The organism is Thermus sp. LT1-2-5 (assembly GCF_040363165.1).
Classification (GTDB): domain Bacteria; phylum Deinococcota; class Deinococci; order Deinococcales; family Thermaceae; genus Thermus.
This window is the reverse complement of record NZ_BSRG01000001.1, coordinates 328,423-383,823: the sequence shown is the minus strand read 5'-3', so window position 1 is coordinate 383,823 and position 55,401 is coordinate 328,423. Positions and strand designations below refer to the sequence as shown.

General features: G+C 68.5%; 48 protein-coding genes (2 of these 48 cut by a window edge). 24 read left to right on the top strand and 24 right to left on the bottom strand.

All coding sequences use genetic code 11. The annotated features are described in order from the left end of the window. A protein-coding gene (locus ABXG85_RS01860) for a hypothetical protein (protein ID WP_353512034.1) crosses the window boundary here: on the top strand, window positions 1–709 show its 3' portion. The gene continues 14 nt to the left of window position 1, outside the view; the window shows 709 of its 723 coding nt (coding positions 15–723); its start codon lies beyond the left edge, outside the window; the stop codon is at window positions 707–709. Between the two features lie 27 nt (window positions 710–736). Here the strand turns inward: ABXG85_RS01860 and ABXG85_RS01855 are convergent, their stop codons facing one another. Together ABXG85_RS01855 and ABXG85_RS01850 are read right to left on the bottom strand one after the other, a co-directional pair. Beyond that, on the bottom strand, window positions 737–1,165 hold the full coding sequence (locus ABXG85_RS01855) for a hypothetical protein (protein WP_353512033.1): 429 nt from the start codon (window positions 1,163–1,165) through the stop codon (window positions 737–739). Window positions 1,166–1,175: 10 nt separating this feature from the next. Next, complete coding sequence (locus ABXG85_RS01850) at window positions 1,176–2,549, bottom strand: PucR family transcriptional regulator (RefSeq protein ID WP_486401635.1); 1,374 nt, start codon at window positions 2,547–2,549, stop codon at window positions 1,176–1,178. A 147-nt stretch (window positions 2,550–2,696) separates the two neighbouring features. On the opposite strand from ABXG85_RS01850, the gene hpaI reads away from it, so the two are divergent. The 14 genes from hpaI to ABXG85_RS01780 all read left to right on the top strand — a co-directional run bounded on the left by hpaI (window position 2,697) and on the right by ABXG85_RS01780 (window position 16,396). Then, entirely contained in the window at window positions 2,697–3,590 is an 894-nt protein-coding gene (gene hpaI / locus ABXG85_RS01845) for a 2,4-dihydroxyhept-2-ene-1,7-dioic acid aldolase (RefSeq protein WP_353512031.1), read from the top strand. After that, on the top strand, window positions 3,587–4,327 hold the full coding sequence (locus ABXG85_RS01840; RefSeq protein ID WP_353512030.1) for a fumarylacetoacetate hydrolase family protein: 741 nt from the start codon (window positions 3,587–3,589) through the stop codon (window positions 4,325–4,327). Before hpaI ends, ABXG85_RS01840 begins: the two co-directional genes overlap by 4 nt. Then, window positions 4,324–5,871, top strand: a complete 1,548-nt coding sequence (gene hpaE, locus ABXG85_RS01835; protein WP_353512029.1) for a 5-carboxymethyl-2-hydroxymuconate semialdehyde dehydrogenase — start codon at window positions 4,324–4,326, stop codon at window positions 5,869–5,871. The genes ABXG85_RS01840 and hpaE overlap by 4 nt, the downstream gene beginning before the upstream one ends. A gap of 11 nt (window positions 5,872–5,882) precedes the next feature. Next, window positions 5,883–7,334 (top strand): 4-hydroxyphenylacetate 3-monooxygenase, oxygenase component, encoded by a 1,452-nt coding sequence (gene hpaB, locus ABXG85_RS01830; protein WP_353512028.1) that lies wholly within the window; start codon window positions 5,883–5,885, stop codon window positions 7,332–7,334. Then, window positions 7,331–7,780: a 4-hydroxyphenylacetate 3-monooxygenase reductase subunit gene (gene hpaC / locus ABXG85_RS01825; protein ID WP_353512027.1), complete on the top strand. Its 450-nt coding sequence runs from the start codon at window positions 7,331–7,333 to the stop codon at window positions 7,778–7,780. Before hpaB ends, hpaC begins: the two co-directional genes overlap by 4 nt. Then, window positions 7,768–8,727: a 3,4-dihydroxyphenylacetate 2,3-dioxygenase gene (gene hpaD / locus ABXG85_RS01820; protein ID WP_353512026.1), complete on the top strand. Its 960-nt coding sequence runs from the start codon at window positions 7,768–7,770 to the stop codon at window positions 8,725–8,727. The genes hpaC and hpaD overlap by 13 nt, the downstream gene beginning before the upstream one ends. Window positions 8,728–8,849: 122 nt before the next feature. Beyond that, the gene (locus tag ABXG85_RS01815) at window positions 8,850–10,022 is read left to right on the top strand and encodes an ABC transporter substrate-binding protein (RefSeq protein WP_353512025.1); all 1,173 of its coding nucleotides are present in this window, start codon (window positions 8,850–8,852) and stop codon (window positions 10,020–10,022) included. A gap of 3 nt (window positions 10,023–10,025) precedes the next feature. Further along, window positions 10,026–11,003, top strand: a complete 978-nt coding sequence (locus ABXG85_RS01810; protein WP_353512024.1) for a branched-chain amino acid ABC transporter permease — start codon at window positions 10,026–10,028, stop codon at window positions 11,001–11,003. Continuing rightward, window positions 11,003–12,754: a branched-chain amino acid ABC transporter ATP-binding protein/permease gene (locus ABXG85_RS01805; RefSeq protein WP_353512023.1), complete on the top strand. Its 1,752-nt coding sequence runs from the start codon at window positions 11,003–11,005 to the stop codon at window positions 12,752–12,754. Before ABXG85_RS01810 ends, ABXG85_RS01805 begins: the two co-directional genes overlap by 1 nt. After that, on the top strand, window positions 12,754–13,479 hold the full coding sequence (locus tag ABXG85_RS01800) for an ABC transporter ATP-binding protein (protein ID WP_353512022.1): 726 nt from the start codon (window positions 12,754–12,756) through the stop codon (window positions 13,477–13,479). Before ABXG85_RS01805 ends, ABXG85_RS01800 begins: the two co-directional genes overlap by 1 nt. Beyond that, window positions 13,476–13,880 carry a hydroxyphenylacetyl-CoA thioesterase PaaI gene (gene paaI / locus ABXG85_RS01795; protein WP_353512021.1) on the top strand — a complete coding sequence of 135 codons (405 nt, stop codon included), beginning with the start codon at window positions 13,476–13,478 and terminating at the stop codon, window positions 13,878–13,880. The genes ABXG85_RS01800 and paaI overlap by 4 nt, the downstream gene beginning before the upstream one ends. Further along, window positions 13,837–15,171, top strand: coding sequence for a phenylacetate--CoA ligase (locus ABXG85_RS01790; RefSeq protein WP_353512020.1), 1,335 nt, complete (start codon window positions 13,837–13,839; stop codon window positions 15,169–15,171). The genes paaI and ABXG85_RS01790 overlap by 44 nt, the downstream gene beginning before the upstream one ends. Window positions 15,172–15,173: 2 nt before the next feature. Beyond that, window positions 15,174–15,605: a thioesterase family protein gene (locus ABXG85_RS01785; RefSeq protein WP_353512019.1), complete on the top strand. Its 432-nt coding sequence runs from the start codon at window positions 15,174–15,176 to the stop codon at window positions 15,603–15,605. Further along, entirely contained in the window at window positions 15,602–16,396 is a 795-nt protein-coding gene (locus tag ABXG85_RS01780) for an SDR family NAD(P)-dependent oxidoreductase (protein ID WP_353512018.1), read from the top strand. The genes ABXG85_RS01785 and ABXG85_RS01780 overlap by 4 nt, the downstream gene beginning before the upstream one ends. Here ABXG85_RS01780 and ABXG85_RS01775 read toward each other — a convergent pair. Continuing rightward, the gene (locus tag ABXG85_RS01775; RefSeq protein ID WP_353512017.1) at window positions 16,362–17,534 is read right to left on the bottom strand and encodes an MFS transporter; all 1,173 of its coding nucleotides are present in this window, start codon (window positions 17,532–17,534) and stop codon (window positions 16,362–16,364) included. The genes ABXG85_RS01780 and ABXG85_RS01775 overlap by 35 nt on opposite strands. Window positions 17,535–17,618: 84 nt before the next feature. Here ABXG85_RS01775 and ABXG85_RS01770 point away from each other — a divergent pair, with 84 nt between their 5' ends. From ABXG85_RS01770 to ABXG85_RS01760, 3 genes are all read left to right on the top strand, one after another. Further along, entirely contained in the window at window positions 17,619–18,110 is a 492-nt protein-coding gene (locus ABXG85_RS01770; RefSeq protein ID WP_353512016.1) for a thioredoxin family protein, read from the top strand. Window positions 18,111–18,164: 54 nt separating this feature from the next. Continuing rightward, window positions 18,165–20,762 carry a pyruvate, phosphate dikinase gene (gene ppdK / locus ABXG85_RS01765; protein WP_353512015.1) on the top strand — a complete coding sequence of 866 codons (2,598 nt, stop codon included), beginning with the start codon at window positions 18,165–18,167 and terminating at the stop codon, window positions 20,760–20,762. Between the two features lie 370 nt (window positions 20,763–21,132). Further along, entirely contained in the window at window positions 21,133–22,077 is a 945-nt protein-coding gene (locus ABXG85_RS01760) for a YbgA family protein (protein WP_353512014.1), read from the top strand. Here the strand turns inward: ABXG85_RS01760 and ABXG85_RS01755 are convergent. The 15 genes from ABXG85_RS01755 to ABXG85_RS01685 all read right to left on the bottom strand — a co-directional run bounded on the left by ABXG85_RS01755 (window position 22,074) and on the right by ABXG85_RS01685 (window position 45,512). Further along, on the bottom strand, window positions 22,074–24,845 hold the full coding sequence (locus ABXG85_RS01755) for a hypothetical protein (RefSeq protein ID WP_353512013.1): 2,772 nt from the start codon (window positions 24,843–24,845) through the stop codon (window positions 22,074–22,076). The two genes, ABXG85_RS01760 and ABXG85_RS01755, sit on opposite strands and share 4 nt — an antisense overlap. A gap of 203 nt (window positions 24,846–25,048) precedes the next feature. After that, window positions 25,049–30,445, bottom strand: coding sequence for a hypothetical protein (locus ABXG85_RS01750; protein WP_353512012.1), 5,397 nt, complete (start codon window positions 30,443–30,445; stop codon window positions 25,049–25,051). After that, window positions 30,442–33,132, bottom strand: coding sequence for a hypothetical protein (locus ABXG85_RS01745; protein WP_353512011.1), 2,691 nt, complete (start codon window positions 33,130–33,132; stop codon window positions 30,442–30,444). Before ABXG85_RS01745 ends, ABXG85_RS01750 begins: the two co-directional genes overlap by 4 nt. Window positions 33,133–33,242: 110 nt before the next feature. Continuing rightward, on the bottom strand, window positions 33,243–36,011 hold the full coding sequence (locus ABXG85_RS01740; protein WP_353512010.1) for a hypothetical protein: 2,769 nt from the start codon (window positions 36,009–36,011) through the stop codon (window positions 33,243–33,245). Between the two features lie 11 nt (window positions 36,012–36,022). Continuing rightward, window positions 36,023–36,511 carry a hypothetical protein gene (locus tag ABXG85_RS01735; RefSeq protein ID WP_353512009.1) on the bottom strand — a complete coding sequence of 163 codons (489 nt, stop codon included), beginning with the start codon at window positions 36,509–36,511 and terminating at the stop codon, window positions 36,023–36,025. A 61-nt stretch (window positions 36,512–36,572) separates the two neighbouring features. Then, entirely contained in the window at window positions 36,573–37,589 is a 1,017-nt protein-coding gene (gene fni / locus ABXG85_RS01730) for a type 2 isopentenyl-diphosphate Delta-isomerase (RefSeq protein ID WP_353512008.1), read from the bottom strand. Further along, on the bottom strand, window positions 37,586–39,154 hold the full coding sequence (gene crtI, locus ABXG85_RS01725; protein WP_353512007.1) for a phytoene desaturase family protein: 1,569 nt from the start codon (window positions 39,152–39,154) through the stop codon (window positions 37,586–37,588). The genes fni and crtI overlap by 4 nt, the downstream gene beginning before the upstream one ends. 57 nt (window positions 39,155–39,211) lie before the next feature. After that, window positions 39,212–39,583: a DUF5615 family PIN-like protein gene (locus tag ABXG85_RS01720; protein WP_353512006.1), complete on the bottom strand. Its 372-nt coding sequence runs from the start codon at window positions 39,581–39,583 to the stop codon at window positions 39,212–39,214. Further along, window positions 39,580–39,810 (bottom strand): DUF433 domain-containing protein, encoded by a 231-nt coding sequence (locus ABXG85_RS01715; protein WP_353512005.1) that lies wholly within the window; start codon window positions 39,808–39,810, stop codon window positions 39,580–39,582. The genes ABXG85_RS01720 and ABXG85_RS01715 overlap by 4 nt, the downstream gene beginning before the upstream one ends. Before the next feature lie 21 nt (window positions 39,811–39,831). Next, on the bottom strand, window positions 39,832–40,857 hold the full coding sequence (locus tag ABXG85_RS01710; protein WP_353512004.1) for a glycosyltransferase family 2 protein: 1,026 nt from the start codon (window positions 40,855–40,857) through the stop codon (window positions 39,832–39,834). Beyond that, window positions 40,854–41,513, bottom strand: a complete 660-nt coding sequence (locus ABXG85_RS01705) for a lysophospholipid acyltransferase family protein (RefSeq protein ID WP_353512003.1) — start codon at window positions 41,511–41,513, stop codon at window positions 40,854–40,856. Before ABXG85_RS01705 ends, ABXG85_RS01710 begins: the two co-directional genes overlap by 4 nt. Beyond that, entirely contained in the window at window positions 41,513–42,211 is a 699-nt protein-coding gene (locus ABXG85_RS01700) for a lycopene cyclase domain-containing protein (RefSeq protein WP_353512002.1), read from the bottom strand. The genes ABXG85_RS01705 and ABXG85_RS01700 overlap by 1 nt, the downstream gene beginning before the upstream one ends. Further along, the gene (locus ABXG85_RS01695) at window positions 42,208–43,371 is read right to left on the bottom strand and encodes a cytochrome P450 (RefSeq protein WP_353512001.1); all 1,164 of its coding nucleotides are present in this window, start codon (window positions 43,369–43,371) and stop codon (window positions 42,208–42,210) included. The genes ABXG85_RS01700 and ABXG85_RS01695 overlap by 4 nt, the downstream gene beginning before the upstream one ends. Before the next feature lie 54 nt (window positions 43,372–43,425). Then, window positions 43,426–44,682, bottom strand: a complete 1,257-nt coding sequence (gene phr / locus ABXG85_RS01690; RefSeq protein WP_353512000.1) for a deoxyribodipyrimidine photo-lyase — start codon at window positions 44,680–44,682, stop codon at window positions 43,426–43,428. After that, on the bottom strand, window positions 44,682–45,512 hold the full coding sequence (locus ABXG85_RS01685; RefSeq protein WP_353511999.1) for a phytoene/squalene synthase family protein: 831 nt from the start codon (window positions 45,510–45,512) through the stop codon (window positions 44,682–44,684). The genes phr and ABXG85_RS01685 overlap by 1 nt, the downstream gene beginning before the upstream one ends. Window positions 45,513–45,645: 133 nt before the next feature. Here ABXG85_RS01685 and carH point away from each other — a divergent pair, with 133 nt between their 5' ends. Genes carH through ABXG85_RS01665 form a run of 4 tightly spaced genes read left to right on the top strand, consistent with a single transcriptional unit; the run spans window position 45,646 to window position 48,922 of the window. Next, window positions 45,646–46,485: an HTH-type transcriptional repressor CarH gene (gene carH / locus ABXG85_RS01680; RefSeq protein ID WP_353511998.1), complete on the top strand. Its 840-nt coding sequence runs from the start codon at window positions 45,646–45,648 to the stop codon at window positions 46,483–46,485. Continuing rightward, window positions 46,482–47,069 (top strand): transcriptional regulator LdrP, encoded by a 588-nt coding sequence (ldrP, locus tag ABXG85_RS01675; protein WP_353511997.1) that lies wholly within the window; start codon window positions 46,482–46,484, stop codon window positions 47,067–47,069. The genes carH and ldrP overlap by 4 nt, the downstream gene beginning before the upstream one ends. Next, complete coding sequence (locus ABXG85_RS01670) at window positions 47,069–47,932, top strand: complex I NDUFA9 subunit family protein (RefSeq protein WP_353511996.1); 864 nt, start codon at window positions 47,069–47,071, stop codon at window positions 47,930–47,932. Before ldrP ends, ABXG85_RS01670 begins: the two co-directional genes overlap by 1 nt. A 48-nt stretch (window positions 47,933–47,980) precedes the next feature. After that, on the top strand, window positions 47,981–48,922 hold the full coding sequence (locus tag ABXG85_RS01665) for a tyrosine-type recombinase/integrase (protein ID WP_486401634.1): 942 nt from the start codon (window positions 47,981–47,983) through the stop codon (window positions 48,920–48,922). On the opposite strand, the gene ABXG85_RS01660 is transcribed toward ABXG85_RS01665, so the two are convergent. Genes ABXG85_RS01660 through ABXG85_RS01635 form a run of 6 tightly spaced genes read right to left on the bottom strand, consistent with a single transcriptional unit; the run spans window position 48,919 to window position 53,822 of the window. Beyond that, window positions 48,919–49,680: an SDR family oxidoreductase gene (locus ABXG85_RS01660; RefSeq protein WP_353511994.1), complete on the bottom strand. Its 762-nt coding sequence runs from the start codon at window positions 49,678–49,680 to the stop codon at window positions 48,919–48,921. The two genes, ABXG85_RS01665 and ABXG85_RS01660, sit on opposite strands and share 4 nt — an antisense overlap. Beyond that, window positions 49,680–51,284, bottom strand: a complete 1,605-nt coding sequence (locus ABXG85_RS01655) for a long-chain fatty acid--CoA ligase (RefSeq protein ID WP_353511993.1) — start codon at window positions 51,282–51,284, stop codon at window positions 49,680–49,682. The genes ABXG85_RS01660 and ABXG85_RS01655 overlap by 1 nt, the downstream gene beginning before the upstream one ends. 29 nt (window positions 51,285–51,313) lie before the next feature. Then, on the bottom strand, window positions 51,314–51,667 hold the full coding sequence (locus tag ABXG85_RS01650) for a PaaI family thioesterase (RefSeq protein WP_353511992.1): 354 nt from the start codon (window positions 51,665–51,667) through the stop codon (window positions 51,314–51,316). Further along, window positions 51,664–52,110 (bottom strand): MaoC family dehydratase, encoded by a 447-nt coding sequence (locus tag ABXG85_RS01645; protein WP_353511991.1) that lies wholly within the window; start codon window positions 52,108–52,110, stop codon window positions 51,664–51,666. The genes ABXG85_RS01650 and ABXG85_RS01645 overlap by 4 nt, the downstream gene beginning before the upstream one ends. A 13-nt stretch (window positions 52,111–52,123) precedes the next feature. Then, a complete protein-coding gene (locus ABXG85_RS01640; protein ID WP_353511990.1) occupies window positions 52,124–53,260 on the bottom strand; it encodes an acyl-CoA dehydrogenase family protein in 1,137 nt (378 codons plus the stop codon). Beyond that, a complete protein-coding gene (locus ABXG85_RS01635; protein ID WP_353511989.1) occupies window positions 53,232–53,822 on the bottom strand; it encodes a TetR/AcrR family transcriptional regulator in 591 nt (196 codons plus the stop codon). Before ABXG85_RS01635 ends, ABXG85_RS01640 begins: the two co-directional genes overlap by 29 nt. A 123-nt stretch (window positions 53,823–53,945) precedes the next feature. Between ABXG85_RS01635 and ABXG85_RS01630 the strand changes: the two genes are divergently transcribed. Both ABXG85_RS01630 and paaA read left to right on the top strand, forming a co-directional pair. After that, window positions 53,946–54,530, top strand: coding sequence for a TetR/AcrR family transcriptional regulator (locus ABXG85_RS01630; protein WP_353511988.1), 585 nt, complete (start codon window positions 53,946–53,948; stop codon window positions 54,528–54,530). After that, window positions 54,517–55,401: the 5' portion of a 1,2-phenylacetyl-CoA epoxidase subunit PaaA gene (gene paaA, locus ABXG85_RS01625; RefSeq protein ID WP_353511987.1), read on the top strand. 87 nt of this gene lie beyond the right edge of the window; 885 of the gene's 972 nt are visible here — the first part of the coding sequence; it begins with the start codon at window positions 54,517–54,519; its stop codon lies off the right edge, out of view. The genes ABXG85_RS01630 and paaA overlap by 14 nt, the downstream gene beginning before the upstream one ends.

Below are 55,401 nucleotides of genomic sequence, written 5' to 3'. Positions count from 1 at the left end.
GGAGGTGGGGGTGCAGGGCCTGGGGCCGAGCCCCACCCTTTTCCTGCGCCTCTTCGGCGAGCTTTCCGGCGATGGGGTCCGGGCGGTCTACGCCCTGGCCCCGTACCTGGGGGAGAGAGGGGGTGGGGTTTCCCTGGAAAGGCTTTACGTGAGGGTGGAGGAAGGGGAGTGGAGCCTGGTTTTGGGCCGCTTTCCCTTGACCTTGGGGGAAGGGCGGCTTTTCCCTTACACCTGGAACACCCCGGGCCCCGCCGGGGGAGAGGAGGGGGTGTGGGGTGGGGCCCTCACCTGGTACGGTTCCTGGCGCCTGCGCCTGGGCTACGCCTGGGAACGGGGCGGCTTCCTGGAGGCCGCCTGGTCCGAGGGGCGGCTTTGGCTGGAGGAACAGGGGATGGGGGTGGCGGGGAGCGTGCGCCTGGGGGAGGTGGTGGCCTACGGGGAAGGGCGGCTTTGGGCGGGGCGCCCTTTTGGCCTTCTGGGAGCCAGCTTGGCCCTGGGGGATGGGGTGGTCACCGTGGAAGGGGCCTTCCCCTGGGCAGGGGCGGTGGGGCTGAGCTGGCCCCTGGAGGGGGCAAGCCTGGCGGGGAGCCTAGGCTACGGCCCCGGGTGGTGGGGCTGGGTGGGTCTCGAGGGGGAAGAGTACTGGGTGCGGTTGGGGCGGCTGGGTGGGGTGTGGGCGTGGGGGTTTGGGGTTAGGGGAGAGTTTTAGGACAAGCCCTGTAAATCGTGAAAGTGTTCACTTACGCTTCCCAAAGCCGTAGACCAACTCATCCCCCTTCCGCACCACCAAAAGGAGGGCTGGCCGGCCCAGGCTGTCCTTGAGCACGTACTTCGTCCGCACCTCCCCGTCCACCACCCGCTCCTCCTGGCCCTCCACGAAGTAGCCCGCGGCGGCGAAGGCGGTGAGAACCTGCTGGACGAAGGCGGCGTGGAGCCTGGCGGCGATGCCCTTGGCGGCGAAGGCCTCGAGGGCGTACCCCTTAGCTTCGGGGAAGCGGGCGAGGAGGGGCTCGGGGCTCCGGGCCTTGTAGGTGCCGGAGGGGAGGCGCACCGCTGGGTCCAGGCTGGTGGACAAGGCCGCCACGGTGGTCACCTCCACCAGGGTCTGGGCCAGGCCCATTCCCAGCGCCAAAAAGGCCACAAGCCAAAGCCTAAGCTTTCCCATAAATGCCATCTTAGCCCAAGAGGAGGTCCCGCGCCCGCAGGGCGAGGTGCACCCGGGCTAGGGTTTCCGGCTGGCCTAGGGGGCCCACCACCCCTTCAATCCGCTTTAGCCGATAGCGGAGGGTATTGGGGTGGACATGGAGCCTGCCTGCCGCCTCCTCTACGCTGCCTGAGGCCATGTAGGCCTCGAGGGTCTTCAAGAGCTTGGGCGGCAGGGGTAGGTAGCGCTCCACCAGGGCCTTTAGGTCTTCGGGGGACTGTTGCAGGAGGACGAAGGCCACAGGGTCGAGGCCGCTAAAGGAAAGGGCCTCCCCCGGCCTCGCCGCCTTCAAGGCGATGAGGGCTTCCCGGTAGGCCTCCTGCACCGCCCGGTCGGCGTGGACGCCGGAGTAGCCCAGGCGGCTTCCCGGGATCAGGGCCTTGAGGAGGCCCTCCGCCTCCCGCCTGGGGCTATGCACCTGCCACATGGCCGCCACCCGGTTCCCCCGGGTGGCGAGGAGGTAGGGAACCCCAAGCCGGTCCAGGTAAGCCCCCGCCTGGCGGCGAAGCTCCAAGGTGGCCTCCCGCCTCCTTTCCTCGGCCAGGCGGTGGCGGCCCGGGACCTCGGGGGGCTCGGCCAAGGCCAGCACCCACTCCACCCCCTCGGCGAAGCCGAAGGCGAAAAGCCGTTCCGCTTCCGCCTCCCCCAGGATGAGGCCTTCCAAAAGGGCTGCCCCCAAGGATTCTTCCCGCATCCTCTCCAGGCTCCTTTCCAGGGAGCGCACCTTGAGGAGGCGGGCCGCCACCTCCAGAAGCCCCCGGGCCCGCCTTAGGGCCTCCTCTTCCCCATAGGCCACCAAGACCCCTTCCCCGGCCTCGAGGGCCACCCACCCCCGCCCCTCCCCCGGGGCCTCGGGGTGCCTGGGGGGCACGGGCCCGGCGAAGCCCAACACCTCCCCCCAGGGGGCCACCCGGGCCAGGGGGAGGCCCGTGGCCTGGTGGAGTACTTCCAAAAAGGGGCGGTCGGGAAGCTTGAGGAGGAGGTCCACCACCCCACAAAGGGCAAGCCCCGGGGCCAGGGCGAAAAGCCTCAGGGCCAGGGCCTTTTCCACCTCCTCCCGCTGGAGCCAAGGGGGGTAGAGGGCGAGCCCAAGCCCCTCCTTGCGGGCGAAGGCCTCCACCTCGGGCTCGGGCTCGGGGAGGAGGAAGCCCGTGGCGGCCCGGTAGCGGAAGAGGCTCCCCTCGGGGCGGAAGAGGAGGAGGGCCCCTTCCGCCGAGAAGAGGGGGCGCGGCTCGGAAAGGAGGTAGAGCACGGGGCGGTCCCCCGGCACCAGAACCCGTAGCCCCAGGGCCTCCATCAGGGCGGTGAAGGAGGTGGGGTTATCGCTAAAGCCATGGCCAATCATTGTGTATTTCACCAATACCATGCCTAGTACCCGGGAGCAAGGAGAGAGGAATTGTACAAAAAAACAAAATTGGGCGATAACCTGTCCTGCACCCCAGTTGCCCTCCCCCCTTCCTCCCCGCATCCTGGGAGGCGAAAGGAGAAGCGCATGTTCCGCGGTTCCATACCGCCCTTACCCACACCCTTCCGCAAGGGCAAGCTGGACGAGGAGGCCCTGCGCCGCCTGGTGGAGCGGGTGGTGCAGGGGGGTTCCCACGGGGTGAGCGTGGGGGGGACCACGGGAGAGCCCGGCACCCAGACCCTGGAGGAGCGCAAGCGGGCCATGGAGGTGGTCCTGGACCAGGTGGCGGGGAGGGTGCCGGTGATCCCCGGCACGGGGGCCTTGCGCCTGGAGGAAACCCTGGAGCTCACCCGCTTCGCCCAGGAGGCGGGGGCGCAAGGGGCTTTGGTCATCGTTCCCTACTACGTGAAGCCCAACCAGGAGGGCCTTTACCGCTACTTCGCCCAGGTGGCGCAGGCGGTGCCGGACTTTCCCCTCCTCATCTACAACATCCCCGGGCGAGCCGGGGTGGAGATCGCCCCTAAGACCGTGGCTCGCCTCCGCCGCGACTTTCCCAACATCGTGGGCCTCAAGCATTCCTCCAAGGACCTGGAGTACCTCTCCCACCTCTTCGCCGAAGCGGGGCGGGACTTCCTCGTCTTCTGCGGCCTGGAAAGCCTCACCCTGCCCATGATGAGCCTGGGGGCGGTGGGCACCATCGCCGCCACCGCCAACTGGCTGCCCAAGGAGGTGGCCCTCCTCTGCGAGCGGGCCCTGGCGGGGGACTATGCGGGGGCGCGGGAGGTGCACGACTACCTCCTCGAGGCCAACGAGGCCATCTTCTGGGACACGAACCCCATTCCCCTGAAGACCGTGCTGGCCTGGATGGGCCTTTTGGAGAAGGAGTGGCGGCTTCCCTTGGACCCCACCACCCCGGAGGTGGAGGCAAGGCTTCGCCAGATGGCGGAACGCTACGGCCTAATCCCTGTGGAGGCGGCATGAGGCTCGCCCGCTTCCTCGCCAAGGGCCGGGTCCACCAGGGGGTCTTCCGGGAGGGCCTCCTCCTGGACGAGGCGGGGGAGGCCCACGACCCCAAGGCCGTCACCTGGCTTCTGCCCTTCACCCCGGGGAAGGTCCTGGGGGTGGCCCTCAACTACGCCGAGCACGCCGAAGAGCTGGGCTTAACCCGTCCCGAGGAGCCCGCCCTCTTTTGGAAACCCAACACCAGCCTCCTCCCCCACCAAGGGGTGGTGCGCTACCCCAAGGGGGCCCGGTTCGTCCACTACGAGGTGGAGCTCGCCGTGGTGGTGGGCAGGCCCATGAAGCGGGTGAAGGCCAAGGACGCCCTGGACTACGTCCTGGGCTACACCATCGCCAATGACCTGGTGGTGCGGGATTACGTGACCAATACCTTCCGCCCCCCCATCCGGGCCAAGGGGCGGGACACCTTCTTGCCCCTGGGGCCTTTCTTGGTGGTGGGGGAGGTGGAGGACCCGCAAAACCTCTGGCTAAGGGCCTACGTGAACGGGGAGCTGAGGCAGGAGGGGCACACCTCGAGGATGCTCTATTCCGTGGCGGAACTTTTGGCCTTCATCTCGGAGTTCATGACCCTGGAGCCCTACGATGTCCTCCTCACCGGCACCCCCAAGGGGATTAGCCAGGTGCATCCGGGGGACGTGATGCGGCTAGAGATCGAGGGCCTGGGGGCCTTGGAAAACCCCATAGAGGAGGAGCCATGAGGTACGCCGACGCCGTGGCCGGCATCCCATGGGAAACCATCGAGGCGGTGCGGCAGCGCCTAAAGGAGAAGCCCGCCCTGCACTACATCGCCGGGGCCTTCGTTCCCTCGGAAAGCGGGGAGACCTTCCCCTCCTTGGACCCTGCCAGCAACGAGGTTCTGGGCTACGCCGCCCGGGGCGGGGAAAAAGAGGTGGACAAGGCGGCTCGGGCGGCCCACGAGGCCTTTCAAAAATGGAGCCGCACCAAGGCCCGGGAGCGGAAGCGCTACCTCCTAAGGATCGCCGAGCTCATAGAGAAGCACGCCGACGAGCTTGCGGTGATGGAGTGCCTGGATGCGGGCCAGGTCCTCCGCATCGTGCGGGCCCAGGTGGCGCGGGCGGCGGAGAACTTCGCCTTCTACGCCGAGTACGCCGAGCACGCCATGGAGGACCGCACCTTCCCCGTGGACCGGGATTGGCTCTACTACGCCCTCCGCCTCCCTGCGGGCCCCGTGGGGATCATCACCCCCTGGAACGCTCCCCTGATGCTTTCCACCTGGCGCATCGCCCCCGCCTTGGCCTTCGGGGACACCGTGGTCCTGAAGCCGGCGGAGTGGAGCCCCTTTACCGCCACGAAGCTCGCCGAGATCCTCCAGGAGGCGGACCTGCCCCCCGGGGTCTTCAACCTGGTCCAGGGCTTCGGGGAGGAGGCGGGGGCGGCCTTGGTGGCCCACCCCCTGGTCCCCCTCCTCACCCTCACCGGGGAAACGGAAACGGGCAAGATCGTGATGCAAAACGCCGCCCGCCACCTCAAGCGGCTTTCCCTGGAGCTAGGCGGGAAGAGCCCGGCTTTGGTCTTCGCCGACGCCGACTTGGAGAGGGCCTTGGATGCGGTGGTCTTCCAGGTCTACTCCTTCAACGGGGAGCGGTGCACGGCAAGCTCCCGGCTTTTGGTGGAGGAGCGCATCTTTGAGGACTTCGTGGGGAAGGTGGCGGAAAGGGCCAAGGCCATCCGGGTGGGCCACCCCTTGGACCCCGAGACGGAGGTGGGGCCCCTCATCCACCCGGAGCACCTGGAGCGGGTCTTGGGCTACGTCCGGGTGGGCCTCGAGGAGGGGGCCAGGCTCCTTGCGGGGGGCAGGCGGGCCGCTCGCTCCTTCCGCGGGGAGGACCTCTCCTCGGGCAACTACCTGGAGCCCACCCTCTTCGTGGGGGAGAACGCCATGAAAATCGCCCAAGAGGAGATCTTCGGGCCCGTCTTGGTGGCCATCCCCTTCAAGGACGAGGAGGACGCCCTAAGGAAGGCGAACGACACCAAATACGGCCTCGCCGCCTACGTCTTCACCCGCGACCTGGAACGGGCCCACCGCTTGGCCCTGGAGCTGGAGGCGGGGATGGTCTACCTGAACAGCCACAACGTGCGCCACCTGCCCACGCCCTTCGGCGGGGTGAAGCAAAGCGGGGACCGCCGGGAAGGGGGGCACTACGCCCTGGAGTTCTACACCGACCTCAAGAGCGTGGCCCTCCCCTTGCGCCCCCCCCACATTCCCAGGTTTGGCAAGTAAGGAGGTGCGAAGTGGCACGGACAGGAGCGGAATACTTGGAAGCTCTACGGGAAAGACCCCCTAACCTCTGGTACAAGGGGGAGAAGGTGGAAGACCCCACCACCCATCCCGTCTTCCGGGGCATCGCGCGCACCATGGCCGCCCTTTACGACCTGCAGCACGACCCCCGCTTCCGGGAGGTCCTCACCTACGAGGAGGGGGGCAGGCGCCACGGCATGAGCTTCCTCGTCCCGAGGAGCAAGGAGGACCTCAAGAAGCGGGGCCAGGCCTACAAGCTCTGGGCGGACCAGAACCTGGGCATGATGGGCCGGAGCCCGGACTACCTGAACGCCGTGGTCATGGCCTATGCCGCCAGCGCCGACTACTTCGGGGAGTTCGCCGAGAACGTTCGAAACTACTACACCTACCTCCGGGACCAGGACCTGGCCACCACCCACGCCCTCACCAACCCCCAGGTGAACCGGGCCAAACCCCCTTCCGCCCAGCCCGACCCCTACATCCCCGTGGGGGTGGTGCGGCAGACGGAAAAGGGCATCGTGGTGCGGGGGGCTAGGATGACCGCCACCTTTCCTCTGGCGGACGAGGTCTTGATCTTCCCCTCCACCCTCCTCAAAGAGGGGCCGGGGAGCGAGAAGTACGCCATCGCCTTCGCCCTCCCCACCGCCACCCCGGGGCTCCACTTCGTCTGCCGGGAAGCCCTGGTGGGGGGGGATAGCCCCTTCGATTACCCCCTTTCCAGCCGCCTGGAGGAGATGGACTGCCTGGTCATCTTCGACGACGTCCTGGTGCCTTGGGAGCGGGTCTTCATCCTGGGGAACGTGGAGCTTTGCAACAACGCCTACGCCCAGACGGGGGCTTTACACCACATGGCCCACCAGGTGGTGGCCCTGAAGACCGCCAAGACGGAGGCCTTCTTGGGGGTGGCCGCCCTGATGGCGGAGGGGATCGGGGCCGACGCCTACGGCCACGTGCAGGAGAAGATCGCCGAGATCATCGTTTACCTCGAGGCCATGCGCGCCTTCTGGACCCGGGCGGAGGAGGAGGCCAAGGAGAACGCCTACGGCCTCCTGGTTCCGGACCGCAAGGCCCTGGACGGGGCGCGGAACCTCTACCCCAGGCTCTACCCCAGGATCCGGGAGATCCTGGAGCAGATCGGGGCCTCGGGCCTCATCACCCTCCCTTCCGAAAAGGACTTCAAAGGCCCCCTGGCCCCCCTTCTGGACAAGTACCTGCAAGGGGCCACCCTGGAGGCCCGGGAGCGGGTGGCCCTCTTCCGCCTGGCCTGGGACATGACCCTCTCCGGCTTCGGGGCCCGTCAGGAGCTTTACGAGCGCTTCTTCTTCGGCGACCCCGTGCGCATGTACCAAACCCTCTACCAGGTTTACGATAAGGAACCCTACAAGGAGCGCATCCGCACCTTCCTCCAGGCGAGCCTCGAGGTCTTCTCGGAGGTGCGGGCGTGAGGGAGGCCTTCAAGGAGGCGCTCAGCCGCTTCGCCAGCGGCGTCACCGTGGTGGCGGCGAGGGCGGGGGAGGAGGAGCGGGGCATGACCGCCACCGCCTTCATGTCCTTGAGCCTCGAGCCCCCCCTGGTGGCCCTGGCGGTGAGCGAGCGGGCGAAGCTTTTGCCCCTCCTGGAGAAAGCGGGGGCCTTCAGCGTGAGCCTCCTTCGGGAAGGGCAGGAGGGGGTCGCCGAGCACTTCGCCGGCAGGCCCAGGGAGGGGGTGGGCTTGGTGGAGGGAAGGGTAGAGGGGGCCTTGGCGGTGCTCCGGTGCCGCCTGGAGGCCCTCTACCCCGGCGGGGACCACCGGATCGTGGTGGGGCGGGTGGAGGAGGTGGAGCTTGGGGAGATGGGCCCCCCCCTCCTCTACTTCGCCCGCGGCTACAGGAGGCTGGTATGGCCATCGTGAGGGTAGGTTTCCTAGAGCTTTGGGTCCAGGACCTGGAGCGGAGCCTGGAGTTCTACCAGGGGCTTTTGGGGATGCTTCTGGAAAGGCGGGAAGGGAAGGCGGCCTACCTTAGGGGCTACGAGGAGCGGGAGTGGAGCCTGAAGCTCACCGAGGCCCCCCGGGCTGCGGTGGCCGCCCTCGGCTTCAAGGTGGATTCGGAGGAGGGCTTGGAGGAGGCTTTGGCCTGGGCCCGTAAGGAGGGGCTTGCCCACCGCCTCGAGGCGGACTGGGGGAGGCCCCGGGTCCTCCGGGTGCAGGACCCCTTCGGCTACCCCTTGGCCTTTTACTTCCAGGCGGAGAAGCTTCCCCGCATGCTCCAGGAGTACCACCTCCACCGGGGGCCCGGGATTTTGCGCATCGACCACGTGAACCTCTTCGCCCCGGAGGTGGGCCGGGCCACCCGCTATTACCAGGAGGTCCTTGGCTTCCGCCTGACGGAGTACACGGAGGACGAAGAGGGTCGGCTTTGGGCGAGCTGGCTCCACCGCAAGGGGAACGTGCACGACGTGGCCTTCACCAACGGGGAAGGCCCCAGGCTCCACCACCTCGCCTACTGGCTTCCCGACCCCATGGCGGTGATCCGGGCGGCGGACATCCTGGCGGGGGCCCGGCGCACGGACGCCATCGAACGGGGCCCGGGGCGGCACGGCATCTCCAACGCCATGTTCCTCTACCTAAGGGACCCCGATGGGCACCGGGTGGAGCTCTACACCTCTGACTACCTCACCGTGGACCCCGACCTGCCCCCGGTGCGCTGGAGCCTCAACGACCCCAGGCGCCAGACCCTCTGGGGCCACCGCACCCCCAAGAGCTGGTTTTTGGAGGGAAGCCTCCTGGTGGACCTCGAGGGCAACCCGGTACCCACCCAAAGCCCCGCCCTCTTGGGCCTTCCCGAGCACGTGACCTAAAGGCCCCGGTCCTACCCCGGGGCTTGACGGGACAAAGGTCCCTTTCTAAACTGGAGGCCGAACCAAACGAGTGTTCGTTAGACCCAATCCGGGCCACGCCCGGTGGGAAAAGGAGGTAAAGGATGAAGCGTTGGTTAGCGGTAGCCTTGGCCCTGGCCCTTTCCGCTTGGGCCCAGGGGGTCTTGAAGGTGGGGGTGGTGGTCTCGGCCACGGGGCGCGCCGCCTCCTTGGGCATCCCCGAGCGCAACACCTTCCTCATGCTGCAAGAGCTTCTGGACCGCCAGGGGGGCGTGGCGGGGCGGAAGGTGCAGTTCGTCATTCTGGACGACGCCTCGGACACCACCCAGGCGGTGCGGAACACCCGGCGGCTGGTGGAGGAGGACGCCGTGGCCATCGTGGGCACCACCACCACCCCCGCCTCCTTGGGCATGATCCCCGTGGTGGCGGAGGCCAAGGTGCCCATGATCTCCTTAGCCGCCAGCAAGGACATCATCCACCCGGTGGACGCCCAGCGCTTCTGGGTCTTCAAGACCCCCCAGACGGAGGAGCTCATGGCCCGGGCCATCGTGGTGGACATGGCGGCCAGGGGTGTGAAGACCGTGGGGTACATCGGCTTCAACGACGCCTACGGGGAGGGCTGGGCCCGCTTCTTTGAGGCGGAGGCCAAGGCCAAGGGGCTCCAGGTGGTGGCGAGCGAGCGCTACAACAGCAGCGATACCAGCGTCACCGGGCAGGCACTCAGGATCATCGCCCGCCGGCCCGACGCCGTCCTGATCGGGGCGAGCGGCACCCCGGCGGTGCTGCCCCAGCGCACCCTGAAGGAGCGGGGCTACGGGGGCCTCATCTACCAGACCCACGGGGTGGCGAACCCCGACTTCCTGCGGGTGGGGGGCAAGGACGTGGAGGGCACCCTGCTTCCCGCCGGGCCCATCCTGGTGGCGGAGCAGCTTCCCGGCACCTTCCCCTCCAAGCGGGTGGCCCTGGACTACATCCAGCGCTACGAGGCGAAGTACGGTATCGGAAGCTACTCCACCTTTGGCGCCCATGCCTGGGACGCTTGGCTCATCCTGCGCCCCGCCTTGGAGCGGGCCCTGAAGCGGGCCGACGCGGATAAGGACCTGGCCGCCTTCCGCGCCGCCTTGCGGGACGAGATCGAGGCCACGAGGAACCTGGTGGCCACCCACGGGGTCTTCACCTTCACCAAGGAGGACCACCTGGGCCTCCGCTTCGAGGACGCCGCGGTGATGGTCCGGGTGGAGGGAGGCCGCTGGAAGCTGGAGCGCACCTTCCGCTAAGCCATGGACGCCACCATCCTGGGCTTTCTCCTCCTGGACGGGCTCCAGAACGGGGTCATCTACGGGCTCTTGGCCATCGCCATGGTCCTGGTCTTCGCCGTGACCCGGGTGATCCTCGTGCCCATTGGGGAGCTCCTCATGTTCGCCCCCCTTTCCCTGGTGTGGCTCCAGGAGGGGAGGATCCCGGGGACGCTGGGGCTGGCGGTGGCCCTGGGGCTCCTCTGGGCGGGGGTTGCGCGGGGGCGGGGGGCTTGGGTGCCCCTCCTTGGGGCCTTGGGGCTTTCCGCCCTCTTTTTCCTCGCCCTGGCCGTTAAGCCCCTGGCCTATGGGGCGGCGGTCCTGTTGGTGGTCTATCTGGGGGTGGCCACGTACCGGGTCTTCTTCCAGCCTTTGCGGGAGGCCACGGTGCTTTCCCTCCTCATCATGGCCGTGGGCCTTCACGTGGCCTTTCAGGGCCTGGGCCTGGTGTTCTTCGGTCCGGAGCAGTTCCGCCCCGAGCCCCTCCTTAAGGGGGAGGTGGCGGTGGGCCTTTCCTGGCAGGGGGTTTTGGTCCTCCTCTTCGCCTTTCTGAGCGTTTTGGCCCTCTACGCCTTCTTCCGGTTTTCCCTCTACGGGAAGGCCCTTTTGGCTGCGGCGGAGAGCCGGCTTGGGGCCAGGCTGAGCGGCATCTCCCCGGAGGAGGCGGGGATGGTGGCCTTTGGCATCGCAAGCCTTTTGGCGGGGCTTTCTGGCCTGCTCCTCGCCCCCCTCATCAACGCCGCCTACTTCATGGGCTTCATGTTGGGGCTCAAGGGCTTCGTGGCCGCCATCCTGGGGGGGTTGGCCAGCTACCCGGTGGCCTTTTTGGGGGCGCTTTTGGTGGGCTTTTTTGAGAGCTTCACCAGCTTCTTCGCCAGCGCCTACAAGGAGGCCTTGGTCTTTCTCCTTTTGGTGCCCGCCCTCTTCTACCAAAGCCTTAGGGCGCGGGCGGTGGAGGAGTGATGCGCTACCTTTGGTTTCTCCTGCTCCTTTTGCCCGTTGTGCTCCTTCCGTTCCCGTTTTACCTCACCCTCCTCAACTTCTTCGCCCTTTCGGCCCTGGTGGCCCTTTCCCTCTACGTGCTCACGGGCCTAGCGGGGATGACCAGCTTCGCCCAGGCGGCCTTCATGGGGATGGGGGCCTACGCCACCGCCCTCCTCACGGTGAAGGCGGGGCTTTCCCCCTGGCTTGGCCTCCTTGTGGGCCTCGCCCTTTCCCTCCTGCTGGCCCTGGTTCTGGGAGGGCTCACCGTGCGGCTTAAAGGCCATTTCCTGCCCCTTTCCACCATCGCCTGGCAGGTGGCGCTTTACATCCTGGCGGGGAACCTGGTGGGCCTCACCGGGGGGCACACGGGGATCCCCGACCTGCCCCCCCTTCACCTCCTCGGCCTCCCCCTGGACACGGGCTTCCGCTACGCCCTTTTCAGCCTCTTCCTGTTGGTCCTCTGCCTTTTGGCCCTGGACAACCTGCGGGCTAGCCGCCTGGGCCGGGCCCTTCTGGCCCTGCGGGGGGACGCCCTGGCGGCGGCCAGCTTCGGGGTGGAGCCGGCGCGCCTCCGCCTCCAGGCCTTCCTCCTGGCGGGAGCCATGGCGGGGCTTGCCGGCTTCCTGTACGCCCACTTCCTGCGCTTCGTCAACCCCACCCCCTTCTCCCTGGAGGCCTCCATCAAGTACCTGGTGATGGCGGTGGCGGGCGGGGTGGGGACCATCCCCGGGGTGGTGTTGGGGGCGGCCTTCTTCACCGGCTTGGAGGATTGGCTCAAGGACCTCCTCCCCCTTCTCCTGGGCCGGCAGGGGAACTACGAGGTCATCGGCTACGGCCTCATCCTCGCCCTCATCCTCCTCCTGGCCCCCAAGGGGCTTTGGCCCCTCCTGGCCGCCCGGCTCCCTGCGCCGCCGAAAGGGCTCCCGGAGGCGGAGCCCCTTCCCCTCACCCCACCCCAAGGGGCCAAGGGGGAGGTGGTGCTCCGGGTGGAGAACCTGAAGAAGGCCTTCGGCGGTCTCCTGGCCGTGGGCGGGGTTTCCTTCGCCTTGCGGCGGGGGGAGATCCTGGCCCTGATCGGCCCCAACGGGGCGGGGAAGAGCACCACCTTCCACCTCATCACCGGGGCCCTGGCCCCCGATGGGGGCAAGGTCTTCCTCTTCGGCCAGGAGGTGACGGGGCTTCCCCCCTACCGCATCCACCTCCTGGGCCTGGGGCGCACCTTCCAGCACCCCCACCTCTTCCCCGAGCTCTCCGTGCTGGAGAACACCGCCTTGGGCACCCACGCCCGCACCCGCTCGGGTTTCCTCCGGGTCCTCTTGGGCCTCCACAAAAAGGAAGAGGCCCGGGCCCTGGCCACCGCCTACCGGGCGCTTAAGCGGGTGGGCCTGGAGTCCTTGGCCTGGGAGCGGGCGGAGCGGCTTACCGTGGGGCAGCAACGGCTTTTGGAGATCGCCCGCCTCCTGGCCTCGGGGGCGGAGGTCCTCCTCTTGGACGAGCCGGGGGCGGGGCTAAGGGCGGGGGAGAAACGGGAGCTCGCCCACCTCCTGCGGGCCCTGGCCAAGGAGGGGTACACCCTCCTCCTGGTGGACCACGACATGGACCTGATCATGGGCCTGGCGGACCGGGTGGTGGTGATGAACTACGGGGAGAAGATCGCCGAGGGAACCCCGGCGGAGGTGCAGAAAAACCCCCTGGTGCGGGCCGCTTACCTGGGGGAGGAGGTGGCCTGATGCTACGGGTGGAAGGCCTCACCGTGCGCTACGGGCCCTTGGAGGCGGTGCGGGGGGTTTCCTTCCGCATCCGCGAGGGGGAAGCCCTGGCGGTGATCGGGCCCAACGGGGCGGGGAAGACCAGCCTCCTTCGGGGGCTTGTGGGCCTGGCCAAGGCGGAGGGGCGAATTGAGCTTGCCGGGGAGGTTTTGGCCCAGCGGAGCCCCGAGGGCCTCCTGCAACGGGGCCTCGTCCTGGTGCCGGAGGGCCGCGCCCTGTTCCCCGGGCTTTCCGTGGAGGACAACCTCCGCCTTGGGGGGTTTCTCCGCTTCCGGAAGGGGGAGGACCTGAGGCCCGATTTGGAGCGGGTCTATGGCCTTTTTCCCCGGCTTAGGGAAAGGCGGGGGCAGCTGGCCGGGACGCTTTCCGGGGGGGAGCAGCAGATGCTCGCCATCGGCCGCGCCCTCATGGCGCGGCCCAGGCTCCTCCTTTTGGACGAGCCCTCCTTGGGGCTTGCCCCCCTGATGGTGCGGGAGATCTACCGCATCCTGGCCGCCTTGAAGCGGGAGGGGGCCACCCTCCTTTTGGTGGAGCAAAACGCCAAGGTAGCCCTGGAGCTGGCCGACCGCGGGCTGGTGCTGGAGGCGGGGGAGGTGGCCCTGGAGGGAAGCGCGAAGGAGCTCCAGCAAAACCCCAAGGTGGTGGAGGCCTACCTGGGCCTCAAGCGGGAGGTGGAGGAGGGATGAAGGATCCCTTCATGGAGACGTTGGGCCTCGAGGTGGTGCACCTGGGCCCCGGGGAGGCCAAGGTGGTGGGCCGGGTGGGAAGGGAGCACCTGAACCTTCACGGCACCGTTCACGGGGGGTTCCTCTACGCCCTGGCCGACAGCGCCTTCGCCCTGGCCTCCAACTCCAGGGGGCCTGCGGTGGCCCTTTCCTGCCGCATGGACTACTTCCGGCCCCTCTACCCCGGGGCCCTCGTGGAGGCCGAGGCGGTGGAGGTGAACCTTTCCAGGCGCACCGCCACTTACCGGGTGGAGGTGGTCTCGGAGGGGAAACGGGTGGCCCTCTTCACGGGCACGGTCTTTCGCTTAGGAGGTGAGGATGTACCAGCCAGAGTTGGAGACCCTTCCCAGGGAGAAGCTTAGGGCGCTGCAGGAAGAGCGGCTGCGCCAGGTGGTGGCCTACGTGTACGAGCGGGTACCCTTTTACCGGAGGCGTCTGGACGAGGCGGGGGTAATCCCGGGGAAGGTCCGGGGCCTCGAGGACCTCCCCAAGCTCCCCTTCACCCGGAAGGACCACCTGCGGGAGAACTACCCCTTTGGTCTCTTCGCCGTGCCCCGGGAACAGGTGGCCCGCATCCACGCCAGCAGCGGCACCACCGGCAAGCCCACGGTGGTGGGCTACACCCGGAAGGACCTCGGCATCTTCGCCGAGGTGGTGGCCCGCTCCTTAGGGGCGGCGGGGGCGAGGCCGGGGATGATGCTCCACAACGCCTACGGCTACGGCCTCTTCACGGGGGGCTTGGGCCTCCACGGGGGGGCGGAGGCCTTGGGCATGACCGTGGTCCCGGTGTCCGGGGGCATGACGGAGCGGCAGATCCTCCTCATCCAGGACTTCCGCCCCGAGGTGATCTCCTGCACCCCCTCCTACGCCCAGACCCTGGCGGAGGAGTTCAACAAGCGGGGGGTTCCCCCCGAGGCCCTTTCCCTGGAGTACGCCGTTCTGGGCGCCGAGCCGTGGACGGAGGCCATCCGCAGGCAGGTGGACGAGGGGCTTGGGGTGAGGAGCACCAACATCTACGGCCTCTCTGAGATCATCGGCCCCGGGGTGGCCAACGAGTGCGTGGAGGAGCGGCAGGGAAGCCACATCTGGGAGGACCACTTCCTGCCGGAGGTGGTGGACCCGGACACGGGGGAGCCCCTGCCGGAGGGGAAGGTGGGGGTCTTGGTCTTCACCACCCTCACCAAGGAGGCCATGCCCCTCCTGCGCTACTGGACGGGGGACCTCACCTTCTTGACCTACGAGCCCTGCTCCTGCGGCCGCACCCACGTGCGCATGGGGCCCATCCTGGGCCGCACGGACGACATGCTCATCATCCGCGGGGTGAACGTCTACCCCACCCAGGTGGAGGCGGTTCTCCTGGGCATCCCCGAGGTGGAGCCCCACTACCAGATCGTGGTGCGGCGGGAGGGCACCTTGGACGAGGCGGAGCTCAAGGTGGAGGTGTCCCCAAGCTTCTTCCAGGACATCGGCAGAAAAGCCCTTTCCGACGAGGTGATAGAGGCAGACCACCGCCTCCACGCCCTTCGGGAGAGGATTGTCCGCAAGATCAAGGACACCATCGGCGTCAGCATGCGGGTGGTCCTCCTCGCCCCCGGGGAGGCCCCGAGGAGCGAAGGGGGGAAGCTTCGCCGGGTCTTGGACCTGCGCAAGTAGCCATGCGCCCCATTCCCGAAGGCTACGAGGCCACCTTCGAGACGGTGGTCACCGAGGCCATGACCGTGGACTTTGAGGAGCTCGGGCCCGTCCACCCCGTCTACGCCACCTACTGGATGGCCAAGCACATGGAGCTCGCCGGGCGCAAAATCATTCTCCCCTTTTTGGAGGAGGGGGAGGAGGGAATCGGGAGCTACGTGGAGGTGCGCCACCTGGCCTCCGCCCTCCCGGGGATGCGGGTGCGGATCGTGGCCCGGCACGAGCGGACCGAGGGCAACCGGGTCCACGCCACCATGGAGGCCTATAACGAGCTCGGCGACCTCATCGGCGTGGGGCGCACGGAGCAGGTGATCCTGCCCAAGGCCAAGGTGGAAGCCCTTTTCGCCCGGCTCCGGGAGCGCTGGCAGGCCAAGAAGGGTATGCTGGGCCCATGAGGCTTTCCGGCAAGGTGGTGGTGGTCACGGGGGCGGGAAGCGGGTTGGGCCAGGCCCTCAGCCTGGAGCTCCTCCGCCGGGGGGCCAGGGTGGCGGCGGTGGACCTGAGGGAGGAGGGCCTCAGGGAAACCCAGGCCCAGGCGGGAAGCCTAGCCGCAGGCCTAAGCCTTCACCCCCTGGACATCACCGAGCCCCAGGGGGTGGCGGCCTTGCCCGAGGCGGTGGAGGAGGCGCACGGCCAGGTGGACGGCCTCATCAACAACGCCGGCATCATCCAACCCTTCAAGCGCTTCCTGGACTTGGACGAGGCCGCTATAGAGCGGGTGATGCGGGTGAACTTCTACGGGACCCTCTACATGACCCGGGCCTTCCTGCCCAGGCTCCTGCGGCGGCCCGAGGCCCACCTGGTGAACGTTTCCAGCATGGGGGCCTTCGTGCCGGTGCCGGGGCAAGCGGTCTACGGCGCCTCCAAGGCGGCGGTGATGCTCCTCACCGAGGCCCTTTGGGCCGAGCTTCAGGGCACTTCGGTCCGGGTCACCCTGGTCCTGCCCGGGGCCATGCGCACGGGGATTGCGGCCCACTCGGGGGTGGAGGCCCCGAGGGCCGAGGGGGCAAAGGTGCCCGTGTTGGAACCCCAGGAGGCCGCCCGAAAGCTTTTGGACGCCGTGGAGCGGGACGCCTTCCGGGTGCTCCTGGGCCGGGATGCCCGCGCCATGGACCTGCTCCACCGCCTAAGCCCCCTCCTCGCCGCCCGCCTCATTGGGCGCCGCATGGCCCACCTCCTGGGTTAGCTCCTTTACCCTGCACCAAGAAGGCGGCCAGTCCCATGAGCCCGGCAAGGAGGAGGGCGCTGGCGGCGAAGGCCAGGCCATGGTTGGGTAAAAGCCGGTAGAAAAGCCCTAGGCTTCCCCCGGCCAGGGCGCTTCCCAACGCCTGCCCCAGGGAGCGGGCCACGGAAAGGGCCCCCGAGGCAAGCCCCTCGGTGCCCGAGGGGGCCAGGGAGAGGACCAGGGCGTTGTTGGCCGCCTGGAAGAGGGCCCGCCCGATCCCGAGGAGAACGAGGCCCAAGGCGCCGCCCCAAAGGGGGTGGAGGAGGGGCAAGAAGGCGAAGGCCATCCCCGCCCCCAAGAGGAGGTGGGCTCCGAGGCGGGCCACCCGGCGGTAGCCTTCCCGGTCCGCCACCCTTCCCGCCCAGGCCCCGAGGAAGAAGAGCTGCAAGGGACCGAGGAGGAGAAGCCCCCCTATGCTTTCGGGGGAGAGCCCCTCCGCTCCCAGGTGGAAGCTCAGGGCCACCGTGGTCCCCAGGGTGTGGGCGAAGTAGAGCCCCGTGGCGAGAAGGGCCCGGAGGAAACCGGAAGCGGCGAGGAGTTGCCTCAGGGAACCCCCTTGTTCCGGGAGGCTTGGCAGGTTGCCCGAGAGGAGAAGGGCGAGGAGGGCGGCGGGAAGGGGCAGGAGGAAGACCAGGGAAAGGCTTTTGCCGGCGGCAAGCCCCCCCAACGCGGGGCCCAGGAGGGTTCCCGTGGCCACGGTGCTCGCCACCATGCCCAAGGCGTAGCCCCGGGCCCTGGGAAAGGCGGTGGCGGCGAGTCCCGGCACCAGGCCCACCACCATGGCCGTGGCCACCCCCTGGAGGAAGCGGAGGAGGTAAAGGGCCCAAAGCCCCGGGGCCAGGGCCAGGAGGAGGGCGAAGAGGGCGTGGAGCCCAAGCCCGAGCCGGAATAGCCTTCCCGCCCCCACCCGTCCCGCAAGCCCCGCCACGGGCAGGTAGGCCAGGGCTGCCCCCAGGAGGCCTATAGAGACTACCCCTTGGGCCTCCTCGGGCCCCACGGCGAAGGTCCGTTGCAGGAGGGGTAGGGCGGGGGCCAGGCTGCTTTCGCTCACCGTGCCCAAGAGGACCCCGGAAAGGAGGGCCAAAAGCCGCCGGTCCATGGGCTAAGCCTACTTCCCGGGCGCCGGAAAAGAGTGGGACGATCCCCCTTGCCCTCGAGGGGGGCCCGGCCGCACCATGGGGCCATGCTGGCCGAGCCTTGGACCCAAGGGCTTACCTACCCGGCCCTTCTTCCCCGACTTGGCGCAGGGCGGAAGCGGGTGGAGGCCTTTTACCGGACCCTGGAACCCTTGCCCCCCCTTCCGGGGGTGGCCCGGGCCTTGGCCTTGGTGGAGGCCTGGTGCCCGGACTGCCTCCAGGCCATCCCCGTGCTGGCCAGGCTCCCCCTGGAGGTCCACTTCCTCTTTCGCCACGAAAACCCGGACCTGGCCGAGGCCTACGCCAAGGAGGGCAAGCGCATCGTGCCCACCGTGGTCTTCCTGGGAGAGGGCTTAGAGGAGCTCGCCCGCTGGCACGGCCCCCCGGAGGAAGCCCGGTCCTTCCTGGGGAAGCTCAAGGCGGAAGGGCTACCCCCGGGAGAGCTTGTGCGGCGCTACCACCGGGCCTTTCCCCGCTTCGCCCAGGCCATGCTGGCCGAGTGGCGGGCCCTTTTGGTTCTCCAGGGGCGAACGGTGTAGCCCTCTTGGGAGTACACATTTCCACGCTTCCACCGCCTCCCGGATACTCGGGGTGTGGAAAGCCGTGTATACCTGCTACCGGAGGCGCAAGGCCTTTCTAAGGAGCTCCTTGGGGGCAAGGGGTATGGCCTGGTGGCCATGGCGGGGGCGGGGCTTCCCGTGCCCCCGGCCTTCATCGTCACCACCGAGGCCTGCCGGCAGTACCTGAAGCGGGGGGAGGTGCCGGGGCTTTGGGAGGAGGTGGAGGCCAAGATGGCGGCCCTCGAGGGCCTAACCGGGAAGCGCTTCGGCCGCGGGGAGGGGAGGACCCCTCCCCTTTTGGTGTCCGTGCGGAGCGGGGCCCCGGTGTCCATGCCGGGGATGATGGACACCATCTTGAACCTGGGCCTCACCCTGGAGGGGGTGGAGGCCCTGGCCCGGGCCACGGAAAACCCCCGTTTCGCCTGGGACACCTTCCGCCGCCTCCTCGCCATGTACGGGGAGGTGGTCTTGGGGGAGAGGGCGGAGGTTTTTGAGGGAATGCTCGCCGCCCTAAAGGCGGAGCGGGGGGTGGAGGCGGACACCGCCCTTTCCGCCGAGGACCTGGAGGAGCTTTCCTTCCGCTACCTCCGCCACCTCGAGGCCAGGGGCACTCCCTTCCCCATGGACCCCTGGGCGCAGCTTTCCGCCGCCATAGAGGCGGTCTTCCGGAGCTGGCTCAACCCCCGGGCCAAGACCTACCGCCGCATCTACGGCATCCCCGAGGACCTGGGCACGGCGGTGGTGGTCCAAGCCATGGTCTACGGCAACCTAGGGGAGGACTCCGGCACCGGGGTGGGCTTCACCCGAAGCCCCGTCACCGGGGAGAAGCGCCTCTACGGGGAGTACCTGCGCAACGCCCAAGGGGAGGACGTGGTGGCGGGCCTCCGCACCCCTGAGCCCATAGAGCGCCTCCGGGACTACGCCCCCACCCTCTACGCCGAGCTTGTGCAGGTGGCGGAGCGCCTGGAGCGCCACTTCCGCGACATGCAGGACTTCGAGTTCACCGTGGAGCGGGGGCGGCTTTTCCTCCTGCAAACCCGCTCGGGCAAGCGCACGGCCAAGGCGGCGGTGCGCATCGCCGTGGAGATGGCGGAGGAGGGCCTGATCTCCCGGGAGGAGGCGGTCTTACGGGTAGAGGCCAACGCCCTCCCCGGCCTCCTCAAGCCCAGCGTGGACCGGGACAAGGCTCCCAAGCCCCTCCTTAAGGGGCTGCCCGCAAGCCCGGGAGCCGCCCTTGGGCACGCCGTCTTCTCCAACGAGGGGGCGGAGCGCTTCCACGCCCAAGGCTTGCCCACGATCCTGGTGCGCCCGGAAACCACCCCGGAGGACATCACCGGCATGTACCTCTCGAAGGGCATCCTCACCGCCCGGGGTGGCCTTACCTCCCATGCGGCGGTGGTGGCTCGAGGCCTGGGGGTGCCGGCGGTGGTGGGGGCGGAGGCTTTGCGGGTCTACCCCGAGGAGGGGAGGGCTGTGGTGGACGGGGTGGAGATCCGGGAGGGCGACCTCCTCACCCTGGACGGGAGCACGGGAGAGGTCTACCTGGGGGCGGTGCCCCTGGTGGAGGCGGAAGGGGAGGCCCTCCTGCAGAAGCTCCTTGCTTGGGCCGAGCCCCATCGGCGCCTCGGGGTCAGGGCCAACGCCGACACCCCGGAGGACGCCCGCAGGGCCCGGGCCTTCGGCGCCGAGGGGATTGGCCTCTGCCGCACCGAGCACATGTTCTTCCAGGAGGAGCGGCTTCCCTGGGTGCGCCGCCTCATCCTGGCCCAAGGGGAACAGGAGGAAGAGGAAGCCCTAGAGCGGCTTTTCCGGTTCCAGAAGGAGGACTTCAAGGAGATCCTCCGGGCCATGGACGGGCTTCCCGTCACGGTGCGGCTTCTGGACCCGCCCCTCCACGAGTTCCTGCCGCCCGTGGCCGAGCTTGAGGAGGCGGTCAAGGCGGGGAACGAGGAGGCCGCTTTGCTTCTGGAGCGGGCCAAGGCCCTTCACGAGGCGAACCCCATGCTGGGCTTCAGGGGGGTTAGGCTCCTCCTCTTGCGGCCCGGCATCTTCCGCATGCAGCTCAAGGCCCTCCTGGAAGCGGCCAAGGAGCTCAAGGAAGAGGGGCTTGACCCCAGGCCCGAGGTCATGGTCCCCCTGGTGGCGGACCCCAAGGAGGTGGAAAGGGCCCGCCTCCTGGCGGAGGAGCTCTTCGCCGAGTACGGCCCCATCCCCTTTGGCACCATGATCGAAACCCCCCGGGCCGCCTTGTTGGCGGGCGAGATCGCCCCCCTGGTGGACTTCTTCAGCTTCGGCACCAACGACCTTACCCAGATGGCCTTCGGCCTCTCCCGCGACGACGCCGGGAAGTTCCTGCCCCAGTACGTGGAGGAGGGGCTGTTCCCCTTTGACCCCACGGAGCGCCTGGACGAGAAGGGAATGGGAAGGCTCCTCCGGCTGGCGGCGGAGGAGGGCAGGCGGGCCAACCCCCGCCTGAAGCTTGGCCTCTGCGGGGAGCACGGGGGCGAGGCGGGAAGCGTCCAGGCGGTGGCGGACCTTCTGGACTACACCTCGGCGAGCCCCTACCGGGTCCTCACCGCCCGCTTGGCGGCCGCCCAGGCGGGGCTTCGGCGGGCACTTCAGCCAACCTAAACACCCGGACGGGATTTTCCACCCGCCGCTCTACGGTGCGCTTTCGGATGTTGTTCTGAGTCTAGAAGTCCTTCGGGAACCAGTTCTAGACCATCACCCAACAGGACACCCTCACCCTCATGGCTTGGGTGATCAGGGACATTCGCGACCAGGAGGGTAACGATGACAACGTCACGAAGGGCTAGACCGCGGGGCCTTGGGCCGGGGTTTTGAGGACAACTATGCCACCGGCAGGTCCTGCTTCGCAGCGCTTTCCGGAAGCGCATTGCTATTCACAACTGTCCGGCCTCTGGGCCCCACCCTCAAAGTGGGACGGGGTTTGTTTTGTGGCCCACGGCGAAGGCGCCAAAGGGGCATAAAGTATCGGGTTATGGAAGACATCTGGCCCCGGCCCAGGCTTGTGGTGAGCGCCTGTTTGGGTTTCGCCGCCGTGCGCTACTCGGGGGAGCTCATCCCCGATAAGGTGGTGGCGGCTCTGAGGGAGTTTGTGGACTTTGTGCCCGTCTGCCCCGAGGTGGAGATTGGCCTGGGGGTGCCGAGGCCCACGGTGCGCCTGGTGCGGGGGGAGGAGGGCCCAAGGATGGTCCAGCCCAAGACGGGGGAGGACCTCACGGGAAGGATGGAGGCCTTCAGCCGGGGCTTCCTCGAGGCCCTGGGCCCGGTGGAGGGCTTTATCCTTAAGAACCGCTCCCCCACCTGCGCCCTCAAGGACGCCAAGGTCTACGCCCGGGCGGAGGAGGGGGGCGTGGTGGCCCGGGGTCCCGGCCTCTTCGCCAAGCGGGTGGAGGAGGCCTTTCCCCTCCTGCCCAAGGAGGACGAAGGGCGGCTTTCCAGCGCCCGCATCCGGGCCCACTTCTTCACCCGGGTCTTCGCCCTAGCCCGCCTCCGGCGGGTGGAGGACCTGGGGGGGCTCCAGGCCTTCCACGCCCGCTACAAGCTCCTCCTCCTGGCCTATAGCCAGGCGGGGGCCAGGGCGCTCGGGCGGCTCCTCGCCGAGGCTAGAGGGAAGCCTATCCCCGAGGTGCGGCGGGCCTATGAGGAAGGCTTCCTGAAGGCCACCCGCCTTCCCTTCCGCCTGGGTCCCATGGCGGACACCCTTCTCCACGCCTTCGGGTACTTCAAGATGGTTCTCACGCCCAAGGAAAAGGCCCACTTCCTGGAGCTCCTTGGAGCCTTCCGGGAGGAGCGGGTGCCCCTCGAGGCCCCCCTGGCCCTCCTCCAGTCCTGGGCCTTGCGGTACGGGGTGCCCTACCTCGAGGCCCAGGCCCTTTTTGCACCCTACCCAAGAGCGCTCCAGAGCCTCGCTAGCTCCTAGCGTATCCTCGCCCGGTAGCACACCTCACCCGTGGCCCCTGGGGCCAGGGTGCCCACGCTCACCCGCACGATGCCCCCCTGGATCTCCCCGGCGTCGTCCCCGCTTTGCGCCGTGAGGAAGTAGGGGGTGCTCCCCTCCGTCCAGCGGATGGCCCGGTTGCCGTAGTCCGGCACGGCGGTGAGGGGATCGGTGAAGAAGGGAGCCGGGTCCGTGAGGAGGAAGGCGCTCACGGGGCTAGTGCCCAGGTTCTGGTAGGCGATGCAGTACTCCAAAACCTCCCCCGGCTTCCCCTGGGCAGTGGTGCCGAAGGGCGTGTTTTGGGAAACGTTCCGCACCCGCTTGGTGAGGCGCACCTCGCCCCCGGTGACCTGCAGGGTATCCGTGAGGCCATCCGCGCCCACCACCCCCGCATTGCCGCTCCAGGCCAAGGCAGAGCGGAGGAGGAAGAGGTCCACCGCCCCGGCGGGCTCCCCAGCGGGCACCAGGGCCCGCACCTCCAGGGGGCAGGCCTTCAGGCTCCCATCCGCCTCCCGGGGCCAGGCGCTCCCCACGCTCAGGGTATAGGGCAAGGCCTGCCAGTCCTCCCCTGGGCCGAAGGCGCCGTCGCAGTTGAGGTCCAGGCGCACCTGGTAGGTGTAGCGGGGGGTGTTGCCGGCGCTCAGGGTGAGGGTGCCCAGGGTGCCGGGGGCGTACCAGTGGCGGAAGGTGTAGGTTCCCGGGGAACTGGTCTGGCCCGAGCCGTCGGGGTAGAGGCGGCCATCCCGTACCACGCCGAAGTTGCGCAGGAGGGTCTGCCCCGAGAGGCTTTGTGCCTGCCCCAGGCTCGCCGTGGCCCCAGGGGAGGCGGGGGCGGTGGCGTCCTGCCAGCTCGCCACCTTCGTCGCCGCCGCCCCATCGTTCCAGCCCGTGGCGGGGCGAAGGGGGTGGGAGAGGGTGACGCTCCCCCAGGAGGCGGGGATATAGAGCCGGTAGTACCCGCTTCCGTCCGTGAGGGTGCTCCGGGTGTTGCTGCCGTCCGTGGCCCGCACCTCCACGTTGCCCAGGCCGGGCTCGGCGCCGTTTTGCTGGGCGTCGTTGGCGGTGCCGCCGCCAAGCCCATCGTCCCGGAAGACCCGCCCCTCCACCACAAAGCCCCGGAAGAGGCCGAAGAGGAGCCCGGTGGTGTCGCCGCTCACGTTCACGGAGAAGCTTCCCGTAGCGGGGTTTACGAAGAGCCACCCCGAGGGAGGCGTGGGGGTGGTATCCCCAGCGCTATTGTTGTTGTCCAGGACCAGGGTGTAGCTCCCTGGGGCCACCCCTTGGAGGCTGAAGGTCCCGCTTCCCGGGTCTACCTGGGCGGCGGCCACCAGGGTGGTGCCGGAGAAGAGCTTCACCCACACCGTGGCCCCGTCGGACCAGTCCTCGGCCGGGGCCTTGAGGCCGTTGGGCTCCCGGTCGTGGTAGACCTGGCCCGAGAGGGTGAAGCCCACCACCGTCACCGAGGCGGCGGCCGAGGCCGTTTCGGTAAAGGCGGTGCCCAGGGTCTGGGCGTTGTAGCGTATCTCCGCCGTGTTCACCACGTTTTGGTTCGCGGCGCTCGGGAGCACCCGAACCCGGAAGCGGACCCTGGCTCCCTGCCCGGGGAGGATGAGACCCCCTTGGCTCGCTGTGGCCCCCGTGCCCAGGCGAAAGACCACCCGCCCGTTTTGGGCGTCGTATTCGGCAATATCGTCCCCGGGGGCGTCGGTGAAGGTGCCCGTGGGGGCTGAAGCGGTGTTTTGCACCACTTGCAGGCTTCCCGGCACGTACTGGGTGCCCGCGGGGATGGGGTCGGTGAGGACCACGTTGGTGGCCCCGTCTAACCCCGTGTTCTGGAAGCTGATCTCGTACTCCAGGATGTCTCCCACCAGAACCTGGCCCCCATTGAGATCGGTGACGGTTTTGGTGAAGGTGGTTTTGAGGTCGGGGAAGTAGATGTCCACAGCGAAGGTGAGAACGGTGGGGAAGTAGACATCTTGAGTAGAGGTAAAGGAAAGCGTTGCTGTGGTGGCGCCGTTGGGGATCCTGCCCGTGGCGTCGAAGCGGTCCACATCTACCGCCATTTGGTTGATAAAGTCTGGAACTTTGTTGGTAAAGCGAGTTCCCATGTTGGAAACGGAGCTATTGAAGAAGTTGTTGATGGGGTTTTGCGCGTCTGTAACCGCTTGGCCGTTAAGCAAGAGCTGGTCACCCTCGATACCGCCATCCCCTTCAAAGGCTACTGCCCCCACCCGGGCGTTCACGGTCCCGGTGGCGGGGGTGAGAAAGCCGCTTGGGGTGATGGTTACCGAGTTTCCTGCGCTCACCGCTGCAAGGCCGTCGTAAACCACCAGGTTTTTAAAGGTGGTGTTAGGGTCGCGGTAGACCACCACCAGGGCCCAGCCGGCGTAGAAGCCTAGGCCATCGTTGCCGGTTCGGGCGAGGATGCCTCCCACCCAGTAGGTGCCGCTTCCTCTGGTCTGAACGATGGAGGTGACGTTGGCGAAGGCGGCGTAGGGCCGGCTGTTGGATTCTCCTTGGTCTGAAATCGTACCTAGGAGGATCCCGGTGATTTGCTGGTAGGAGGAGGTTCCGGGGGCCTTTAGGTAGATTTGGTTTCGGCCGCTGGCATTGGGGTCTGCCCGAGCGCCCCAGTAGAGCCCGGCCCAAAGGACCTGAGCCCCTGCCGGAAGGGTTAAGGTGGCGTTGCTGCTTCCCCCCCGACCATTATTCCAGGTAGGAGCAGAGGGATCCGCTTGGAAAAAAAGCATAGGCCTATTGTTGCTAGCACTCCTATCGTTCATCACACTTGTATCACAGGCCGTCTGTAATGAGTTCGGAGCGCACATCAGGGTGTTCCCAATTAGGAGGATATCCCCCCGTTCGTTCACCGGGCCGTAGCGGGCCTGGAAGGGGGTGACCACTTGAGCCAGGGCGCTTGCTAGAGAAAAGAGGAGCGCAAACCCAAGGCGCTTCATCGGCTACCTCCAAAGAAGTCCAGGCGCAGGTAGAGACCCTCGGGCTGAAGGAGGCTTTCCCCGAAGCCGTAGCCTAGGTTGAGCCACAAGCCCTCCAAGGCCCGGAAGCTTCCTTCCACGCTGTAGACCAACCTGCCGCTTCCCGTGCCGGGTTGGAAGAGGTAGTAGGCCGCCCCGCCTACCCCAAAGCGCTCCGTGAGGTAAAGGTTAGCCCCGAGGCCAAGCTGGTAGGTGTTGGCGGTGGGGTCTTGGGGCTTGACCCGGTAGGCCAAGCCGGGGCGGAGCTGGAAGCCGGGCTGGGGGTAGGCGAGGAGAGCCTCGCCTTCCAGCACGGGCTCCGCCTCCCAAGTGAGGCGGTGGTAGGTGAGGAGGTTCACCTGCGAGGCGAAAAGGGCGTAGGCCAGGGTGAAGCGGGCCCTAGCCTGAGGGAGGATCTGGTAGGCGAAGTCGGCGGAGAGGGTGTTCTCCTCGTCCAGGCTCCCCGCCGCCCCGCCCCGCAGGACCAGCTTGGTTTCCTGGCCCGAGGAGGTTTCTACCCCCAAGGTGGCGCTCAGGGCCTCCGCCTTGTAGCGGGCGGCGAGGCCGAAGGCGGTGAGGGTCTCGCCCGTGGCAAAGCGGCGCTCGAGGCCGGCGGAGAGGTTCAGGCTAAGCCTTTCCGTGAGGGGGAAGGGGGCTTCCACCCCGAAGCGGGCCCGGTTCCCTTCCCCGCTTGCGGTGGGAAGCTCATAGGCCAAGGCCAGGTTGGCGTCCCCAAGCCGTTGCCGCAGGCCCAAGACCCCGCTTACCCCCTCGCCCCAGGCGTAGCTTAGGCCCCCCTCCAGGCTGAGGTTAGGGTCCAGGGGCCAGGCGGCGTCCAGCCGGGTCACGGCCCGCCCCACGCTGAAGGGCTGGGCGTGGGTGAGGAGGAGCCTCGCCCGCCCCTCCTCGTACCCCGCCCGCCCCAGGAGGGCCCAGGCCCCTTCGCCCCAGAGGTACCCAAGACCCGCCCCTAGGGTGAAGGGCTTGGGCCGGTACTCCAGGAGGAGGGCGGTTTGGGCTGGGGTGGCGTGCTCCAGGGCCACCCCCAGGGGGCCTTCCTCGTAAGCCAGGCGGGCCTGGCCCTGAAGGGCCGCCACCCCTTGGCGCAGGTCCTCCGCCCGCAGGTCCCCCCGCAGGCGGAAGGCCCCGAGCCGGGCCTCCGCCCCGAAGGCCAGGCCAAAGCGGCCCTGGGCGTAGCTGCCCCTGAGGGAGAGGCGGTTTCCCGCCCCCTCGTAGCCCAGCTCCGCCCCAAGGCGCCAGTCCCCCAGGTATGCCCCCGAAAGCCCAAAGCGGAACCCGTCCTTCTCGTACACCGCCCCGAGGCCGTAGGCCAAGAGGTCCCGGGGGGCTTCCTCCGGGGCGTAGCGGGCGAGGAGGTACACTGGGGCCAGATCAGGCGTGGAGGGGAAGAGGGGACGGGAAAGCTGGAGATTGCCGAGCTCGTCCGCCACGTAGTCCTTCCCGGCCACCAGGGGGGTTTCCCGGGCCCCTTCCACCAGGGTGAGGGTGAGGCTTCCCGGCTTGGGCCTCCGGGAAAGGCGGTAGAAGGCGGTGCCATCTGGGACGATCACCTCCTGAACCTGGTCCCGGGGCAGGAGGCCGAGGAAGGCCTCGAGCCGCGCCTCGCCCCGGGTGCTGAGGCGGAGGGCGGTGGCCTCGGGGAGGCCGGCCCCCAAAGGCGCCCGCTCGTAGCTTAGGGAGAAGGCTTCCTGGTCGTACCGGAAGGCGATGGGGTCGTCGGAGGTGAGGGGGCGCTTGGCCTCGGTGGCGGCCCCGGTGATGGGGAAGCGGTCCTGGGAGAGCTTAGCGGAGAGGCCCCCGGCGGTGTCCAAGGCGAGCTGGCCCTGGCCTGCCAGGAAGGGGCCCTCGGCGTAGGCCCGGGCCAGGCCGAAAAGCCTCGCTTCCTCCAAGCGAAGCCCGGCCACGCTCCGCCCCAGGGCCACCCCCACGCTCCCCTGGGCGAGCCAGAGGCTTTCCTTGCGCTCCCCGGCGAAGAACTTGGCCTGGGTCTGGAGCTCGTTGAAGCGGGCCCGGACCCCGAACTCCCTGGGGGCGAGGAGGGGCCTGAGGAGGACCTCCGCACGGCCGTCCTTGAGGAGGACTTGGTAGCCCGAGATGTCCAAGAAAGCGTCGGGGTTAAGCGGTTCCAGGTCCGCCTCGAGGGTGACGGGGCCGAAGCCCGTGGGGATGCCGTTTTCGTCCAGGGCCTCCACCAGGACCCGGATGGGGGTGCGCCCATCCGCCCTGGCCTCCAGGAGGGAGAGGCGGAGGCGGGTGGGGTTGCCGGCGCGGAAGACCTCGAGGCGGTCCTGGGCCACCCCTTCCACCTCCAGGAGGTTCCGGCCCACGGCCAGGGGCACCCCGTAGTACTCCAGGCGTTGCCAGCCCCGGCCCTCGTCCAGCTCCGCCTTGCCCAGGCGGTCTTGGCCCACGGGGTTGCCGTTCACCTTGAGGGTGAGGGGGCCCAAGGGGGCTTCCAGCACCACCCGGATGGCCTCCCGGTCGCGGAAGACCTCGCCATCCTTTGGTTCGCGGATCACGCCCCGCCGCTCCGCTTGGAGGGGCTTGGCCTTGCGGTAGTCCTCCAGGGTCACCTTGCCCTGCAGGAACACCTCTCGCCCCCCGGCCACGAGGGTGAGGCCGGGCTCGGCCAGGGGGGGCAGGGCCCGCTCGTGGCGCAGGGTGAAGCGCACCTCCCCCTCCTTTAGCAGGGGAAGCCGCCAGTAGAGGGCCTTCCCGTCCGTGAGGGGGTCCTCCAAGGGGAGGGCCTTATCCCCCTCCAGGAGCCTGGCGCTACCGGGGACATACTCCGCCCCTTCGGGCACGGGGAAGGCTAGGAGGAGCCCTTCCCCTTCCCCCTCCACCCGGAAGGGGAGGCGCACCTCGGAAAGCCGCTCTGGAACGAGGAGGGGAAGCCCTACCACGCTCGCTTCAGCGGGGAAGGCGGCGGGGGTTTCCCCGATGAAGGCGCTGGCCCGGTTCACGTGGGCCCCGGGGGGGACGCCCTCCGCCTTGAGGGTGAAGGTCCTCACCTCCCCGGGCCCAAGCTCCCCCTCCCAGTCCAGGCCCTCCATGGCAAGCCCCTTGGGAGGCGTGTCCAGGAGGCGGAGGCGCACGGGGTGGTCCGCCGGGTTCTCCACCCGGAGGAGGAAGACCGCCTCGCTGCCCTCGAGGACCCTTGGCTTCAAAGCTTCCTTGCTGAGCCGAAGGAGGACCCGGGCCAAGGAAGCTTCCGCCTGCAGGCTTCCGCCCTCGTGGCGCAGGGTGGCCTGGCACACCCCTTCCCGCTCCTCCCCGAAGCGGACCCGGGCCTGGTAGGTGTGCACCCGCCGCTCCCCCGGGGCCAAGGTGCCCTCAAACCGGGCCCCAGCGGGCTCCAGGAAGTCAGGGCAGGTGTCCTCCAAGGTGTAGCGCAAGGGGGCCTCTCCCCGGTTTTCCACCACCAGGCGGTGCGCCACCTCCTCCCCCGGCAGGTAGCGGCGGAAGGGGAGCTCGCGGCTGAGGGCGGGCTTGGGCAGGAGAACCTCCACCCCCGCCTCCGCCCGGGCCAGGACCTCCTCGCCCCGGAGGAGCTCCGCCCGGTTCACCAAGACGCCCTCCCCCACCACCCGGAAGGCCACCTCGTAGCTCTTCCCCTGGCGGGGCTCCAGGTACACCTCCTGGTCCAGGCCGGGGCCCTCGAGGCCCACCCCTCCCAGGTCCCGGAGGCGCACCCAACCCGGTTCGTCCCCCTGGTTGACCACGGTGAGGCGGAAGCGGGCCTCCTCCCCCTTGGCCGCCCTGGGGGTGAGGGCTTCCTTGGCGAGGGTGAAGGTGGCGGGGCGGAAGAAGACCACCTGGGCCGAGCTCTCGAGGCCAAAGGGAAGGAGCTTGCCCCTAATCTGGTAGCTTCCCGCAGGACCCTTGAGCCCCAGGGCCAGTTCCAGGGGCCTTTCCCGGGACAGGGGCCCGGTGAGGCGGGTGGGGGAGAGGGGTTCTAGCTCGGGGGGAAGCTCCAGGGCAAGCTCCGCCGGGATGAGGCCGGGGTAAGGGGTGGTGGCCCGGAGGACAAGTTGGGCCTCCTGCCCCTCCGGGTGGCGCTGGGTTGCGGGGGTGAGGGTCAGGGCCACCTGGGGCCGCACCCGGAAGACCACCTCCTTCTCCTCTCCGGGCAGGAGGGCCACCTCTTTAGGGCCCTCCACCGTGGCCCCTTCCGCCTGGAAGGTGAGGGGGTAGGTGCCGGGCCTCAGGGTGAAGCGAGCTTCTCCCGCCACCCGCCGGGCCTCCCCTGCGAGGAGGAGGGTTCCTTCGCCGGGCCTGTCCCCTGGCAGGTCCAGGAGAACCCGGACCTTTAGCCTGGCCTCGGGCACCTCCACCACAAAGGTCACCTTTCCCCCAGGGCAACCGAAGCGGGCCCGGTTTCCCTCCACCACCACCGCGCCTTCCTCCCGCACCTCCTGGAGGCGGTAGCCCTGGGGAAGCTCCAGGAGGGCGAGGCCCTCCTCGGTGAGGGTGGGCTTGAGGTCTAGGGGGTTCCCCGCCCCGTCCACCACCCGCACCTCCTTAGGCCCCGGGGGCACCGCCCGGAAGCGGCCTTCGGCCAGGACCAGGCAAGCCTTCACCTGGAAGGCGAGGGTGTTGGAGTACTGCTTGGCGGTGGGGGGCTGGGCGACGAAGAAGCGGGTGACGCCGGGGAAACGCACGGTGTACTCGGCCCAGGCCCTGTCCCCGGAAACCGGGCGCTCTTCCAAGCGCCCGTCGGGGAGAAGGACCCGGGAGAGGAGCTCCTCCGGGCCGTCCTCGTCGTAGAAGCGCACAGGGAGAGGAAGGAGTTCCTTAGGGGCCTCCAGGGCGAGGAATTCCACGAACTGCCTGCGCTCCCCGGGCAATTGCCGCAGGGTGAGGCCCGGGCCCTGGGTCCTCACATCCACCACCTGCATCCTGGGGTCGAGCTCCAAGGAGAACCCTTCCGCCCGCAGGAGAAAGCTGTTTTTCCCGAGGCCCTCGAACCGGGCCACCAGGCGGTAGACCTCCCCCTTTTGCACCTTGCCCCGGAAGAGCTCCACCTCCCGGTGAGGCTCCACCCCGAAGACCGCCTGGCGCAGGAGGGTTTCCCCCTGGTAGAGCTCGTAGATCGCCCGAAGCTCCCCTTGGCCCCTATCGTAGCGTTCATCCCCTAGTTCCGGCTTGCCCTTTAGGGCGCTCCGGTAGTCCTCGGGGTCAAAGCCGGGGGAGTAGAGGACGATCCGCCCCTCCTCCCCCTTGGGGAGGAGCCAGGTCTGGAATTGGTCTAGCTCCCATTCTAGGCCGCTTCCTAACAGGGTGGTTCTGAGCTCCACGCCTTGGGCCAGGGTCCAGGAAAGGGTCAGCAGCAAGCTCCAAAGCAAGCGCCTCATGGGTACCTCCAGCGCACCTCGGGGTCGGTGAGGCGGGCTTCCTCCACCTCGTAGACCAGGGTTTCCTCCCCCGCGAACTCGGGATAGGAGAAGGTCTTGACTCCTCCCTCGGGCAGAGGGTCGGTGAGGGTGAACTCGGGCAGAGACTCGGCGCTCCTTAGGCGGAGCTCCACCATCCGCTTTTCCCCGAGGCGAAGAAGACGCTTTTCCACCACCAGGGGACCCATGCGCAAGGTGGTGGAGCGCTCCACCCCCACGAAGCCCTTGGGGGGGCAGAGGGGGAAGTCCACCACCGTGGCCCCCTGGACCAGGGCCCGCTTGCGATACCCCTCCTCCAGGTTTTCCGGCATGGGGCGGGGCGGGAAGGGGGCGGAGGCGGGATCCAGCATCACCTGGTGAAGCCCCGCCAGGTGGCGGAAGGCGTAGCGCCCCGCCGCGTCGGTGAGGGCCTGAAGGCCGTTGGCCAAGAGGACCCTGGCCCCGGGAAGGGGGATATCCCCTGGGCTATAGACCCCGTTATCGTCCAGGTCCAGGAACACCCGGCCCAGGAGCACCCCGCCCAGGGCGAAGGGCCCAAGGCCCAGCTTGGCCAGGGCCTGGGCCTTACCGCTTGCCGTCACCGCCCCCTGGCCGCTCACCCCCAGGGCTTCGGCGATGTTCACCAGCTCCTCTGGGGCCCCGGGCAGAACCCGGAGGCGGTACTCCAGGCAGACCCGGCCCCCGCCGGGCAGGGAAAGCCCATCCCACACCAGCCTTCCTTCCAGGATCTCGGGCTCTTGGGGCCTCTTCTCCCCGCACCCCAAGAGGGCGGTGCCGGGCTCGTAGCGGGTGCCAGGGGGTGGGGTGTCCACCAGGCGCACGGTGAGGGGGGCGGTGGAGGGGTTTTCCAGGATGAGGCGGTAGGTGAGGAGGTCGCCGATGCGGGCTTCCTTCGGGCCCACCTCCTTTCGCAGGAGGAGGTTCACGCCGAAGACGGGGTGGCGCACCGGGTTGGAGGCCACGGGGTTCGGCACCTCCTTGGCCCGGAGGAGGAAGGCGTTTTCCACCAGGGCATCGTCCGGGGCCTCCGCCCGTACCCGCACCCGCAGGGTGAGGAGGGTTTCCCCAAGGGGCAGGGGGTGAAGGCGCCACACCACCTTGTGGCCCGCGGGATCGTAGGCGCCCCCGTGGGAAGCCTCCAAGAACTCCAAATGGGGGCTCAAGGCGTCCTCCACCACCCCCTGGGAAAGGGGGGCGAAGGCGTTTTGCACCCGTAAGGTGTAGGTCACCTCCTGCCCAGGCCGCAGGGTGGTGCCGGGGGCGGGGTCCGCCTCCTTGAGGAGGGTGAGGGTCCCTTTGGGGGCCACCTCCAGGCTGTTCCAGGTGGCGTTTTCCGCCCCCGTGGCCTGGGAGCGGGCCACCACCCGGGCGGTGAAGCTCGCCGCCTCTTGGGCTAGGTAGCAGACCCGGAAGTCCTTGCGGGCGCCCGCCTCGAGGGCCAAGGAAAGCGGTAGGGGCGTGCCGTCCGGGTTTTCCAGCCAGGCGCTCACGCCCTGGGGCACCCCCTCCACCCGCAGGGCGTAGCTGTCCGGGGCGGTTCCGGCGTTTTCCAGGGTGTGGAGGAAGCAGAAGGGTTGCCCGGCCAGGGCCCTTCCCGCCTGGCGGTCATCGGCAGAGCCCTCCCCGCCGGGAAGGGCCCGGGGGTTGCCCTGGGGCCCCAGGTGGTGGCGGTGGAGGAGAAGGACCCGGGTCACGGCCCTGCCCTCCGCCGGGCCCCCATCGCCCCGGGCCACCGCTCGGTTTTCCACCTCCCCCGGGGGTGTGCCCTCCGGCACCCGCAGGCGGAAGGTGAGGAGGGCTTCCTCCCCGGGAAGAAGCCGCGCCAAGCTGAGGCGCACCCCCTGCACGGAAGGGGGTTCCGTGGGGGACCAGCTGGCGCCGTCATAGTAGGCGATCTGGCCCTTAGGGGCGCTGGCGGAGCCGGGCACGAAGGGGAAGGGGAGGGGAAGGTCTTCTAAGGTGACGTTGCGGGCCTCCGCATCCCCCAGGTTCCGCACCCTTAGGCGCACCGCCACCTCCTCACCAGGGAGGGCGGTGGGCGTCATGGCCTTTTCCACCTGCAAGGCGGGACCCATCGCCGCCCGCACCCGAGCCCAGTTCTCCCGGTCTTCCTCCCCACCCGGGCAGCGGGCCAAGGGGGTGAGGAGGAGGCTTCCCGAGGCCTGGGCTGGGAGCTTCACCCGCAGGACCAGGCGGCGGCTTTCCCCCATGGCCAAGGTAGCCTCGAGGATGGGGCCACCATCGGGGAGAGCGTCCCCGTTCAAGTCCTGGAAAAAGAGGACCTCTTCCGGGTCGAAGTCCCGGGGTCCCAGGAGGTGCCCCAGGGTGAAGGTGAAGGGGGCGTTACCCCCGTTGCTCAGGAGGTAGGGGAGGTAGGCGTAACCCCCCGGATTCCCGGGGGCTTCCAGGCCGGGGGCGGCTTGGGTGCCGTTAGGCCCGAGGAGGGGAACGCAAAGGGCCTCTACCACCGTTTCCACGACGTTGGAGAGGTAGCGCTCTTCCCCAACTTGGGCTAGGGCCTGGTTGCGGATCACCGCGCCAGCCGGGGTGAGGGCCAGGGCGAAGGAGGAGAGGAGGGCGAGGAAAAGGGCAAGCGCCCCTTCTAAGCCTTCCCATTTCCTTTTCCACCGCCTTTTGATCCCCTTCATCTGTATTCACCCTCCTCGGTCCCTATGAAAACCTTGTGAAAGCACTTCTCAAAAGCGTTTCTCGGTTTTTAAAGGGCCCGCCCCGGGAAACCCCGGGGCGGGCTTTGGGGCTACTGCACCTGCACCACCAGGGTGATGGTGATCCTAGCCGCGGGCGGCATCACGTCGGCGTTGGTGATGTTGCCGTCCCCGTTCGTGTCCACGCCCACGTAGACCGCGCCGCCCGTGGACACGGAGGGGGGTGCGGAGGTGCTCCAGGTGGTGCCGTCCGTGGAGTAGAGGACCTGGGCCCCGGCGGGGAAGCCCGACGCCGTGGCGCTCACGCTCTGGAAGGTGGTGTAGCTCGGGATGGGGTCGGAGACGATGACCTTGCTCAGGTTCCCGGTGCCGATGTTCTCGGCCACGATGGTGTAGGTGAGGTTCTCGCCCGGCGTAGCGCTTGCCTTGTCCACCGCCTTGGTGAGCCTAAGCTCCCCGCCCACGATGGTGGTGGTTTCCGTGGCGGCGTCCGTGGCGTCGTAGGTGTTGTTGGGGGTCCCGGTGGTCACATCGCAGTTGGCGGTGAGGGTATTGGTGTCGATGCGGCCCACGGGCTCCCCAGCGGGGACGATGACCCGGACGTAGATGGTGGTGGTGCCGCCGTTGGGGGCCACGTACACGTCCGCAAGGCCGCCGTACCAGTTGGTGCCGTCGGTGGAGTACTGGTAGGTCCAGCCGTAGGCGCCGCCCGAGCCGGCGATATCGCAGTGGGCGGGGGCGTTGGAGTTGTTGAGGAGGGTGTGGGTGTAGACGATGGTGCCCGGGCTCGTCACCGTGCCGGAGCGGTCGGGGTCCAGGGTCACCTGGGCGATGAGGTTCACCCAGATCTCGGTGTAGGCGTAGTCTAAGGGCTCGGCGCTGGACTGGGTGCTCTTGGCTTCGAAGTTGAAACCCACGCCGCCCGGGGGAGCCGTTCCCTTAAGGGTGACCACCGCTAGGAACTTGAACTCCTGGTTCGGGTTCACCAGGCCGGTGTTGGCGATGGGAGCTCCATCCGGGATGCCGTCGTCGTTAGCGTCGGCGTAGAAGAGGACGCTGTCCACGACGTTGCTGAAGTTCCCCGTCTGGGGGGTAACGATGAGCTGGTAGTTGTCGGCGAGCCCGTTGGGGTTCAGGTTCTTGACCCGGAGGCGGTAGACCACGGAGCCGCCGGGGTTGGCGGAGGGGTAGGTGGTCCCGGACTGGTAGATGACGCGAGTCGGGGTCGTGGTGTCGTCAGAGGTGTAGTTGGTGCCGTTGGAGGTCTGGACCTGCGTGTAGGGCGGGTAGCCGTTCACACCGCCGTAGAGGTCGAACCGGAACCCGTCCGCCACCGCCTGGACCGTGTCCTGGGTCGTGTCGGATTTGTTGGGGTCGTTCACGCTGGTAGCGGTGACCGTAAGGTTCACAGGACCGCCCGTGTAGTTGGCAGGGATGCTGCACTTCACGGCGAAGCTGTAGTCCCCGCCCGCGCTCACCGGCCCCACGGGGCCGTTGATGGGGGTGGTGAGGTCGTCGGCCACCATCTGGCACGTCCAGCCGGAAGGAGCGCCGGAAACGCTCAAGGTGTAGCTGTCCTGGGCGTTCCCGGTGTTCCGCAGGGTGTGGCGGAAAAGGACGGTGGTCCCCGCTGTGGCGGAGGAGATAGTTTGGGTATCCCCGCTCTGGTTCACCGTGTAGCCGCCGGCGACATAGCTACCGCTCGCCCCGCCCTGGGGATACCCGTAGGGACCCACCACCACGTTGTAGGCGGCACCCACGGTGTTGCTGGTGGTGTTGGTGGCCAAGGACTCGCCGGGGTCGCTGGCGTCGCCGTCCCCGTTGGCGTCGAAGCGGACCGTGGCGCTGTTGGTGTAGGTGGAGCCGGAGGGGGCGTTGGCAGGCACCTGAGCCTGGAAGCTAAAGGTGTACTGCGCCCCTTGCGGGAAGAAAGCCCCCGTGCCCTCGATGAGCATGCCGATCTTCTTGGTGCCGTCGCCGCTGATGGGGAGCATGCTGCTGGTGAGGGTGACCCAGGCGGTGCCGTCGTAGTAGACGTAGCGCACGGTGCCGGCGCCGGCGGAGCCCGTGGGCATCTGGCTCACCACAAGGCCAGAGGGGATCACGTCCTCCACCAGGATGCCCGTCTTGCTTTGCCCGTCCACGGTGACGGAATAGCCGTAGGCTGGGCTCCCGCCCGTGTTGCTCCCGGAGATGGTGTAGGTGATGGTGGCGCCTGGGGCCACGTTCCCGCTGGGGGAAGCCGCCTTGAAGGCAGTGAGGGCGGCGGCGGTGGTGGCGGTGGTCCGGGCCCAGTTGTCCGTGTCCGTGACGGTGGTATCGCCCTGGGAGGTGCCGGCGAGGTTCAGGTTGCCGTACTGGCCGTTAGTGGCGGTGGCGGGGATGGTGGCCGCCACGATCACGCAGGCTTGGGTCCCCGCCGCCAAGGTGACGTTGGTCACCTGGGTTTCCCCGGCGTCCACGTTGCCGTTGCAGTTGCTGTCCAGGTAGATGAGGACGTTGAGCAGGTCAAAGCCGTCGTTCGTGCCCTGGGTGGTACTCAGGTTAATGGTGTCCGTGCCGTTGCCGTTGTTGGTAACGGTGTAGTTGAAGAGCACCTGGGCCCCGGGCAAGCCGCTACGGGTCTGGCCCGGGTTGGCTTCCGTGCCGTTTGGGGCGATGGTGAAGCTATAGACCTGCTGAACGATGGTGGTGACCAGGTTGGACGTGGTGGTCCTGGGCTGGCCAGCGGAGTCGATGTAGCTGGCAGAGGCTTGGTTGCTGATGGCCGTCCCCGCTGGGGTCATGGCCCAGGCCAGGCTCAGGACAAAAGCGAGTCCTAAGACTAAAAGCCATGCGATAGGCGTCTTCTTTCCCTTCATCCTTGACCTCCTTAACGAACGGCGGTGCGCAAGGATACCTGTACCTTGGCCCCTTTGGGTAGCTCGGGTACGAGCCACCTGACGTGCGTGTACTCTTCTGGCTTCACTTCCACTTCCCTTTCCACCTCCTTCCCGTTTTCCACCACCCGGACCCGCTTCTTGAGGGGCGGGACACCGAAGGTCTTGCCCCCGTCAAAGCTAAACTCCGGGCGGATGGTGGCTCCGTTTAGGGAGAGGAGCTTGGCGCTCCCCTCCAGGTAGACGGTTTCCGTGGGGATGGGGATGACGAGCGTTACCTGGCGGAGCGCCCCTTGCGAGCGGTTTTCCGCCACAAGGCGCCACTCTAGGATGTCCCCGGGCTTCACCGCCACGGGGTTTTCCTCGTAAACCTCCTTGCCCTCCACTACCCTTACCAGGTAGGGCTTTAGGTCCAGGTTGAGGGCCTGGGCCAGGGCGATGAGAAGGAGCAAGAAACCAAGGAGCGGCAAGAACCTGCGCATACCTCACCTCGCTCCCTAGTATTATGGCAGGTCTGTGAAAGCCGTGTGAAAACCCGAGGGGTTAAAGGGGAGTATGGGCGGAAAGGGGCGACACCCTCCCCCTGGCCTCGAGGGGGCGCCGGGCCCCGAGGGCGAAGAGGGCGGTGCGCATCTCCTCCAGGTAGTCCTGGATCCAGGCGGCCGCCGCCTCAGGCCCTTGGAGGGCTGGCTTCAGAAGAGGCCTTGCCACCGCCACCAGGTCGGCCCCTAGGGCGAGGGCCTTCACCGCATCCGTGCCCGTGTAGACGCCCCCGGAGGCGATGAGGGGGATTTGGGGCAGGACCTCCCTCACCTCGAGGATGGCCTGGGCCGTGGGGATGCCGATCTCGCAGAGCTCCGGGTGGCGCACCTCGCCGTAGCGCACCCACTCCTCCACCCGGGCCCAGCTCGTTCCCCCCGCCCCGGCCACGTCCACCGCCGCCAGGGGGAGGTCCCTTAGGGCCAAGGCCGCCTCCCGGGATAGCCCGTGCCCCACCTCCTTCACCAGGACGGGGAAGGGGAGGGGGAGGAGGTCCCTCAGGCGGTCCAGGAGGCCCCTAAAGTCTGTGTCCCCCTTCTGCACCGCCTCCTGGAGGGGGTTCACGTGGAAGGCCAAGGCGTCCGCCTGCAAGAGCTCCACCAGGCGGAGGAGGTCTTCCCGCCCGTGGCGCCGGAGTTGCGCCAGGCCCAGGTTGGCCACCAGGAGGGCCCTGGGGGCCACCTTGCGCACCTGGAAGCTCCGCAGGGCCTCCTGCCGCTCCAGCACCACCCGGCCCGAGCCCAGCATCATCCCCACCCCCAGGGCCTCCGCCGCCTCCGCCAGGGCCAGGTTGATGCGCTCGCCCAAGGCCTCCCCCCCTGTCATGGCCCCGATGAGGAAGGGGGCCCGCAGGGTCTTGCCCAGGAAGGGGGTGGTGAGGTCCACCTCGGAGAGGGCGAGGCCCGCCAGGGCCTGGTAGCGAAGCCGAAAGCGCTCCAGGCCCGTGGTGGTCTTTTGGTAGGCCACATCCCCTTCCAGGCAGGCCTCGAGGTGCTTCCGTTTCCGCTCTAGGGTGCTCACCCCCAGGCCTCCCTGAGCCCCTTGGGCGCCTGTTCCAGCCCCAGGTCGTGGGCCACGAGCCTCGCCGTCATCTTGGCGGACATGAGGACGCTGGGAAGCCCAGCCCCCGGCTGGTAGCTTTGGCCCACCAGGTAAAGCCCCTTTACGTCCTCGGAGCGGTTATGGGGGCGGAAGCTTGCCGTCTGCCAGAGCACGGGCTCAGGGCCGAAGGCGTTTCCCAGGTGGCTATTCAGGGTCCACTGGAAGTAGTCGGGGGTGATGTGGTGGGCGTAGACCAGGCGGTCCATGAGGCCCGGGAGGTAGCCCGCCTGGTCCAGGTAGCGGAGGGCCTTCTCCAGGTACCTCGGCCCAAGCTCCCGCCAGTCCAGACCGCTTCCGTTGTGGGGCACGGGGACCAGGGTGTAGGCGGCGTGGTGCCCGGGTGGGGCCAGGGAGGGGTCGGTGAGGGTGGGGAGGTGCAGGTAGTGGGCGAAGTCCTCCGGGAGGACCTTGCGGGCGAAGATATCCTGAAGAAGCCCCTCGTAGCGCTCGGTGAGGAGGACGTTGTGGTGCCTGAGCCTTTCCCCCTCGAGGCCGTCCGCCCTAAAGCCGAAGTAGGCCACGAAGAGGCTCATGGAAAGCCGGGTGCGCTTGAGGCGCCAGTCCCCGTGGAAGCGGCGGTCCTCGGGGGCGAGGAGCTCACCGTAGGTGTGGACGTAGTCGGCGTTGGAAACCACCACCTCGGCGTCGAGCCGCTCCCCGTCCTCCAGGACCACGCCCCGCACCCTTCCCCTGTGGGTGAGGATGCGGCGCACGGGGGCCTGGTAGCGGATCCTCCCCCCGAGCTCCAGGAGCTTCCGCACCATCCCCTGGACCAGGGCCCCCGTCCCCCCCAGGGCAAAGTGCACCCCCCAGGTGCGCTCCACGAAGTGGATCATGGCGTAGATGGCGGGCACCGAGAGGGGGTTTCCCCCGATGAGGAGGCTTTCGAAGGAGAAGACCCGCCGCATCTTGGGGTTTTGGAAGTACTTCTTGACGAAGGAGAAGAGGGGCCGGACCGCATCCAGGCGGAGGAGGTCGGGGGCAACCCGGAGGAGGTCGAAGAGGCTTCCGAAATGGGTGAAGCCCAGTTCCAGAAAGCCCCGGCGGAAGATGGCCTGGGCGTCTTGCTCGAAGCGGAGGTAGCCCGGCAGGTCCTCCGGGGCGAGGCGCCGGATCTCGGCGAGGAGGTGGTCCCGGTCGTCCTTGTAGTCGAAGTAGGTCCCGTCGGGGAAGTGGATGCGGTAGAAGGGGTCCAGGGGAACGAGGCGCACGTAGCGCTCCGTGTGGCTGAGGCCTTCCTCCTCGGGAAAGTCGGGGTAGAGCCGGGGGTTTCCCGGGCCCGTGGCGAAGAGGTCCTCCAGGAAGGGGGGCACGGTGATCACCGTGGGGCCCATGTCAAAGGTGAAGCCCTCCGCCCGGTGGACCCGGGCCCTGCCCCCGGGGCCGTCCAGCTTCTCCAAGACCAGGACCTCTAGGCCCATGGCGGCGAGGCGGATGGCGCAGGCGAGCCCACCCACCCCGCTTCCGATGACAAGGGCGCGCATGGGAGGAGATTACCCCATGGGCGGGGCAGGATTGCGGGGCGGGCTACAGGCGGCGGGTCAGGCTTTCGCTCCGCTTCCAGGAAGCCTTCGGATACGTAACCGATCCCTTTCCAGAACGGAGAAGGCCCCCACCAAGTCCTCGCCGTGGTGGACGAGGGCCCACAGTACCCGGTCGGCCTTCGCTTGGGCGCTGAGGCCTTCCAACCGGAGAAGGAGCACACCCCCCGGGGCTGAGCCCTTGCGGAAGGCCAGCTCGCCGAAGTCCTTGTCCGTGGTGACCAAGAGCGCTCCCTCCTCCTTGGCCAGGGCGACGACTTCGTGGTCCTTGGCCCCCGGGGCCAGCTCGGCCACGTAGAGGACCTCAAGGCCCCATCTCCTTAGGCGTCGCACGATGGGGAAGTCCACGCCCTCGTCTGCGAGGACCTTCACACCTTTTCCGGATAAGGGTAGATGCGCTCCCCGCTCAGGGCTTCGGCGGCGTAGCGCAGGGCAGCCCGCAAGCCTTCTGGCGTCAAGTGGGGATAGGCCTCGAGGATGGCCTCAGGGCTCTCCCCAGCCGCTAGGCGGCGGAGGATCTCCTCCACGGTGATGCGGGTGCCGGCCACCACGGGCTTACCGCCCATGACCTCGGGGTCCACCACGATTCGCCCTTCCACGGATACCCATTTTACCCCGTGCTAGGGCAAGGCCCGCCCCTTCCACCGCTTCCCCGGCAGGAGGGCGCGGAGGTAGACGGGAAGCAGGAGAAGAGGGGCCAAAGGGGCCAGGAGGGCGGGCCAAAGAGCCCCCCCGGTGGCCCTCTGCCCCAGGGCCCTTTCCAAAAGCCCCAGGAGGCCGAGCTCCCACCGCCCAAAGGCCCAAGGGAGGGTGTAGAGGGCCAGGTGGTAGAACCAGGAGCCCAGGAGGATGGCGGGGTTCTTGAGGTGGACCTCGAGGAAGTTCTTGCCAAACCCCTCCACCATCTCCCCATAGCCCCGGTACATCCGGGCGGAGAAGAGCCCCGTCCCCAGGTAAAGCCCGTAGCGCCCCGCCCGCCGGGCTAAGGCCACGTCCTCCAGCACCTCGCCCCGCACCGCCTGGTGCCCCCCAAGGGCGAAGTAGGCCTGGCGGCGGAAGGCCAGCACCTGGCCGTTGGCCACCCGGAGGGCCGTGAGGAGAGGATAGGGCAGGAAGGAGAAAAGCCCCCCCATGACGAAGGGCACGGGGGCGAGGAGGGGGGTTCCCACCTCCTGCCGGGGCAAGGCGGAAACCATCTCCACCTCCTCCAGGACCGAAAGAAGCCCCCCCAAGGCCCCCTCCCCCCAGGCCACGTCGGCGTCGGTGAAGACCAAGACCTCCCCCCGCGCCTCCTGGGCCAGTTGCCAGCAGGCCCAGTTCTTCCCCGTCCAACCCTGGGGCAGGGGCTTCCCCCGCAGGAGGCGGAGGCCCGGGCAGTCCTTGGCCAAGTCCAGGACCACCTGGGCGGTGCCGTCCTCCGAGCCGTCGTCCAGTACCAGCACCTCCAGAGCCCCTTGCCGCAGGAGGGTGGGGAGGGTGCGGCGGAGGTTTTCCGCCTCGTTCCGGGCGGGGACGAGGAGGGAGGCGGTGGGCTCCTTGGGGGTGGGCCTTGGGGCAAGCTGGGGAAAGGCGAGGAGGTTGTAGAGGAGGGCAAGCCAGCGGAGGAGGAGGAAGAGGAAGACGCCGAAGAAGAAGTCCCCCGTCATCGCCTTAGGGCCTCCACCAGGGGGCGAACCCTTTCCTCCAGGCTCCGCCTGCCCCTTAAGACCTCCTGAAAGCCCGGGGGAAGGGCCCGGGGATGGGTTTGGGCCAAGAGGCCGTCCAGCTCGGCCAAAAGCCCCCCCAGACGGGCGCCGAGGTCCTCCTCGGGGGCGAGGGGCGGGCCCAGGAGGAGGAAGGCCTCGGGGTGCTCAAACCCCCTCAGGGCCACCCGGGCGGCCACGGGAAGGACCCTCACCCCCGCCTTTCGGGCCAGCCACAGGGCCCCCGGCCTCAGGGGCCCCAGGGGGCCAGGGTAGCGGAGCTCCCCCTCGGGGAAGACCGCCACCCACTCCCCCCGCCCAAGGCGCCTTAGGGCCTCCCGCACCCTCGAGGCGGCCAGGGCCCCCGCCAGGGCCAAGACGGGAAAGGCCCTCAGGTTTTCCTCCGCCACCAGAAGGCTTGTGGGCTGCCGCCCTAGCCGCCCCAGGAGCCAGACCAGGTGGCCGTCGAAGAAGCTGTGGTGGTTCAGGGCCAGGACCAGGGGCTCCCGGGGAAGCTCCCCCTTGAGGTATACCCCCCGGAGGCTTCCCTTCAGGCTCCGGAGGAGGAGGCCCTCCACGAAGGCCTTGAGGAGCTTGGCCAAGGGACGCTTGGGGTCCATCATCGCAGGCGCCTTAGGGCCTCGGGGTGCCAGGCCAGAAGGAGACCCTGCACCACCGCCAGGTTGGTGGCCAGGAAGAAGGCCATCTCCTCCAAGGGTAGCCCGAAGGCCTTGGGGCCTAGGGTGTACTCCGGGGCGATCCACCAGATCCCGGCCCGAATGGCGTAGAGGTCGGCGAGCCACAGGTAGAGGGTGGGAAGGGCCACCCCGAGGAGGAGGGGCCGCCGCCAGGCCCAAAGGAGGTCTCCCCCGAAGGCCCACTGCAGGAGGAAGACGGGGGCGAAGTAGGCCAGGATGAGCCCCAGGTAAAGCCCCTTCCCCCCAAGGGCCAGGAGGAGGACTCCCGTGGCGGCGAGGAGGAGGAATACTCCCCCACCCCCCACCCTAAACACTCCGGGCCCCGGGGGCGGGGGTGTCCCCGCCAGGCGGAGGAGGAAGGCCCCGGTGAGGAGGGGTTGGAGGAGGAAGAAGAGGTACTCCTCCAGGGGCACGTATCCGATCCGGAGGAGGACCCGCCCCTCGGGGTAGCCCCAGACCCCCCGCCAGACCAGGTAGTTGTCCCAGGGGGTGGTGTAGAGGAGGGCGATGAGGGGCATGAGGAGGTAGGCCCAAAGCCGGGGCGGCCTGGGCCTCGCCCAAAGGAGGAGGGCGAGGAGGGGCGGGAGGAGGAAGAGGAGGTGGAACTCCAGGTAGGTCATGCCGCCTCCAGGCGGGCGGGAAGCCCCCCCAGGGGCCAGAGGGTCACCCCAGGGTGGACCTTGGGCCGGGGCAGGGGTTCCAGGCGGAAGCGGCGGAAGAAGGCCATGAGGGCCACCTCCCCCTCCAGGAGGGCGAAGTCCCGCCCCAGGCAGAGCCTTTGCCCAAAGCCAAAGGGGAAGTAGCGGCCGCTTGGGGTGGCGGGGCCTTCCAGGAAGCGCTCGGGCCAGAAGGCCTCCCCCTGGGGGAAGGCCAGGCGGTGGGTGACGTAGGGGGAGAGGACCAGGGTGGTCCCCGCCGCCACCCTCTCCCCCAGGAGGTCCAGGGGGCCCTCCGCCTTGCGGGTGAGGAGCCAGGCGGGGGGGTAGAGCCTTAAGGCCTCGTGGAAGGCGGCGCGGGCGAAGGCGGGGTCCTGGGCCGCCCGGGCCTGGTGCTCTGGGCGGTGGGAGAGAAGGAAAAGGGCCCAGGTGAGGGCGCTTGCCGTGGTTTCGTGCCCGGCGATGAGGAGGGTCTTGGCCTCCGCCAGGGCCCGTTCCCGGGGCAGGCGGGAAAGGGGAGGCACGGGGAGGAGGGCCTCCGCCTCCCCTTCCAGGGCCCGCCGCAGGCGGTGGAAGGCCCCCTCCGCCAGGAGGTTGAGCCGGGTGAAGGGGTTTTGCATCCGCTGCACCGCCCGCTCCAGGGCCTTCAGGGCGAGCTCCGCCAGGCCCTCGGGGAGGGGCCTACCCCAAAGGGCCCGGCCCAGGAAGCGGAGGGAGAGGCGGAGCATCTCCTGGGCCAGGTCCCGCACCTCCCCCACCCGCCAGGAGGCGAAAAGGCCCTCCGCCTCCTCCCGCCAGGGGTCCCGGTAGGCCTGGACGCTTTTCGGTAGGAAGGGGTCCTTGAGGACCTTCCTGGCCTCCTTCCAGGAAGGACCGAAGTCGGTGAGGAGGCCCCGCCCCGTGAGGCGGGAAAGCTCGTGGTACTGGAAGGTGGCCTTGCTCTCCACCCCGAGGAGGACCGCCTCCACCCCCTCGGGGTCGAAGACCAGGAGGAGGGGAAACCCGGGTAGGGGAAGCCGGAGGCGGGGGTGCGCCCGGCCCCAGGCGAGGAGGGTGTCCAGGGGGTCGTCCCGAAGGCGCCTCAGGTCGGGGAGGGCCCGCCTTAGGTCCAGGGTGGCGGTCATGGCTAGAGGATACCCGAGAAAACCCTCACCTTCCCCCGCCCAAGGTGCTCCAGGCTACCTTTTGGGGAGGGCCTGGGCCAGGGCCAGGTAGCGCCGCCTGGCCGCCTCGAGGTCCACCACGGGCTCCTTGGGGGCGTAGGAGGCGTACTCGGGGGCATAGCGGCGGAGCCAAGAGCCCCCGGGGTCGTGCCGCTCCCCCTGGGCCACCAGGTTGAAGAGGCGGAAGTAGGGCGCCGCATCCACCCCAAGCCCCCCAGCCCACTGCCAGCCCTGGAGGTTTTGCGCCGTGTCCCCGTCCAGGAGGAGGGCCTTGAAGGCGGCCTCCGCCTTTTGCCAGGGGAGGAGGAGGTACTTCACGGCGAACTGGGCCACGCACATCCGGGCCCGGTTGGAGAGGAAGCCCGTGGCCCGAAGCTCCCGCATGGCGGCGTCCACCAGGGGGACCCCCGTGCGCCCCTCCAGCCAGGCCTGGAAGAGGGCCTCGTCCCCGTTCCAGGGCAGGGCCTCCCAGCGGGGGTCCAGGGGCCTTTCCCGCATCCAGGGGAAGTGGTAGAGGAGGTGGTAGGAGAAGTCCCGCCAGATGAGCTCGTCCACCCACTTGGAGGCCCCCTGCCCGCCCCGCTTCAGCGCTTCCCAGGCGGCCAGGCGGGGGGAGAGGACCCCCAGGGCAAAGTAGGGGGAAAGCCTCGAGCCCCCCTCCCCGTCCAGGCGGTCCCGCGCCTCAGCGTAGCGGGGAAGCTTCTCCTCCAGGAAGGCGGCAAGCCTCGCCAAGGCCGCCTCCTCCCCGGCTGGGGGAAGCAGGACGTCGGAGGCCTCCTGCGGCACCTCCCCCTCCTCCGGGGCCTGCGGCAGGGCCTCGGGGGCGGGAAGGGGAGGGGAGAGGCCCCGGAAGTTCCGCCGGAAGGGGGAGTAGACCCGGTAGGCCCGGGGGAGGTCGGGGGGGATGAGGTGGGGGGCAGGGAGGAGGTGGAGGGGGACGTCCAGGGCCTCCCGCACCCGCTCGTCCCGGTGGCGGCCGTAGGGGGTGTAGCTCGCTAGGGCGTAGACGGCCCGGGCCCGTAGCCGCCTCGCCGCCTCGGGCACCTTTTCCCAAGGGAGCCCTTCCAGGACCCAAAGCGCCCCGCCCCGCTTCCGGTAGGCCTCCCGCAGGGCCCGCACGTTTTCCAGGAACCAGGCCCGGCGCCTTGGGGTGGTCTGGAGGTTGTTGGGGTCCAGGACCACCAGGCCCACCGCGGGGCCTTCCCCAAGGGCCTCGAGGAGGGCGGGGTGGTCGTGGAGGCGGAGGTCGCCCCGGTGCCAGACCAGGCGCATCACTCCCCCATCCGGGCCAGGCGGTAGGCCTCTGGGAGGAGCCAAAGCCGTTCCCAAGGCTTCAGGTGGGCCCTTTGCCAGAGGTTTCCGTAGTCCATCCGTTTGAGTTTATCCAGGATGCCCTGGTACTGCAGGGCGGCTAGGGCGATGGCCGCCCGCCCCACCCGGAGCTTGGGGATGCCCTTGAGCCCCTCCCGGTAGAGGGCGCGGGCCTGGGCCTCGAGGTGGGCCAGGAGGGCCCGGTAGCCGGGGGTGGCCCGGCGGGCGAAGAGGTCCTCGAGGGCCACCCCAAAGCGCTTGAGGAGGGTTTCCGGCAGGTAAACCCGGTTTAGGGCCAGGTCCTCCCCCACGTCCCGCAGGATGTTGGTGAGTTGCATGGCCTGCCCTAGGGCGATGGCCTCCCTTTCCGCCCCCTCCCCCCCGGTCACCGCCGCCATCATCCGCCCCACCGTGCCCCCCACCTGGTAGCAGTAGCGGAGGAGCTCCGCCTCGCTCCCGAGGCGCACGGGGCCCAGATCGGTGAGGAAGCCCTCCCTCATGTGGGAAAAGGCCTCGAAGGGGATGGCCCAGCGCTCCAAGGCCCAGGCGAGGCCCACCTCCCAGTCCGCCCGGGGCTGCCCCCCATAGGCCCGCTCCACCCCTTCCCACCAGGCGGCAAGGGCTTCCCTTCCGCCCCCAGGCCCGTCCACCGCCTCGTCCCCCAGGCGGCAGGCGGCGTAGATGGCCCAGGCCCCCCGCCTTTCCGCCTTGGGGAAGAGGAGGCTTCCCAGGTAGAAGGTGGCGGAATGGTCCCGGACCAGGCGTGCTAGGCGTTTCCAGTCAGGCTCCATAGGCGCTCGTGTGCATCCTAGTCTAGGGCGAGCGCAGGACTTTTGTCCCGGCCACACTCCGCAGGGCCATGGGGTGGGAACCCCAACCCGACATATACTTGACAAAACTTAGACATGCCTCTACGCTAAAGGCATGACCCGAAGCGGGGCGTACACCATCGCCGAGGTGGAGGCCATCACGGGCCTTTCCGCCCACGTCCTGCGCCAGTGGGAGCGCCGCTACGGCTTTCCCCGGCCCGAGCGCACCCCGGGGGGGCACCGCCTCTACCGCCAGGAGGAGGTGGAGGCCCTAAAGCGCATCCGCCGCCTCCTGGAGGAAGGGGCCACGCCCCAGGCCGCCATCCGGCGCGTCCTGGCGGAGACGGCCCGCCCCGAGGAGCTGGCGGGGGCGGTGAAGGAGGCCTTGCTCGCCGCCGACCTTCCCCAGGCGGAGGCCCTTTTCCGCCGGGGGGTGCGGCTTTTGGGCCCCGAGGGGGTGGTGCGGGAGGTGCTCGTGCCCGTTCTGCGGGAGATCGGCGAGGGCTGGCACCGGGGGGAGGTGTTCGTGTCCCAGGAACACCTGGCCTCCACCTTCCTCCGGGCCAGGCTCCAGGAGCTTTTGGACCTTTCGGGCTACCCTCAAGGCGCTCCCATCCTGGTCACCACGCCCCCGGGGGAGCGGCACGAGATTGGGGCCATGCTGGCCGCCTACCTCTTGCGCCGCCAGGGGCTTCCCGCCCTCTACCTGGGCCCCGATACCCCCCTGCCCGACCTCAAGGCCCTGGTCCAGGCCCTGGGGGCGCGGGGGGTGGTGCTTTCCGCCCTCCTCCCGGAAACCCTGCGGGCCCTGCCCGACGGGGCCTTGGTGGGAATCGCCCCCCATGTGGTGGTGGGCGGGGCTGGGGCCACGGCGGAGGAGGCCGGGCGGCTTGGGGCGCTTTACGTGGAGGACCTAGGGAGGCTTGCCCAGGTGTTTTGGGAGGAGGCAGCATGAAACGGATTGGCAGGAAGGAAGTCATCTACCTGGCGGGGGACCCCGCCAACACCCTGTACCGCTTGGAGTCGGGCTTGGTGCGCATCGTGGAGCTTCTCCCCGATGGCCGCACCCTCACCCTGCGCCACGTCCTCCCCGGGGACTACTTTGGGGAGGAGGCCTTGGAGGGCAAGCGCCACCGCTACGCCGCCGAGGCCATGACTGAGGCGGGGGTGCAGGGCTTTGACCCCAAGCGTATGGACCACGAGGCCCTGCACCAGGTGGCCCGCAACCTGGCCCGGCAGATGCGGCGGGTGCTGGCCTACGAAACCCACCTGCAGACGGGAGAGCTTCGCTCCCGCATCGCCCGCTACCTCCTCTTCCTGGCGGATACCCCCGCCTCCTTCCGGGACGAGGGCGGGCTCTACGTGACCGTGTCCCACGAGGAGATCGCCGACGCCACCGCCTCCACCCGGGAGTCCGTGTCCAAGCTCTTATCCGATATGCGGCGGGAAGGGCTCATCGCCACGGCCTACCGCAAGGTGTACCTCCTGGACCTGGAGGGCCTCGAGGCCCAGGCCCAGGGCGTTTTGGAAGCGGCCTGATGCGGGTCTTCGTGGTGGGCGGCACCGGGTTCGTGGGGCGGCACCTGGTGCGCCGCCTCCTCCAGGAGGGGCACACCCCCCTCGTCCTCGCCCGAAACTCCCGCCCCCTCCCCCCGGGGGCGGTTTTCGTCCCTGGGGACATCACCCAGGAGGTGCCGGACCTAAAGGGCGTGGAGGCGGCCATCTACCTGGCGGGGATCATCCGGGAACGAGGCCAGTCCTTCCAGGCGGTGCACGTGGAGGGGGTGAAAAACCTGCTCCTGGCCATGCGGGAAGGGGGAGTGGAGAGGCTTCTCCACATGTCCGCCCTAGGGGCGCGGCGGGGCACGGGAAGCCGCTACTACGAAACCAAGGCCGAGGCGGAGGAGCTGGTGCGGCAAAGCGGCCTAAAGTGGACCATCTTCCGCCCAAGCCTCATCTTCGGGCCCGGGGACGAGTTTTTCGGGAAGATCCTCCGGGGCCTGGTGTGCGCCCCCTTGCCCTTCGTGCCCCTCCTCGGGGATGGCCGCTTCCCCTTCCGCCCGGTGTACGTGGGGGACGTGGCGGAGGCCTTCGTCCTGGCCCTGGAACGGGGCCTTTTCGGCGCCCACGACCTGGTGGGGCCCAAAGAGTACACCTTCCGCCAGCTTTTGGAGCTGGTGATGCGGGCGGTGGGCCGCAAGAAGCCCTTCTTGCCCATACCCTTGGCCCTCATGGACCTCCTGGTGCCCCTCCTTTCCCCCTTACCCTTCGCCCCCATCACCCGTGACCAGTATGTAATGCTTAAAGAGGGCAACACCGCTTCTCCTTCGCCCGAGCTTATGGCGCTCCTGTCCAGGCCCCGGGAACTGGCTGAGGTTTTACCGGGTTACCTGCGATGCTAAGAAGTCAACCCATGGTAAGGGATTGTTCGCGAAAGGTACATTTCGCGCATATATAATGCCCCCATGGACCCCAGCGCCCCAACCCACGTTCTTTGGAAAACCCTAGGCGTTAAAAGCCCCGATAGCACCCTCCTTCCCCTTGCCCCCTATGCGGAGTACCTCCTCCTGGAACGGGGCTACTCCCCCCGGGGGGTGCGCCGCTACCTCCAGGACCTGGCCTTCTGGTTCCGCTTCCTCGAGGCCCAGGACCTCCCCCCGGGCCCCGAGGCGGTGCGGGCCCTTCTCCTGCAGGAGCGCTGGGCCCCCAGGCGGGTGCAGGGGTTTTTGGCCGCCCTGCGGAGCTACTACCGCTACCTGGCCCAGGTGCGGGGCGAGGCGGCGGAAGACCCCACGGAGGGCATCGGCCGGCCCAAGGCGGGCCGCAGGCTCCCCCTGCACCCGAGCCCCGAGGAGCTCAAGCGCTTCCTCGAGGCCTTTTCCCAGGAACAGGAAGCGGGGCTTCTCACCGCCTTGGCCCGCTTTCTCTACGGCACGGGCCTGCGCATCTCCGAAGCCTTGTCCCTTAAAGGGCGCAACGTGGTCCTGGAAGGGGGCCTGCCGGCGGCGGTGCGGGTGGTGGGCAAGGGCAACAAGGAAAGGCTGGTGCCCCTTTCCAAAACGGCCCGGGAAGTCCTTCGGGAGCTAGGCCCGCCCCAGGGAAATGTGCCCGTTTTCACGTTCTCCCAGGGGCGGCGCAAGGGCCGCGTCCCTTCCGCCCGCTACGTGGAGGCCAAGTTCCGGGAAGCCGCCCTGCGGGCGGGCCTGGACCCCCGGCGCTTCACCCCCCACAAGCTCCGCCACGCCTACGCCACCCTCTTGGTGGAGGTGGGGGTGGAGCTGGATGCGGTGAAGGACCTTTTGGGCCACGAGTCCATCGCCACCACCCAGATCTACCTCCACGCTTCCCGGGAGCGGCTCAAGGAGGCGGCCAGGAGGCTTCCTGATCTCTAAAGGGCCGTGGCCCCTCCGTCCACGGGCAACACCGCCCCCGTGATGTAGTCCGAGGCGGGGCTGGCCAGGAAGAGCACCGCTCCCCCAAGCTCCCCGGGCCTCCCCGCCCGGCCCAAGGGGAGGGTGGCCTTCAAAAGGGGCTCGGCTCGAGGGAGCACCTTTTCCGTCATGCGGGTGGGGAAAAAGCCCGGGGCCAGGGCGTTCACCCTAATGCCCCAGCGCCCCCACTTCACCGCCAAATCCCGCGTTAGGGCGATGAGGCCGCCCTTGGAGGCGGAGTAGCCCACGGCGTCCAGCACCTCGGGGTACTCCCCCTTGAGCCCCGCCACGGAGGCGATGTGGACGATCTTGCCGTAGCCCCGTTCCTTCATGCGCTTGGCGGCGGCGCGGCTCGCCAAAAAGGCCCCCACCAGGTTCACCTCCAAAACCTCCCGCACCTTTTCCACGGGCATCTCCAGGGAAGGCGCCCCCCAACTGATGCCGGCGGCGTTCACCAGGACGGTGAGGGGGCCGAGCTCCTCCTCCACCTGGGCGCAGATCTCCTCCAGGCGGGCCTCGTCCCGCACGTCCCCTTCCAGGTACAAGGCGTCTTCCCCCAGGTGCTTGCGGGCCTCCTCGAAGAAGCTGGCCCGCCTGGCCACCACCGCCACCTTGGCCCCCGCCTCCTTGAGGGCCAAAGCGGCCTCGAGGCCAAGCCCCCGGGAACCCCCCGTCACCAAGGCCGCTTTGCCGTCTAAGCGGAACTGCTCCAGAAACATCATTCCCCTCCGTAGTGGCCCTTGTACTGCTCCCGGAGGGCCCGCTTGAGGAACTTGCCCGCGCTCGTCCTAGGGATCTCCGCCACGAAGACGTAGGCGTCGGGAAGCTGCCACTTGGCGAAGCCCGCCTGGAGGAGGTGGGCGTTTAGCTCCTCCGGGCTTGGCGCCTCCCCCCGGGGCACCACCACCGCCAAGGGCCTTTCCTGCCAGCGGGGATGGGGGATGGCCACCACCGCCGCCTCCTTCACCTTGGGGTGGCCCATGAGGGCGTTTTCCAGGTCCACGCTGGAGATCCACTCCCCGCCCGACTTGATCAGGTCCTTGAGCCGGTCCTTGATCTCCACGTAGCCCTCCTCGTCCCAGACGGCCACGTCCCCGGTGTGGAACCAGCCGTCTTGGGTGAGGGCCCGCCCGCTCGCCTCCTCGTTGCGGTGGTAGCCCCGGGTGATCCAGGGGCCCTTGAGCTGGATCTCCCCCAGGCTCTTCCCGTCCTGGGGCACGGGGCGGCCCTCCTCGTCCGCAACCCTCAAGCGCACCAAGGGGATGGGCAGGCCGGTCTTGGCCTTGAGGGTGAGCTTCTCCTCTTCCGGGAGGCTTTCCAGGTGGCTCTTGAGGAAGTTCTGCACCACCACCGGGGAGGTCTCCGTGAGGCCGTAGCCCTGGCGCACCTCTATCCCCATCCGCTCCAAGCGGGCGATGAGGCTCTTGGGCGCGGCGCTTCCCCCCACCACTAGGCGCTTTAGGGTCCTTAGGCGGTGGCCCGTGGCCTCCAGGTGGTCCGCCAGGGCCAGCCACACCGTGGGCACCCCGGCGGTGAAGGTGACCCCTTCCCCCTCAAAGAGCTCCACCAAGGAGGCGGGGTCCAAGCGGGGCCCGGGCAGCACCTGCTTGGCCCCCACCAGGGTGGCGGCGTAGGGCAGGCACCAGGCGTTCACGTGGAACATGGGGACCACGGGAAGCACCACGTCCCTTTCCGAAAGGGCGGTGCCGTCCACGAGGCTCGCCGCCAGGGAGTGGAGGACGAGGGCCCTATGGCTATAGACCACCCCCTTGGGCAGGCCCGTGGTGCCGGTGGTGTAGGCCATGCCGCAGGCGGCCCGCTCGGGTACCCGGTGGGGCTCCGCCTCCTCCGCCAAGAGCTCCTCGTAGGCCAGGTAGCCCTCGGGGGCCTCTTGGTCCATCACCACGAAGTGCGCCACGGTTTGGAGCTCCGGCCGGATGGCCTCCACCAGGGGCAGGAGGTGCGGGTCAAAGAGGAGGACCTTGTCCTCGGCGTGGTTCAGGATGTAGGCGATCTCCTTGGGGCTTAAGCGGGGGTTAGCCGTGTGGAGGACGGCCCCCATGCCGGGCACGGCGAAGTAGGCCTCGAGGTGGCGGAAGTGGTTGAACCCCAGGGTGGCCACCCGGTCCCCCTCCCCCACCCCCAGGGCCCTCAGCCCCCCCATGAGGCGCTTCGCCCGGCGGTACACCTCGGCGTAGGTGGTGCGGTGGACCTCCCCGGTGTGGAGGCGGGAAACCACCTCCTTCTTCCCAAAAAGGGCCGCCGCCCTTTCCAGAAAGTCCCAAAGGTTGAGCTCCTCGTCCATCATGGTGCTCGGGAACATGGGTTCCTCCTTTTAGACCCAGTATAGCCCTAGCCCACCCGGTAGAAGACCCCCTTGGCGAAGGCCACCCGCTTCCCCTCCAGGAGGGCCTCCCCGGCGGCGTGGAGGAGGTGGAGCCCGGGGTGGACCACCCATCCCCGGGCGAGGAGCACCCCCTCCCGCACGGGCCGCAGGTAGCTTATGGCAAGCTCCGCCGTCACCCCCTTCACCCCCAGGCTTTCCACCGCCTGGCCCAAGGCGCTATCCAAAAGCGCCGCCAGGATCCCCCCGTGCACCAGGCCCTGGCCCTGGAGGAACTCCTCCCGCACCGAAAGGCGGAGCTCCGCCTCGCCGCCCTCTTTCCTCAGGACCTCGGCCTGGAACCAGCGGGCAAAGGGGCTCAAGCCGGCCTCCGCCGCACCAGGGTCACGAACTCCCCCTCCTGCACCACCTCGTTCCGCTGGTTGTAGACCCTCACCCTTTGCACCAGGATGCCCCGGTCGGGCTTGGAGGTCTCCCGCTTCTCCAGGATCTCGCTTTCCCCCCGCACCGTGTCCCCGATGAAGACGGGCTTTAGGAACTTGTAGCTCCGGATCTCCATCCAGGCGATCACGGTACCTTCGAAGTGGCCCGAGCGTTGCCTGAGCCCTGTGAGCATGGAAAGCACCAGAAGCCCGTGGGCGATGCGCTGGCCAAAGGGGGTTTCCTTGGCGAACTCGGCGTCGGTGTGAATGGGGTTATAGTCCCCGGAGACCCCGGCGAAGTTCACCACGTCCGCCTCGGTGACGGTGCGGGCAGGGGTGGTGAAGCGCTGGCCGACCTGGAAGTCCTCGAAGTACATGGGCATGGCGCGCCTCCTTTCAAGCGAAGGCCCGAACCCCCGTGAGGTGGGCCCCGATGATGAGCTTCTGCACCTCGCTGGTCCCCTCGTACAGGGTGAGGATCCGGGCGTCCCGGTAAAGCCTTGCCACCTCGTACTCCTCAAAGAAGCCGTAGCCGCCGTGCACCTGGATGGCCCGGTAAGCCACCCGGTTGGCGGCCTCGGAGGCGTGGAGCTTGGCCAGGCTGGCCTCGAGGGTGTAGGGCTCCCCCTTGACCTTTTTCCAGGCCGCCTGGTAGGTGAGGAGCCTCGAGGCCTCCAAATCCAGCTTCATCTCCGCCAAGTGCTCCTGGATGAGCTGGAAGCTGGCGATGGGCCGGCCGAACTGCCGCCTTTCCCTTACGTAATTGAGGGAGAGGTCCAAGGCCCGCCGCATAAGCCCCACCGCTCCCGCCGCCAAGGAGATGCGGCCTGTGTCCAGGGTGGAAAGGGCGATCTTGAAGCCCTCCCCCTCCCGCCCCAAGACCCTTTCCTTCGGCACCCGCACCCCGTCCAGGAACACCATCCCGGTATCCGCCGCCTTCAGGCCGAGCTTTCCCTTCAAGGGGCTTGTCCTCACCCCGTCTTGCCGCTCCACCAGGAAACAGGTGATGCCCTTGGCCCCCTGTTCCGGGTCCGTTTTGGCGAAGACGAGGAAGACCTCTGCCACGTTGCCGTGGGAAATGAAGGTTTTCTGGCCCTCCAGCACGTAGTGGTCGCCCTCCCGGTAGGCCCGGGTGCGGAGGCTTGCCGCATCCGAGCCCGCCTCAGGCTCGGTGAGGCCGAAGGCGCCCAGGATCTCCCCCCGGGCCAAACGGGGCACGTACCTTGCCTTTTGCGCCTCCGTCCCGTAGGTGAGGAGAGGGGTGAGAACCAGGCTTTGCTGCACGGAGAGGATGGAGCGCAAGGAGGCGTAGCCCCCCATCTCCTCCAAAAGGGCCAGGTAGGCAAAGAAGTCTAGCCCCGCCCCGCCCAGCGCCTCGGGGACGAAAACGCCCAGGAAGCCAAGCTGCCCCATGCGTTCCACCAAGGGCCAAGGGAAGGCCTCCTGTTCCTCGTATTGCTTCAGGAGGGGCGCCGCCTCCTGCAGGAAGCGGCGCGCCACCTCTCTAAGCTCCTTGTGCTCTGGGATCTCCATCCTTCAACCCCCTAAGGATGAGCTCGTGGTACGCTTGGGCGAACTCCACCGCCCGCTTGGGGCCGCCGGGGCGGAACCAGCGGATCATCCAGTTGAGAAGAGAAAGGACCGCCCGCCCCGCCAGGGCCACGTCCACCGGGCGGAAGGCGCCCGTTTCCACCCCCCGCCGGAGGAGGGTCCGCAGGTTTTCCTCGTGTTGGTCGCGAAGGGTAAGGGTGGCCGCCCGGTTTTCCGGGGAAAGGCTTTGGATGCCTTGGAGCATGGTGACAAAGAAGGAATAGTTCTCCTCAAAGTAGCGGGCGTGGGCCTCCATGAAGCGGAGAAGGGCCTCCTCCGGGTCCGGGTAGGCCAGGGCCTCCTCTCCCGCCCGCACCAGGCCCTCGAGGGCCTGTAGGCTGATGGCCAAAAGGATCTCCTCCTTGCTCCGGAAGTGGTGGTAGAGCGCCGCCTTGGAAAGGCCCAGGGCCTGGGCGATGTCCTGGACGCTGGTGGCCTCGTAGCCCTTCTCCGTGAAGAGCTTGGCGGCCTCCTCGAGGATGCGGTCCTTGGTAGGGGTCACCATAGCTCACCGACCGGTCGGTAAGTACACCCTATACCCGTCGCCCCCAAGTGTCAAGGGAGAAGGTGAGCCAGGACACTTGTCCCTTCGCCCCAGGTGTGCGAAACTAACAAACGATCGTTAGCCATGGAGCGTCGGGACGAGATCCTCCACGTGGCCGGAACCCTCTTCAGCCAGCGAGGCTACCACGCCACCAGCATGCGGGAACTCGCCCGCCACCTGAACCTGCAAGGGGGAAGCCTCTACGCCCACATCCAGTCCAAGGAGGAGATCCTCCTGGAGGTGGTCCGCCAGGCGGCCCAGCGCTTCCTCGCCGTTTTGGAGAGCCTTCCCCCAGGTGGCCCCGTGGAGCGGGCGAAGGCCTTGGTGAAAGGCCACCTCCGGGTCATCGCCGAGGAGCTTCCCCGGGCCACGGTCTTCTTCCACGAGTGGAAGCACCTCTCCCCTCCCCTTCTGGAGGAGGCCAAGGCCCTGAGGCGCCGCTACGAGGAGGGGGTGCAAGGGGTGATCCAAGAGGGGGTGGAGAAGGGCGTCTTCCGCGTGGAGAACGTGCGCCTCGCCACCCTCTTCGTCCTTTCGGCCCTCAACTGGACCTACCAGTGGTACAGGCCCGATGGGCCGCTTTCCCTGGAGGAGCTTGCGGAAGCTTACGCCGGGCTCGTGCTTCGGGCTCTTGGCGTGGAGGAAGGAGGCGCGGATGGTGAAGCTTAGGATCGGCTACCCGGAGGACCCAGACTACCCGGAAAGGCTTGCGGAGTTTGAGGCCAGGATCGCCCGGGGGGAGAAGATCGAGCCCGGGGACTGGATGCCGGCGGAGTACCGCAGGCAGCTTGTCCGCATGATCTCCCAGCACGCCCACAGCGAGTGGGTGGGCATGCTCCCCGAAGGCGCCTGGATCACCCGGGCCCCTTCCCTGAGGCGCAAGCTCATCCTCCTGGCCAAGGTGCAGGACGAGGCGGGGCACGGCCAGTACCTTTACCACGCCGCAGAAACCCTCGGGGTGACCCGGGAGGAGATGGTGGAGGCCCTGCTAGCGGGGCAGGCCAAGTACTCCAACATCTTCAACTACCCCACCCTCACCTGGGCCGACGTGGGCATCATCGGCTGGCTGGTGGACGGCATGGCCATCAAGAACCAGACCATGCTGGCCCAGTGCTCCTACGGGCCCTACTCCCGGGCCATGGTGCGCATCTGCGCCGAGGAGACCTTCCACCACAAGCAGGGCAAGGAGGCGGTCCTCCTCTACGCCAAGGGGTCCCGGAAGCAGCGGCAGATGGTCCAGGATGCCCTAAACCGCTGGTGGTGGCCTACCCTGATGATGGCCGGGCCCCACGACACCGACTCCCCCCATACCCCCCTCCTCCTGCGCTGGGGCATCAAGACCAAGACCAACGACCAGATCCGCCAGGAGTTCCTGAACGAGCACGTGCCGGAGCTCCTCGAGGCGGGGCTTATCCCCCCCGACCCCGAGCTCCGCTACGACGAGAAGACGGGGAACTGGGTCCACGGCCCCATCCCCTGGGACGAGTTCTGGAAGGTGATCCAAGGGGAAGGCCCCATGAACCGCCACCGCCTGTTGGCC

What these genes read in the sequence shown, in the direction of transcription:
- ABXG85_RS01755 (WP_353512013.1), bottom strand. Translation starts at nt 24,845, where the DNA reads ATGCTTTTTTTCCAAGCGGATCCCTCTGCTCCTACCTGGAATAATGGT.
- ABXG85_RS01780 (WP_353512018.1), top strand. Translation starts at nt 15,602, where the DNA reads ATGAGGCTTTCCGGCAAGGTGGTGGTGGTCACGGGGGCGGGAAGCGGG.
- ABXG85_RS01670 (WP_353511996.1), top strand. Translation starts at nt 47,069, where the DNA reads ATGCGGGTCTTCGTGGTGGGCGGCACCGGGTTCGTGGGGCGGCACCTG.
- ABXG85_RS01760 (WP_353512014.1), top strand. Translation starts at nt 21,133, where the DNA reads ATGGAAGACATCTGGCCCCGGCCCAGGCTTGTGGTGAGCGCCTGTTTG.
- ABXG85_RS01785 (WP_353512019.1), top strand. Translation starts at nt 15,174, where the DNA reads ATGCGCCCCATTCCCGAAGGCTACGAGGCCACCTTCGAGACGGTGGTC.
- ABXG85_RS01700 (WP_353512002.1), bottom strand. Translation starts at nt 42,211, where the DNA reads ATGACCTACCTGGAGTTCCACCTCCTCTTCCTCCTCCCGCCCCTCCTC.
- ABXG85_RS01840 (WP_353512030.1), top strand. Translation starts at nt 3,587, where the DNA reads ATGAGGCTCGCCCGCTTCCTCGCCAAGGGCCGGGTCCACCAGGGGGTC.
- ABXG85_RS01790 (WP_353512020.1), top strand. Translation starts at nt 13,837, where the DNA reads ATGTACCAGCCAGAGTTGGAGACCCTTCCCAGGGAGAAGCTTAGGGCG.
- ABXG85_RS01775 (WP_353512017.1), bottom strand. Translation starts at nt 17,534, where the DNA reads ATGGACCGGCGGCTTTTGGCCCTCCTTTCCGGGGTCCTCTTGGGCACG.
- ABXG85_RS01850 (WP_486401635.1), bottom strand. Translation starts at nt 2,549, where the DNA reads ATGATTGGCCATGGCTTTAGCGATAACCCCACCTCCTTCACCGCCCTG.
- hpaI (WP_353512031.1), top strand. Translation starts at nt 2,697, where the DNA reads ATGTTCCGCGGTTCCATACCGCCCTTACCCACACCCTTCCGCAAGGGC.
- ABXG85_RS01770 (WP_353512016.1), top strand. Translation starts at nt 17,619, where the DNA reads ATGCTGGCCGAGCCTTGGACCCAAGGGCTTACCTACCCGGCCCTTCTT.
- ABXG85_RS01660 (WP_353511994.1), bottom strand. Translation starts at nt 49,680, where the DNA reads ATGTTTCTGGAGCAGTTCCGCTTAGACGGCAAAGCGGCCTTGGTGACG.
- ABXG85_RS01750 (WP_353512012.1), bottom strand. Translation starts at nt 30,445, where the DNA reads ATGAGGCGCTTGCTTTGGAGCTTGCTGCTGACCCTTTCCTGGACCCTG.
- ABXG85_RS01800 (WP_353512022.1), top strand. Translation starts at nt 12,754, where the DNA reads ATGCTACGGGTGGAAGGCCTCACCGTGCGCTACGGGCCCTTGGAGGCG.
- ABXG85_RS01805 (WP_353512023.1), top strand. Translation starts at nt 11,003, where the DNA reads ATGCGCTACCTTTGGTTTCTCCTGCTCCTTTTGCCCGTTGTGCTCCTT.
- ABXG85_RS01735 (WP_353512009.1), bottom strand. Translation starts at nt 36,511, where the DNA reads ATGCGCAGGTTCTTGCCGCTCCTTGGTTTCTTGCTCCTTCTCATCGCC.
- ABXG85_RS01705 (WP_353512003.1), bottom strand. Translation starts at nt 41,513, where the DNA reads ATGGACCCCAAGCGTCCCTTGGCCAAGCTCCTCAAGGCCTTCGTGGAG.
- hpaE (WP_353512029.1), top strand. Translation starts at nt 4,324, where the DNA reads ATGAGGTACGCCGACGCCGTGGCCGGCATCCCATGGGAAACCATCGAG.
- ABXG85_RS01815 (WP_353512025.1), top strand. Translation starts at nt 8,850, where the DNA reads ATGAAGCGTTGGTTAGCGGTAGCCTTGGCCCTGGCCCTTTCCGCTTGG.
- phr (WP_353512000.1), bottom strand. Translation starts at nt 44,682, where the DNA reads ATGCGCCTGGTCTGGCACCGGGGCGACCTCCGCCTCCACGACCACCCC.
- paaI (WP_353512021.1), top strand. Translation starts at nt 13,476, where the DNA reads ATGAAGGATCCCTTCATGGAGACGTTGGGCCTCGAGGTGGTGCACCTG.
- ABXG85_RS01630 (WP_353511988.1), top strand. Translation starts at nt 53,946, where the DNA reads ATGGAGCGTCGGGACGAGATCCTCCACGTGGCCGGAACCCTCTTCAGC.
- ABXG85_RS01745 (WP_353512011.1), bottom strand. Translation starts at nt 33,132, where the DNA reads ATGAAGGGGATCAAAAGGCGGTGGAAAAGGAAATGGGAAGGCTTAGAA.
- ldrP (WP_353511997.1), top strand. Translation starts at nt 46,482, where the DNA reads ATGAAACGGATTGGCAGGAAGGAAGTCATCTACCTGGCGGGGGACCCC.
- ABXG85_RS01640 (WP_353511990.1), bottom strand. Translation starts at nt 53,260, where the DNA reads ATGGAGATCCCAGAGCACAAGGAGCTTAGAGAGGTGGCGCGCCGCTTC.
- crtI (WP_353512007.1), bottom strand. Translation starts at nt 39,154, where the DNA reads ATGCGCGCCCTTGTCATCGGAAGCGGGGTGGGTGGGCTCGCCTGCGCC.
- ABXG85_RS01685 (WP_353511999.1), bottom strand. Translation starts at nt 45,512, where the DNA reads ATGGAGCCTGACTGGAAACGCCTAGCACGCCTGGTCCGGGACCATTCC.
- ABXG85_RS01645 (WP_353511991.1), bottom strand. Translation starts at nt 52,110, where the DNA reads ATGCCCATGTACTTCGAGGACTTCCAGGTCGGCCAGCGCTTCACCACC.
- carH (WP_353511998.1), top strand. Translation starts at nt 45,646, where the DNA reads ATGACCCGAAGCGGGGCGTACACCATCGCCGAGGTGGAGGCCATCACG.
- ABXG85_RS01710 (WP_353512004.1), bottom strand. Translation starts at nt 40,857, where the DNA reads ATGACGGGGGACTTCTTCTTCGGCGTCTTCCTCTTCCTCCTCCTCCGC.
- hpaD (WP_353512026.1), top strand. Translation starts at nt 7,768, where the DNA reads ATGGCCATCGTGAGGGTAGGTTTCCTAGAGCTTTGGGTCCAGGACCTG.
- ABXG85_RS01855 (WP_353512033.1), bottom strand. Translation starts at nt 1,165, where the DNA reads ATGGGAAAGCTTAGGCTTTGGCTTGTGGCCTTTTTGGCGCTGGGAATG.
- ABXG85_RS01655 (WP_353511993.1), bottom strand. Translation starts at nt 51,284, where the DNA reads ATGTTCCCGAGCACCATGATGGACGAGGAGCTCAACCTTTGGGACTTT.
- ABXG85_RS01695 (WP_353512001.1), bottom strand. Translation starts at nt 43,371, where the DNA reads ATGACCGCCACCCTGGACCTAAGGCGGGCCCTCCCCGACCTGAGGCGC.
- ABXG85_RS01810 (WP_353512024.1), top strand. Translation starts at nt 10,026, where the DNA reads ATGGACGCCACCATCCTGGGCTTTCTCCTCCTGGACGGGCTCCAGAAC.
- ABXG85_RS01740 (WP_353512010.1), bottom strand. Translation starts at nt 36,011, where the DNA reads ATGAAGGGAAAGAAGACGCCTATCGCATGGCTTTTAGTCTTAGGACTC.
- ABXG85_RS01635 (WP_353511989.1), bottom strand. Translation starts at nt 53,822, where the DNA reads ATGGTGACCCCTACCAAGGACCGCATCCTCGAGGAGGCCGCCAAGCTC.